This window comes from Arminella tubonensis, assembly GCF_003240585.1.
GTDB lineage: Bacteria > Pseudomonadota > Alphaproteobacteria > Rhizobiales > Rhizobiaceae > Rhizobium > Rhizobium tubonense.
On the sequence record NZ_PCDP01000083.1, the window covers coordinates 1 to 52,688 of the forward strand.

The following is a 52,688-nucleotide window of genomic DNA, read 5'->3' on the forward strand; positions in this document are numbered from 1 at the left end:
GATTACGAGGACATCGTCGCCCATTGCTGCGACGCATGGAATAAGCTGGTCGCTCAGCCGTGGAAGATCATGTCGATTGGAATGCGTGACTGGGCGCACCGGTTTTGATTAGCGCTCGTTGGTATTATACCTTCATCTTGCCGTGCCGCGCGGCATCCAGCCGGGTGGGTCGTCCATCTGCCATATCAGGTGCGGCTTCAGGATCAGAGGTCTGCGCGCCTTTTGCCAGGCGTCAAGGGCTGCTGCATCGTTGGTCGCGAGAAACTCATCCTTGAGCCCAAGAAGGTGATGGAGCAGCCCTCCGAGCCTGGTTCCGAATTTCCATTCAAAGTCATCGAGAGTCGGCTGATGAAACGCCAATTTCAGTCCCAAATCCGATGCCTCGACGAGATAGGTCCCAAGCAGCCGCTCGATGACGAAGGGGCGCATCTTCGCGTTGCTGTCCCTGCCATAGGACGCGCTGCCGCTGTAGGCCTGACCGGCGTCGGTTCCCTGACGGGCCTGATCCTCCAGGTCGCCCAGGATATGTTCGCAGAATTGAAAGTAGCCTGACCAGAATCGCTCGTTTCCACAGATGTAGTTGCAAAAAAAGAAGGCGGCGTTGCTCTGTGGGGCGGCGACCGGCACGCCGCGAGCCGCCAGATGTTGAAAGATTGTCTGCATTCCCGGGTGGCCACCCATCAGGGCCTGTTCCCAGACATTGCTGTAGATCGCGGCAAGGCCGATCATCGGATTGTACGCATAGCAATCGGCGCCGTCCGCCCGCGCACTGTCCGCCTCATGCAGAAGCGAGGAGAAGGTGGACGCGGCTTTCAGCTCAAATTTGCTGGAAACGAGACCCCAGAAGATGTCGATGTCAGGCACGGCCTGACGGTGATGGGCATGCAGGGCCCTGAACAGCTCGTACTCACGGGTCTCCGCCCCCGTATTGAAGGCAATGTTGAACGGCAGGGCCTGCTCGTGGAGCCCGTCTCGATCGCCTTCGGCGATATATGGCTGGTAGATGAAGACAGGGGCAGGTCCGCCGGCCTTCTTTCTTATAAAATCGGCGCTTGGGAACTGCGCCGCATTGTCGAAGATCTGAAAAGTTGTCAAGAATGCTCCCGTGAGGCGCTAAAAGCTCGGCCAATGCAGGAAATGTCGCTGTTCATGCTTGCCCGACACTTGCGGTTGTTGCCGGGTGACGAGCCGGGCGTAGCGGCGGCACAGGCGCGAGAACCTTCGCTATACGGTGTATTGGCGTTAATTTCAAAATACCAACGAGATTTATACACCGGTTTTATACAGCCCGTCATTCGACACCGTAACTATTCTTCCAAACAACGATGGAGGTATAGTATTTCCGTAGAGTTCAGTGATCCGTTTTATTAAGAGAAAACTTCCCAGACGCTCCTGACAAAACGAGATCGCACGTCGTTGCACGGGATCCGCCGCTTGAAACGGCTGATATCGTTTGGCGAACTCAAAGGAGGGCGCCACAAGGCGCACAAAAGTATCCAGCCACCAGTCCGTGGGATACGTGCCAAGTTCGATCCCTCCGGGAACGAAGTGGCTGGAATTGAAAAAATGCAAGGTTTCCTGTTGGGTTAAAATCCCCGCTTCGATCGAGCATGAAGTATATCTAAGAAAATCAATAATATTATGAACTCGTGCGTAGTGGTGCAATACACTTCCAAGATTTAGTGGATCAGGCAAAAGGAAATTCTCAGGATGAGATTCCGGCTTTTCTGGTGTCGTGTTCTCCATATATTGTGGAGTTACGACGTTCATTCCTGGGTAATCCGGGCTCGGCGTTCCAATTTGCGCTTTTGTTACAAATTTTCGGTATTGCCAGATAGTAATCTTGGGGCTCTTCGCCTGATCTTCCGAAACGACTTTTGCGATTACCAGCGTTCCCAGCGATCCTGACAATTTCGCGTGGAGCTCCTCGGGCTGATCAAAATAATCGTAGCCGGCAATCACGTCCATTCCTTTGGATTCCAGAGGAAGCTTAGAATTGAGCCATATGATTTTCGCGCCCGCAGGAACGGGATAGTTGGGCAAATCCTGATGGCAAACAATGAAAACGGTCATATTTTTTTTAAATCTCTCATGAATGGGATTTGTGCTGGCCGTCGATCACGCAGCGCCGTTTTTCTGCGAAGGTCATATTATTCTCAGCTCCGGGATGGCGACAACGAAGCGACCGCCCCAGTCGCGAATATCACCGTTGGCTTCAACGATCTCATCGGTGAGGTTCCAGGGGAGAATCACGACGTAGTCGGGCTTTGCGACACTCAGATGGGTCGGCGGATAGATGGGAAGGTGACTGCCAGGCGACAGAGTACCTTGCTTGAGATCGTTGCGATCAACGACAAAATCAATATCTGTCGGCCCGATACGGCAAACATTCAGGAACGTATTTCCCTTCGCCGCCGCACCGTAGGCTGCAATCGTCTTGCCCTCCGCCTTGGCCTTTCGCAGAAAATCCTTGAACGCTTCACACACTGCGCCGATCTTTGTTCCAAACCGTTCATAGGTCTCCATCTGGTTCAGACCGAAATCGCCTTCCTGTTGGCGAAGCAACTCCAGTCTTTTTGTCGCCGGTCGCGTGCAAGCGGCGGTTTGAGCAAAGACCCGCAGTGATCCGCCATGCGTGTGCAGCTCTTCGACATCGAAGATTTTCAGGCCGCACGCCTGGAATATGCGCTCCACCGACAGGAGTGAAAGATAGGAATAGTGTTCGTGATAGATCGTATCGAATTGAATTCCGTTCATAAGTTGCAAGAGATGAGGGAATTCAAAGGTTGCCACTCCGTCGTCTTTCAACAGCACGGCAAATCCGCTGACAAAATCGGCAATGTCGGGCACGTGCGCCAACACGTTGTTGGCAACGATCAAATCCGCTTGCATCCCGCGTTTCAAAAGCTCGGATGCGGTCTTCTTTCCGAAGAATGCAACGCAGGTCGGTACGCCTCGCCCTTCAGCAATCTTTGCAGCATTGGCCGCCGGCTCAACGCCGAGCGAAGGAATGTTCCTCGCAACGAAATATTGCAGGAGATAGCCATCGTTTGAGGCAATTTCGACGACCTGAGACGCCGCGCCGAGTTGGAACCGATCGACCATGGCGGTGGCGTAGCGGCGAGCGTGCTCAAGCCAACTGGTCGAAAAGGAGGAGAGATAGGCATATTCAGCGTTGAAGACATCGCCGGGGGAGACATTTTCAGTGGTCTGAACAAGGAGACATTCCGAGCAGACCATGACCTTAAGCGGAAATGACAGCTCCTGCGCAATTGCTTCCTGGGTTGGTTTGAGAAACGAGTTCGACCACGGCGTTGATCCAAGGTCGGCGACAACGGTTCGCAGGGGCGTTGAGCAAAATCGGCATTGATGGGACATGTCGGCTTAGAAACCTTTCGTGAATTCTTCGATCTGCAAAAGGGATAGGTCGCGCGCCGCGGCGCCTTTGCGCCAGCCGTCGTACCATTGCGCCGTCCACTCCATTGTCTGCAATTGGCTCAGTCGCGCGTGCCATCCCAAGGTCCGGGCCGCACGGTCAGGGTCAAGACCGAGCGTTTGCATTTCGCGCGGCTGATCGCATGACGAAACGTCACGCCAGGGCACGGTTAACCCCATGGCCATGTTGACTGCGGATGCGACCACACCGACGGGCATTTGCGGTTCGCTTAATGATGGGCCAAAGTTCAAACTGTCTTCGTCCACATGTCCAAGGAAGAGTGCTTCAGAAAACAGCAGATAACCGTTCAGGCAATCCAGCACATGCTGCCAGGGCCGGGTGGCGTAGGGATTGCGAATGTCGAGCGGCTTTCCCGCCATTGCGGCTCGAACGATGTCGGGTACAATCCGGTCCTGGGAAAAGTCTCCGCCGCCGAGTACATTGCCACCACGAGCCGTGGCGATCCGGGCAACACCCGCGCGAAAGAATGCATCCCGATAGGTCGAAACTACAAGTTCCGCTGCGGCTTTTGAGCCAGAATAGGGGTCATGCCCTCCGAGACGGTCCGTTTCGACAAAATGGCGGCCGGTTTCATCATTGCCATAAACCTTGTCAGTCGTGACAACCAACAGAGCCCTTAGCGCCTTTAGGCTACGCGCCGCTTCGAGGAGATTGACGGTCCCCATGACATTGACCTCGAATGTCTCTGTCGGTGCTGCGTAGCTTTTACGCACCAGAGGCTGTGCTGCCATGTGCAATATGATTTCTGGATCGCAATCTTCAAGCGCCGACCGCAGGGTCGCTTGATCGCGAATGTCGGCGATTGTTTCGGTCTCTAGGCCGCTCGCCGCGCCGACAAGGTCGTGCAGGGAGGGGGCAGCGTCCGGTCGCAATGCATAGCCGGTCACGCGCGCGCCCATCCGCGTCAGCCAAAGTCGCGCCCAGCTTCCTTTAAAGCCGGTATGCCCGGTCAGGAATACTCGCTTTCCTGTCCAAAAGCCCGGGTCTGGGAGGCGGCTCATGACCAGACCTTCCACGGGGCACGCCCTTGCTGCCAGAGTTCTTCAAGCTGGTTCTTGTCGCGCAGGGTATCCATGGGGCGCCAGAAGCCATCGTGCGGAAAAGCCATCAGTTGCTCGTCACGTACCAATTGCTCGAGAGGCGTTCCTTCGAAGGACGTGTGGTCGCCCTCGATCCGGTCAAGCACGGAACGGTTGAGCACAAAGAAACCACCGTTGATGCGGCCGTTGTCGCCGGCCGGCTTTTCGGTGAAGTTTTTTACCTGACCCCCTTCGGTTGCCAGCGCCCCGTAACGCCCCGGCGGGACCACGCTTGTGACCGTCGCCTCCCGACCGTGACTGTTGTGGAACTCAGTCAATGCGCGGATGTCTATATCCGCGACACCGTCGCCATAGGTAAGGCAAAAAGTCTCGCCGAGATAGTCCGATACCCGCTTCAGTCGTCCGCCTGTCAGCGAATCGATCCCGGTTTCGACGAGCGTAACGCGCCAGGGTTCAGCCTTGCTCGAATGATATGTCGACGCGCCTGTTGTCATGTCGAAGGTAACGTCGGACGAATGCAGAATGTAGTTCGAAAAATACTCTTTGATCATATAGCCCCGATAGCCAAGGCAGATGACGAAGTCCGAAAAGCCAAAGTGGCTGTAGATCTTCATAATGTGCCATAGAATGGGCTTGCCGCCTATTTCGATCATTGGTTTTGGACGAAGATGGCTCTCCTCAGAGATCCGCGTGCCATACCCACCTGCGAGGATAACGATTTTCATTTACAAGACCTTGTTGCCATCGGACCCACGTTCGGAATTCCACATCAGGAACGTCGTTTGAGGAAACCATCAGGTGCTACGGTGATCATCAATTTCTTTTCTATGGTCTTGTCGATTTCGAATTCCGGATGAGATTGAAGGTATTTTCGGACCGCAGTTTTCGGATTGTTCCCAAGCCCCCAAGGCCGTTCCGGGTTGGACACCGACGGTATGTCCTCAATAACCGTATCAAAAACGACGCAATAGCTGCCCTTTGTTACAATCTGCGCGTAGGCTTCCAGCTCCGCCAGTACATGATCATGGGTATGGTTGCTGTCGAGACAAACCAGGATACGCTCGAACGGCTTTGCGAAATCATGAACTTGCTGCACGATGGCCTGATCAATACTTGAGCCTTGAATCATCTCAATGTACGACGCCATCGGATGCGCCTCTATCGCGGCCCGATTATGCGCCCGGATATCGATATCCACGCCAAGCACTTTTCTCCGGGCCCGTGCCGGATCAAATGCCTTGCCAGCCGCAATCGCATCGGTCACGTCGAGTAGCGCGAGCATGGAGGCACTCAAGATCAGCGAGCCGCCATGGGCAATGCCCGTTTCGATGATCAAGTCGGGGCGCGTAGCCCAGACCAGTTCCTGCATGGCTACAATATCCTGCGGATATTGAATGATGGGGCGTCCCATCCAAGAATAGTTGTAGGAATACTTCGCCTCGACGGATTTCAGCAGGAAATCCATCGCGCTATCGGAAAGCTCCTTATTTATGGCATTCTCAGAGATCCGCGCGGCAACCTCTGCTTCGAATTCATTCATACTGCACCTCTATGCACCTATCGGCGTTGCAAGATATTTTCGTTGGAGTTCTACGGGTATGGACAGCGTCGTCTGACGGTTGTTCTTCGATGCTGCGCAGATTTCATCGCCGCGTTGACGTCATGTGATGACGCTGCGAACCACCTCGACGACCCGATCAATTTCATCGCAAGTCATGTCGTGATAACTTGGCAGGTTGATCGCCCTATCGGGTAATCCATACGCCACAATATTACTCGCTACGGACTCAAATGACGGTAGCGAACTTAGAGGCCAGAAAAATACTCTCGCATCGATATTTTCGGCGGCGAAGGCGGCTTGAAGCATGCTGCGCCTTACTCCCGATTCAGCTGCGAAGACGACTGTCGGCATCCAATACCCATTCACCGTCCCCGCTGGTTCAGGGTTCATCATGACTGCGCTCAAGCCGCTCAATTTTCTTTTGTAACGCTCAAAAATCTCTCGCTTTCGATTGACAAGTTCACCGACGCGCTCGATTTGAGCCAGCCCGATCGAGGCTTGAACATTGGACATCTTGTATTTAAAGCCAATGTCATCGGGCCAGAATTGCTTTTCTTGACCACGTACGCGCCCATGATTCGACAGGGTGAGCGTTCTTTCGTACAGGCTTTGGTCGTTTGTTACGAACATACCGCCTTCGCCGGTGGTAACGGTTTTGGTGCCATGAAATGAGAATGTGCCGAAAGCACCGATCGCCCCAGCCTTCCTCCCGTGCCATTCCGACCCCAGGGCCTCCGCCGCGTCCTCTACGATGGGGAGCTGATACTGGGCGCCCAGAGCTTGGAGAGCCGTCATGTCGCAAAGATTGCCGTAGAGGTGCACGGCGATAATTGCTTTGGTCCGGGGCGTGATCGCGGCCTCGACTTTCGCCGGATCGATACACCAACTATCGCTCAGAACATCCACGAAGACCGGCTTTGCGCCGAGATGAACAATGGGAGCGGCTGACGCGATCCAGTTTGTGTCAGCGAGAATTACCTCGTCGCCAGGCCCGATACCCAAAGCAGCTAGCCCCATATGCAACGCTCCGGTGCAACTCGACGTCGCAATTGCATACTCCACCCCGAGATGCGACGCGAAGGCGGCCTCGAACCGGTTCAGATAATCGTAGCAATTCTCGCCCCAACCGTTCGTCACCGCGTCGGTCGCATAGGCTATTTCGCGCTCGGTGATCGATGGTTTGGTGTAGAGGATGCGAGATGGAGTGCCCGATGCCGTGGTGTTGACGGTGTTGTCTACCGATTCTGCGACAGCAATTGTCTTTGAAAACTGCACTGTTATTTCGCCCTTGGCCTGCGCGTCCGATCGGAAAGCTGACGCGCGATTGCGGTGAATTACGAAGACATGTGGCCTTCGATACCGACTATGGCGGACGATCCTTGCGCGTAGCAGGTGCGCAACTGACCCGGTCGTTGAAAACACAAGTCGGCGAGATGCCTGTCGATCAGCCTTTCGTCGTCACTGTCGCCGGGAGCTCCCGCATATGCCGGCTTTGCCGGTCCCGGGCCGTACGGTACCACGATGCTAGCAACGATCAATCCAAGGATGCGTTCGACGGAAGCCCTTCTTTGTCAGCTCCATTTTCAGATAGCCTTCGATTTCGGTCGCGTTCGCGTCGTCCGCCTTAATGTATTCGATCAAGTTGTCGCGCTCGGTTCGGCGAAGTTGAAAATGCTCCGATACTTCAAAGCCCAGGCGCTTGTAGAGCCTTAAAGCTCGATCATTGGTCTCGAAGACATGGAGCTGGGTCCGATCAACCCCAAGCGCTTGGAAAGCCCAATGAATGAGTGCAACGCTGGCATAGAACATGATATTTTTGGACGTGGCATGTTGACGCCGCAGTACGTTGTCCACTTCGACTGTATCGGAGGAGATATTGGCCAGACCGAAATTTCCAATGGGCTCGCCCTCGATGTCAAGGATCACAAACAAGATCCTATCCTTTGCGGGCAATACGACGTTCTTGAGCCACTGTTTGGTGCGATCGGGTGTCGCTGTGAATTGCGTCAGGAAGAACCTCATGGACTGATTCCGCCATTCGGTCATGGCGGAAACGAGATCAGCGCGATCAACCAAACCTCGGTCGAGGCAACAAAGAGATCCGAGCGGCAGCCCGGTTTCATCCCGTATAGGCACCTGCAAACGCGTGCTCGTCTCGATATTTCCCTTGGCGGCGAGCAAGTCGATCATTTGCATATGGACAATGGTGCCTTCTGTGGAGATTCGGGGCAGTATCGACGCACGAATCTGTTTGGTTATCAACGTTCCTGAGCGAACGCCATGCCCACTGATTTAGCATAGGGCCATTCAAAACGGTATTGAGGAAACATGTCTCGCTTCAATCGCATTGCCACTCCCATCGAGGATCTGCTCCTTATCGAACGTCAACAGATCGGCGACGAGCGCGGTTTTTTTTCACGGCTTTTCTGTCGCGAGGAGTTGACGGATTTCGGCGCAACTGGAGCGATCGCGCAGATCAATCACACGATGACAAAGGCCGAAGGCACCGTCCGTGGGCTTCATTTTCAACGCCCGCCATTTGATGAAGCGAAATTCGTATCCTGCGTGGCCGGTGCCGTATTTGACATTGCGGTTGATATGCGGCCGAACTCACCGACCTACTTGCGGTGGCATGGCGAGGTTCTGAGTATGGAAAATGCACGCTCGATGATGATTCCCGGCGGGTTTGCGCATGGGTTTCAAACGCTGACGGATAATTGCGAACTGATCTATCTTCACGACAAACCGCATACTCCGATGGCCGAGGGAGGGCTCAACCCGCTAGATCCGCTGTTGGGGATCGTCTGGCCGCTTGCTGTCACACAGATGTCGTCACGAGATGCTGGATTTGCCTATCTCACCCATGATGGGTCATGACGGTCTCAATAGGATCAGTTCTTGCAAAGCGGATGCGGAGCCTTGGCTCGCTTCATCGAACAGTCTCGGCCGGCTGGTGAGTGGCTTGCCCTGTGGCGGTGACTGCAACTGTGTGCGACGGGCTGGCCTGGGGGCGGCTAAGCGACACATGCGGGTGCCGTATATTGGCGCCGCCCGTGAAGAATTCGTAATATGTTGAATGAGGGTTCTATCTTGATTTCTGAAGTCTTGCGTCTTGGAAGGTTCGGCGGTGAAGAGATGCGCAAATTGCGCTGATGGAGGACAGGTGCCCCCCTGTTTCGTGACAGGGTTTCCACGGCGTACTACTATGCGCTCGAAGGGCGGCTACACACCAAACAGAACGATCTTTTGCGAAGGCTCGACCAGATGGCTGATGCGACATCGAATCCATCGGCAATGGCAAGGTCCACAAGAATACGAATTCGGCGTCGAGGTCAACGTCGTGTACAACGGGGCGACAGAACGCCCTCCAGGCCACCGGGAGGCGGCAACGTTCCCCGGGGTTTTATCCGGTCTTGAGTTCGCTTCAGCGCTTTTCCTCGGATTGCCAACAATGCAGGGCATCTCAACTGCGATCGACTGCAGAGCTTCCCGCCGCCGAAATTCTCGTCGGTCCAGCGGGAAGTATCCGCAGTCAAGTGACATTATCTCGCGCTTTCCCGGATCTTGTAGGCGACTTCAGTCCGGTTGGTCGCGTTGAGCTTCTTCATGATGTTGCGGATGTGGACTTTGACTGTGCTTTCGCACAGGTCCATTTCATAGGCGATGATCTTGTTCGCCTTGCCGCGTCGCAGAGCCTCGGCCACAACCACCTCGCGGGGCGTAAAGAGACTATCGGTTGGATGTGTGCCATTGCTGACCGAGGCGATGACCTCCTTGGCGGCAAGGATGCTGCTTGCAGGCACGAAGACCCCGCCGGCACGTGCCAGAGCGATGGCTTCAGCCGCGACATTGATACGAACGCTGGTCGGGATGTAACCCTTGGCACCGCACTCCAGAGCCTTCAGGATCTGTGCCAGCTCGTCGCTTTCGGCGCCGACGATCAGCGGGACAGCCTTGAACCTTTCCGTCAGGCCCGAGATCCTCTCGCTGATTTCGGTGTCGGTGACTTTCTTGCCACCAATCATGAAGAGAATGGCGCCCGGCTCGTGCATCATCCGAAGCCTCTGCCATTCCTCGAAAGAACCCACCGTCACGATGGCCATCGATGAATCGTAGTCTGTCAGGCCTCGCGACAGGCACTCACGGTCCAGAGCCCGCGGATCGATCAGCAAGACATAGTCTGCCTCATCGTCGTCCGTGCTTTGGAGCCTCGATGCGGCAAGCGCTCGAATCGGCTCCTGTGCTCTCACAGAAATTAGGTGAGTGGCGGTTTCTGTTCCGAATTTTTCACTTGAAAGCGACTGTCTGTCCATTAGCCCTACTCCTACTGTTACGCTACTTGAGCGGCTTTGCTTGGGAACAAGTGAAAGTGCATTCGGACCTTACCTGCGAGACTTGGTTACGCGACCAGGCGAGTAACGGTTCTGCTTTTTTGCCAAGGTTAAAATTCACTTCGACTAGACCTGATTTAGAATATGTTCGCATTCCAAACGGGCGGCATTAACACAGGTTAATATACAATAAATAAATATCGTCAAATAACTGAAATATAGAGAGCTATATAAAATTCGGGTCATGTATTTCTTGTCGCTAAAATATAAATTGGGCAATAAACAATAAAATTGTATCGATAATACAGGCCTACAGTGACTGTGGCATGAAATAACTCGGATCAAAATCGACGATATTCATCAGCCTACGGCGATCGAAAAACTCAACGATCCCATTTCGAAACGAAAGCAGGCCATTGAGGCGCATGTCTTTCAGGACGCGATTGATGTGTACGGTGGAAAGGCCGACCGCATCCCCCATGTCGGACTGCGTCAAGGGGCATTCGAAGCCGTCGAAATCAGGTCGGGACTTCGGCGCTCCGACGCGGGTCGCCAGCTCCAGCAGAAGGTGCCCGGTGCGCTCCAACGCATCGCGGCGACCGATGTTGGCCAGCCGCTCGCCCATCCGGGCCTGACGCCTCATCATCTCTTTCAGGACTATGCCATAGAGCTTCGGTGAAGACTTGCCGACGTCGTTGAACGTGAAATCCGGCAGCTCATAGACGGTGACATCCGAAAGTGCCTGGACGGCCTCCTGCGCCAATTCCGTCGATGTCCGGAAAAGCATGTCGCCTCTTAAAGCGAAGTCGACAACAACACGTGTGCCGTTTGGCAGCATCTTACTGCAGACTGCCCAGCCGCCGACAAGAAAAAGCATGCGCGCTGTGTCGCTTTCTGCTTCAAAGATCGCATCCCCCGCAGAGTAGTGGCGATAAATGCCACCTGTCATCTCCGTTTTATAGTGCTTTTGCTCGATATGCGTCGGTCGTTTGTGCGCGGACAAAATCAAACTCACCATCCGTTCCCCCAATAGCAAGTGACCTAAGGAGAGGCCGCTCGTGTGTTGCCACAGCTATGTCACGTTACGTAGGGGAAGTGTATAACACGCAACTTTCGGCTTGGCTCTTAATCTATGTTGCGTATGTGGATAAACGTCAAAACTATTTTACAATTCTTTTGGCTAAGACGAGAAGTCTTAAACGCGAGATATGGTTATATCCATTTCCTCGATGACAATACGCCATGATTAACTACATCTGAGGATGTCGTAATACCTTTTCGGTATATTTTGGGACTTGTTGTGAAATTATTCCTAACAGTGCATTCAAGCGCCTGTCGCAAGTGAGAAAGGCCAGATTGTGCGAATTCTAGCACCGCGGCGTGACGTTGGGCGTCAATTCCCTCTCGTTCCGCGGCGTTCAGCTGTAGCCAGACGTTGCGAACGCAGGCATCCGTGCCGTTGACGAAATACTCTTCCCGCCCGACGGACTGGAAAAAGCCCTGCACCTTCTTGTCCCAACCAAGTCCAACATGCGGAATGGCGAGCGAATACGCCGCAATGCAGGCGTGAAGACGGTGGGCGAGGATGACGCTGGTCGAGGTCAGAATATCTATCAGTTCTTCCGGCGTGCGTGGGCGTTCTGCAAGCTCGACGCGTCCGGACGCCAGGTGTTTGGCCATGGCCGCGTCGTCGAGTATCTGGTTCGCGAATGCCTGGTCTTCCGCGGCGCCGTTGCAAAAGACACAAACGCGGTGTCCATCGGCTAGAAGCAGCTTGATAAGCTCGCGGTAGTCGTCGACGCTCCGGAACGGGATCGCGGAAACGGACTGGCTGGCATGACGTTCCAGTATGATCGGCTCGGTCACGCAAATTCCGGCAACACGCTTGAACTTCGGCTCGAAGAGATCCGCCTGCGGACCTGTCATGTGTCTGACAAGCAAGCCCGGATCCGGGAAGATTTCCGCCGCGGGACCGTCCGGGAAATGGTGCGACCAGTTATCGCTTGCAAAATTGTCGCGAACCGAGAGATGGACGATCTGGGTCTTGTGCAGGCGTTCGAACAGCGACTTTGCCCGGGGTGACCAGTGTCCGCTGACACCGACTGCGTAGATCGCCAAGGGACGTTTCGCCTGCCGGACGCAATCGAGCAATGTCCCAACCTTCAGCGGGAAATTGAGATCGTCGTCCTGGAAAAGGTTTCCGCCGCCGATGACCACGGCATCGGCCGCGGCGATCTTTTTCTCCCATTCCTGGCGCAGCTTGCGGAGCGATCGGCCGAGAACATATTCCACCGCCATCCGCCTTGCGAATGGCGGCAACCGGTGGAGAATTCTGATGGCAGGCTGCCGTCGGTTTCGGCTCGTGCCGAAGCCCTCCCTGCCGGCAAGATCGATCGTCTCAATCTGGACGTTGTCGACGCCGCCGTGACCGAGATATTTCTCGATGCACAGCGCAAGCAGTCCATCACCGAGATTTTCACTGTACTTCACATTGAAAACGAGAATTTTCACCGCCAGCCTCCCAGCATAGCAAGCTGTTGCGAATATCGCCGCCGCTCCGTCGAAACGGCTTCCGCTTGTACGGGCAAAGGCGACGTCAGGGCGGCGATCGTGCCGGCTAGAATGTAGAACATCAGCCCCAGATCATAGACGGTGCCCGATGTGAACGCCGTGGCCAACGCGGCCAGGAACCCGACTTTCGAAGCGCGTGCGACGGCCGATGCTTCGGTCGACACCCACAGTCTGGTTTTCGTGTTGGCCACGAGAGTGACAGCCACGAAGACCGCGAATATCAAGGCGCCCTCAACGCCGAGATTAGAAAGAAGAACCAACGCGAAACTCGATGCGCGGGCGCTGCCGAGACCCGCTCCGAGACCTGATGTATCGAGGAACGTTTGGTATGCCATCGCATTCCACATGAAGCGCTCGCGCCCGGAATCGCTGTCTGCCTTGGACAGAACCATCTCATCAAAGAATTCGGTGAGATTGGTAGCGATCTCGGGCATGAAGATCGGAATGAAGAGCACAATCATCGGGATCGCCACGATCAGCGCGACGATGAATACAGGCCGACCCCCTCCAGGCTCCTGACGCGATTTTGCCAGCGATCGGATGACGAGCAGAGGAAGAATGGCGGCCAGACCCAGCAGCGCCGTGGCAGAGGTAGAAAAGATCAGCGCCAGAAGTGAGAGACTTGCGACTATTCCGGTCAGGCGAGACCGAATGCGGTCCAGCCAAAGGCTTGCCGTGATCCCAAACAGGATCAGCGTAAAGTCGGCGAATGCAGACGCCTCCGGAAACGTCCCGGATATGCGTTTCAACCCGCCCTTTTCCGCATCCGTCAACAGGGCGTAGTTCGCGGTATGCAGGAAATCCAGAAGATATTCGGTGTGGGAAAAATATGTGATGATATCGAGCGCGGCGAATGTGAGATTGCTGATGCTGACGATCAAGATGGCGGAAATGAAGGCTTCCGGCGCAGCGGTTCGTCGCAAGAAAGCGAATGTGAACGCAAAGCAGACGAGACCGCCAATGGCATAGACCGTTTGCGTGATGTTGTTCGACGAAAAATGAAGAGGCTGAAGGAAGATCAGGCTGCGTGTGCCGATGGATCGCTCAACGATCATCGTCTGCGTCACGCCTTCAAAAAGGCGTGGAAAGAAGATTGCGCTCACGAGACCGAATATGGTGAGGACCAGCAGAACAAAGCCTGGGCGGGGAAAGGCGAGCCCAGCGAAAATCTGCTGCTCGCCAAAGGCAAGGAACACCCTTAAGGCAAAGAATAGCAAGAACAGGCTCGGCACCAGCACCGACGCGCCGCCGAGACCCGGCAGGTTGAACGCCGCCGCCGAACCGAACACGGTTGAAACGATTAGAATAGAAAACGCCCAGCCGACCGGCGCGGCCAAACTCGCCACCCCGACGATAACGGTGAGGAAACCCAGAAATTGGAAGTTCATGCGGAATTCCGCCCGGTTTTGACTGATTTCAGGCTAACACGCGCTGGTGGTGTTGTATTTACGCCTCCCTTTAAGCCCTTTGCGGTACCGCATGAGCCAAAATGGGTTCTTACCGTTAAGTCGACCAGCAGGTAGCGTCGCGCCATGATGAGCACGCTAACGAATGAATCCACCGACTTGTCCCTGTCTCGCCGTCGCCTGCTTGGCGCCGTTGTGGCGGCTGCATGTCTCATGCTGGCGCCAGCGACCTATGCCGACGGCTACGTTTCAGGCGATACGGGCGACAATCTCAATGTCGCCCAGATGAAGCTGACCTTTGAAGATCAGTTCAACGATATCGACGTTTCAGCATGGGGACCCAATACCCGCTGGATTGCCCACACGCCATGGTCGGGCGATTTCGGCGGCGCCCAGTTCACAGACCCCACCGACGGTTTCCCGTTTACTGTCAAGGACGGGATCCTGCGAATTGAAGCTTCGAAATCTGCAGATGGGAAATGGCGTTCGGGATTGCTCGCTTCGGTCGATCCGGCTGGCAACGGCTTCTCCCAGCAATATGGCTATTTCGAAATGCGGGCGAGCCTGCCATCCGGGCCTGGCCTGTGGCCGGCATTCTGGCTGATTGGCAAGGACCGCTCCAAGTCGACCGCTGAGATCGATGCGATGGAATATTACGGCGACAAGCCCAGCGGCTATTCGTCGACGGTCCACGTCTGGCACAAGGACGGCAAACACTATTCGGATTATTCCCGCGTCAACGTATTCGAAACCGCCGACCCGACCGAATATCACACATACGGCGTGAAGGTGGATTCCGACTATGTCAGGATGTATTTCGACGGAAAACTTGCCTGGAAGACCAAGACACAGCCGGAGTATCGGCAGCCCTTGTATATATTGCTGAATTTGGGCCTGGTGGACGGAGTGACCAAGATGGTCGCGCCTGATCCCTCGTTCATGTCGGTCGATTACGTTCGCGCTTACGGCTTGAATCCAGTGGAATAACGCCCTTCGCGTTCCCCGCCCGATACCCGATTTGCGCCGGTCGATCATCGTCACCGCGAAACAGCATTTTATGGGAAGGGCAAGGCATTTGCGGCGATCCACACCTCGGCATCTAATACTTTTGGACAGGGCCGGGGTGAAGGAAGGAGGATCGGAAGCGAAATGCCTACACCCCTTAACCCTTAAGACCTCCACCGATCCGCTGCGGTTATCACAATGATCAACTGGTGATTTTTCCACGGCATGGAATTCTGCATCCGGGAAAAGCGCACTGACGCACCTGTAGAAAGCGAACGTTGCGTGAGGAAACATTGATGACTGATCTCTATCCGAACACAGTGAACCGCCGGTCAGCGGTTATACAATTCGATCGAGACCGAAATCTCCAAGACATGGTTCGCCAGCAGGCGGAAACGGCTCCTGACGCGATCGCGATCGATTTCGATGGTCGGTTGATAACGTATGCCGAGCTTGATGGCCTCTCGGAAAAACTTGCTGTCCATCTCCAGACGCTTGGCGTTGTCAAAGGCAATACCGTTGCCTTGGTTTTACCGCGAGCGATCTCCACCGTCGTCTCGAAACTCGCGATCTTAAAAGCAGGGGCAGCCTATATCTCGCTCGATCCGGCCCTTCCACCAAGCCAGATCGAGCAGATCCTTCTGGAATGCAAGCCGGAGCTGATTTTTGCCGGTGCCACGCGCCAAAGGAAGCTATGGGCGCCTGACCTTGCCGCCGCGATCTTCGATCTCGATGAGATCCTCGATGCGCTGGTGTCAGCCCCGGCCGTTGAACGACTGGCGGTCGAGATCGGCGGCGCTGATACTGCATATGTCATGCCTACGATCGGTTTGACCGGCCAGGTCAAGGGCGTCCCGGTGATGCACCGTTCCATTTCACGCGTCGTGCTGGATCAGAACTACATCAAGTTCAACCAGGGCGACGTCGTCCTGCAAACCTCGGCAAGCTGGTTCGATGCCGAAGCACTCGAAATGTGGGGCGCACTGCTGACCGGCTGCGCACTGGTCGGAATGCCGGCCGGTGCATTTTCATTGAGCCGGTTGTGCGACCTCATCCGAAAAGCCGGTGTCACCACCATGTTTCTGACGACGGAGATTTTCAACCGGCTTGCCGACAAGAACACGAGCGACCTTCAATCGTTAAAGCATGTCGTCTTTGGCGGTGAGATCGGTTCGGCTGAACATGTCGGCCGCTTTCTGAAGGCCCATCCGGGATGCAAGATTACCAACGCCTATGGGCCGAACGAAGTCAACGCATTCGAGACGACGATCGCCGTTCCGGCCAAGCTTGACAATCCTCAGATGAAAGACGTCGCCCTTGGCCGTGCTGCGAGAGAGGTTAGCTCCTTGCGCCGAGATGCGGCCCGAATAGACGCCCGGACCGGGATTGAGGGGACGCGGGCCGAGCTTGACGCCATCGAAGCCGCCCTTCGCGGCGATCCGCGGCTGCGGGACGGCGTCGCCATGTGCCACGAGCAAGGGTCGAAGGCAAAGCGGATCGTTGCCTATCTGCGCCCGCACAGCACAGGTGCCGGCAAGGATCCCCACTTCGTCCGGCAGGTCATGGCAAACCTTCGTAGCACGCTTCCGGCCTACATGATCCCGGACTGCGCTGTTGTGCTCGACGACTTTCCAATGGACCAGGCGGGTAATATCGAGCGCGAGAAGCTCCCCGTCCCGGGGAATGCGGCAAAGGTGGATGACGTTTCATCAGCACCCGGCGACCAGACCGAAATTATCCTGACCGAGCTTTGGCAAGGCATACTCGGACGGTCGAACATCGGCCTCGACCGAAATTTCTTTGATCTTGGCGGCACGTCACTGCAATTGATACACGCCCACGCCCGGCTTGAAGCCAAGCTCGGCCGTGCGATCGACGTTGTCGCCCTCTTTACCTATTCGACCATTCGCGACTTGTCCCGCTTTCTTGACGGCAAGACGACCGGATCGACACGCTCGATGTCCGCCGCGCAGCGCGCGACCCTGCAGCGACAGACCAGATTTCAATTCCGTAGGAGTGCTCTATGAGCCACGGCGATGAACAAGACCAGGTGATCAGCGACGTCGGCACGGAGGGACTACAGGATGGCGGCATCGCCATCATCGGCATGTCCGGCCGTTTTCCCGGCGCGCCTTCAGTCGATGCACTTTGGAAGATGGTGTCCGAGGGCCGTGATGCCTTTGGGAAATTTGCCCCGGAAGAGATCGAGGATGCGTTCACCGATGCCGAGCGCGCCGACGAGGACTATGTCGCCGCGCGCCCACACGTCGATCATGCCGAGATGTTCGACGCCGAGTTCTTCGGGATGTTCCCGAAGGAAGCCGCCGTCACCGACCCGCAGCATCGCATATTCCTTGAAATATGCTGGGAAGCCCTGGAATCGGCGGGCTGCGACCCGTCATCCTACGCGGGGATGGTGGGCGTCTTTGCCGGCGCGTCGATGCCCACCTATCTGATCAACAACGTCCTTTCGGATCGCGCCAAAGCCGAGGAATTCACGTCCAACTACCAGGTCGGCACCTTCAATCAGCTCGTCGGATCGCTGAGCGATACTCTTGCAACGAAGGTCGCCTACAGGCTCAATCTGCGCGGGCCGGCCTTCACCATCCAGTCTGCCTGCTCGACCTCTCTCCTCGCCGTCGCTCAGGCCTGCCAGAACCTTCTGACCTATAGCTGCGATCTGGCCCTGGCTGGCGGCATCTCGGTCACTTTCCCACAGAAGCGGGGCTACATGTACCAGGAAGGGGGCATGGTTTCACCTGATGGTATTTGCCGGCCCTTCGATGAGAATGCCGCCGGAACGGTGTTCAGCAGCGGCGCCGGCGTCGTCTTGCTGAAAAGGGTCGAGGATGCCCTGCGCGACGAAGATCGGATCTACGCGGTTATCCGCGGATACGGCGTCAACAATGACGGCTCCAACAAGGTTGGATTTACGGCGCCGAGCGTTGAAGGTCAGGCCGATGCCATTGCCGCGGCGATGGCCAATGCCGGAATCGATCCCTCGACGATCGGTTACCTCGAATGCCACGGGACTGCGACACCGCTCGGAGACCCGATCGAATTCGGCGGGTTGAAAAGCGCGTTTGCCGATATTTCCGGCATGCGCCAGAATTGCGCCCTCGGTTCGCTCAAGGGCAATGTCGGGCACATGGACGCGGCAGCGGGTGTGAGCGGCCTGATCAAGACGGCACTGGCGCTGCAGCACGCAAAGATCCCGGCGATGGCAAATTATGCCAGCCCCAACTCCCGGATCGATCTGGAGAGCAGCCCGTTCTATATTCCAACCGAGATGGTCGACTGGCCGGCCTCCGGCACGCCGCGTCGCGCGGGTGTCAGCTCGTTCGGCGTCGGTGGGACCAATGTCCATGTTGTGCTTGAGGAACCGCCGGCGATAAAGCTGCAGCCCGAGGCCGAAAGCCATGGTCCGCACATTCTCGCGCTTTCGGCGCGCAACGACAATGCGCTGTCGGATATGCGCGTCAACCTCGCCGACCATCTGAGCGCCCGGCCGGCCACTTCGTTGCCGCAGCTTGCCCACACGCTCCAGACCGGACGCAAGCAGTTCAATCATCGCCTCGCTGTCTCGGCCTCGACTGTCGAAGAGGCAATTGAGCGTCTGCGCGCGGAACGCTTTCAGCCGATCGTCGCCGCCAACAATCCACCACCGATCGCATTCATGTTTCCGGGCCAAGGCGCTCAATATGTCGGAATGGGCGCCGCGCTTTACAGCAGCGAGCCGCAATTTGCGCAATGGATCGACCGCGGCGCGGAACTTGCCAAAATGCAACTCAACCTCGACCTTAGGGACTATATCTGCCATACCGGGACTGTGACCGCGACCATGGCGGAAGAGCAGCGAGAAACGCGGATAGCGCAGCCCTGCCTCTATCTGGTCGAATATGCGATGGCGCGCCTGTGGCTGAGCCGTGGCGTGAAGCCTTTCGCGATGATCGGGCACAGTGTCGGCGAATTCGCCGCCGCCACCATCGCCAATGTCATTTCCTTCGAGGATGCGCTTCGGCTCGTGGTCGCGCGCGGGCGGCTGATGCAGGGTCAGCCGCAAGGCGCGATGGTGTCGGTTCGTGCGGATGCGGACACGGTGTCCGGCTATCTCAGGGACGGGGTGGAGATCGCCGCGATCAACGCGCCGAAGCTCTGCGTCATTTCGGGGCCGTTCGCAGCCATCGATGTCATATGTGCGTCGCTGGCAAAGGCGGATATCGCCTTCAGCAAGCTGCACACATCACACGCCTTCCATTCGCCGATGATGGACAACGCCGCCGGAGCACTTCTCGATGAGGCGGCGCGCGTGACCTATGGGACGGCGACCATCCCCTATATCTCGGGTGTGACAGGGGATTGGCAGACGGGCGAACGTGGCGTGTCTCCCGACTATTGGGCCAGGCACTGCCGCGAGACGGTTCATTTTTCCGACGGCCTGCTTGCCCTTTGCCGTGATCGCAAGCCGGTACTGATGGAGATCGGGCCGGGTAGGGCGCTTTCCGTTTTTGCAGCACAGACCGTCAGCCGCGACGGGGTCGCCGCCATCATCCAGACGCTTCCGGAGCATGATCGCGCCAGTGCAGCCGCAGAAACACTTGCAGATGCTACGGCCAAGCTCTGGATGTCCGGCTGCGAGATCGAGTGGCCCGACCTTGGTCTTTCGAGCAAGGTTCCACTCTCCTTGCCGACCTATCCTTTCCAACGCAATCGCCATTGGATCGATGCCCCGCCGCCTGCGCGCCGGGCGCCGACCTCGCAGGCTTTGCCGGACCCGGTTTCGGTCGAGCAACCAATCGTCTCCCAGGTTCAACCAGTCGATGAGATCAAAGCCATGAACGTTGTAACCACCGTATCCGCAATGAACCGAATCCCCTCTCTCGAGGCCTCCCTTATGGCGCTCCTGAGCGAGATGTCCGGCGAAACGCTCGATACCAGCGAACGCTCGGCGACCTTTCTCGAGCTTGGGTTCGACTCTCTGTTCATCGGGCAATTCGCCCAACGGATAGAAAAGACCTACAAGGTCAAGCTGTCCTTCCGCGAACTGCTCAGCAACATCAGCAATGTTGCCGAACTGGCGCAGCATCTCGACCAGGAAATGCCGCCAGAGCCGATTGCGGCCGAAGCGGTCGCAACATCACAGCCGGTCGCGGCCCCGGTTCAGCCTGGCATACAGGTCACAACATTTGCGCCGCCGGCTCAGCCAATCGCCGCGCCGACGTTCGCGCCTGCCGGCGGAACCGGGTTTGAATCCGTCATGCAGTCCCAGCTGCAACTGGCCCAGTCCCTGTTTTCTCAGCAGTTGCAGATCCTGCAGTCGATGAAGGGCGGTGTTGCACAGGCGATGCCCGCCCTCGCGGCCCCAGTGATCACGGCGCCCGTTTCGGCGACGCCTGTGCAGCAACCTGCACCCGCAAGTGTGGTGTCGAGCGCAGCCACGGCGCAGCCTGCCGAAGCCGAAATCGGTACGGCGCGCATCAAGCTCTACCGCCCGGGTGCCAAGAGCCAGGCGGAAATCACGCCGGAAAAGCAGAAGTTCATCTCAGAGCTTGTCTCGGCCTATGAAACCAAGCATGCCAAATCGAAGTCGTTTGCCAACAAGTACCGGCCACAGCTTGCCGATCCGCGCACCGCAGCCGGTTTTCGTGCCGACTGGAAGGAGATGGTCTTCCCGATCGTCTCGGATCGGTCGAAGGGATCGCGGATTTGGGATGTCGACGGCAACGAGTTCATCGACCTGGTCAACGGCTTCGGCCAGACCGCCTTCGGCCATGCACCCGATTTCGTCATAGAGGCGATGCGCGTGCAGATGGAGGCCGGCTACGCGATCGGCCCGCAGAGCCCGCTTGCGGGCGAAGTGGCCGACATGATCTGCGAGATGACCGGTCATGAGCGCATGACGTTCTGCAATACCGGTTCTGAGGCGATGATGGCCGCGATGCGGGTTGCCCGCTCGGTCACCGGCCGCGACCGGGTCGTGATGTTCGCCAATGATTATCATGGCCAGTTCGACGAGGTCCTGGTGAAGGGACGCAACGGCTTCGAAAAGCCCGTCGCCCTGCCGATCGCCTCGGGAATTCCCGCAAGCTCCGTCGGCAATATGGTCGTGTTGCCCTATGGCGCGGCCGGGAGCCTCGAATGGATCCGCGCCAATGCAGACAGCATCGCTGCAGCCATCATCGAGCCGATCCAGAGCCGTCATCCTGAGCTGCAGCCGATCGAATTCGTTCGCGAATTGCGGGATATCGCCACCAAGGGCGATTTCGCGCTGGTCTTTGATGAGGTGGTCACCGGCTTCCGTGTCGATCCAGGCGGCGTCCAGGCTCTCTGGGGCATCCGTGGCGACCTGGCTGCCTATGGCAAGGTCGTCGGCGGCGGCATGCCGATCGGTGTTCTGGCGGGCGATGCCCGCTACATGGATGCACTTGATGGCGGCCGGTGGAACTACGGCGACGACAGTGTCCCGATGACCGCCCCGACCTTCTTTGCGGGCACCTTCGTGCGCCATCCGATCGTCCTGGCCGCTTGCCGGGCCATCCTCCACCACATCAAGGGCGAGGGCGCCGCTCTCTACGGTCGCGTCGCCGATCGCACGCAGGCGCTGGTCTCGCAGATCAATGCCGACCTTGCCGCGCGTGGGATCAGCAGCGTTCTTCATGGTTACAAGAGCTGGTTCTACGCGGATTTCAGCAGCGATCCGCTGGGCGCGCTGATGTATCCGATGCTTCGCCAGCGCGGCGTTCACGTCCAGGAACACTACCCCTGCTTCGTCACCACCTCGCATAGCGAAGCGGACTTCCAGGCGATCGCAGCCGCATTCAGGGATAGCGCCGCCGCTCTGCAGTCGGTCGGCATCCTTGCCACCGGCGACGCTCAGCCTCTGCGCATCGAGACACCACCGGTGCCGGTCGCGGCACGGCCGAGATCTGCCCCGTTGACGGAGGCGCAAACGGAGGTGTGGCTAGCCGCACAGGCCGGCGACGAGGCTTCCTGCGCGTTCAACGAGTCGTTTTCCTTGACGCTCGAGGGCGCGTTTGACGAAGCGGCTTTCCTGAAGGCGATAGACAGGGTCGTCGCCCGTCACGATGCTCTGCATATCCGCTTCGACAGAACGGGAAAGCAGTTCGAATTCCTGCCTGATTTCAAACTCGAGACGCCCATCATGGATCTGTCGGCGGAGAGCGACGGTGAAGCCCGGCTTCGCCAGCTTCTCGACGACGAAGCCCGTACGCCGTTCGATCTCGTCGACGGACCGCTGGTGCGTACCTCCATCGTGTGTCTGACGCCGGAAAAGCACGTGTTCGTCTTTACCGCCCATCACATCATCTGCGATGGCTGGTCGATCAATGTCTTCATCGAAGAGCTGGCGACCGCCTATTCAGCTATTCTCGCCGGTGAGACGCCGGCGTTCGAGACAGCACTTTCCTACGCAGCCTATTCGACGGACTTTGCGCCAAAAGCCGAGGCGTCGCCGAAGACGGAAGCCTTCTGGCTCGATTGCTTCAAGGACGTGCCGGAGCTGCCGGAGTTCCCGCTCGACCGCCCACGGCCCGAGCGGCGCAGCTTCGCCGGCGGAACACGCACCGGGTTTATCGATGCTGACGTTTACAAAGCGTTGAAGAAGGCCGGCGGCAAATCCGGGGCAACGCTGTTTTCCACCTTGCTGGCAACGCTGCAGGTGATGGCATCGAGGCTATCGGGCCAGCATGATCTCGTCGTCGCCGTACCGTCCGCCGGACAGACGCTCATTGGCGAGCAGATTCTGATGGGGCACTGCGTCAACCTCTTGCCTGTCCGCCAGGATCTGACGCCTGCCGATAGCTTCAGGAAGCATCTGAAGACGACCCAGCAGCACGTGCTGCAGGCGTTCGAACATCAGGACTACACCTACGGAACGCTCGTGCGCAAACTTGGCATCAAGCGCGACTCACGTCGCCTGCCGTTGACGGAGATCCAGTTCAACTTGGAACGCGTCGGCAGCGGCACCAGCTTCGGATCGCTGAAGACATCGGTCGAGCCGAACGCCAAGGCATTCGCGAATTTCGACATGTTCTTCAACATGATCGAAGGAGCCGACGGTATCCGTATCGACGTCGACTACAACGCCGACGTCTTCGATCCGAGCACGATCGACCGCTGGATCGGCCACTTCAAGACGCTTGCGGCCGCCGTCGCCGATGACATGGGACGGTCCATTCGCGAACTGCCTCTGCTCGACGAGAGCGAGAGGAACTGGCTCCTCAACGACCTCAACCAGACGGCGTCCGACTATGACCACCGCGAATTCGCCTTCTCGCTGTTTTCCCGCAAGGCAGCCGAACAGCCGGGCGCCATTGCCGCCGAATTTGCCGGCAATCGCCTGACCTACAGGGAGCTGGACGACAAATCCAACCAGCTGGCACTCTACATCCAGATGAAGATGCCGGAACCGGGTCAGCGGATAGGCCTGCTCGTTGATCGGTCGTTGGATATGCTGGTGTCGCTGCTGGCGATCATGAAAGCCGGCCACGCCTATGTGCCGATGGATCCAACGCATCCGGAATCCAGGCTGCGGCAAACATTCGATCTCGTCCGGATGGGCGGCATGATCTGCGATACCGAGGAAGCGTCGCGGCTTGCACCGGTCGGCCTGCCTGTCATCCGCATCGACCAGGATGCGAAGGCCATTGGCTCCATGACGAAGGCTCCGCTTAGAAGCCTGCCAACGGACACAAAGACGCCAGCCTACATCATCCTGACATCAGGTTCGACCGGCCTGCCGAAGGGTGTCGAGGTTCCGCATCAGGCGCTGACCAACTTCCTGGTCTCGATGGCGCGCGAGCCTGGGTTCACTGCTGAAGATACGATTGTCGCCGTGACGACCATCTCGTTCGATATCGCCGCGCTCGAAATGTACCTGCCGCTGATCACGGGAGGCAAGGTCGTCATCGCGACCAAGCTGCAGGTCCAGGACGGGTTTGCCCTGGTGAAGCTCATCGACGAGTGCGGTGCGACTGTCTTGCAGGCGACGCCGACGCTTTGGACAATGCTGGTCGAAGCCGGGCTGAGCGACAAGAGTAGCCTGAAGATGCTTTGCGGCGGCGAGCCCTTGCCGAAGGATCTGGCGAAGTCGCTCCTGAAGTTCGGCTCCGAGCTTTGGAACATGTATGGCCCGACCGAGACGACGATCTGGTCTTCGGTCGCAAAGATTTCCGACGCCGACGCCCCGATCACCATCGGTCAACCGATCGCCAACACGCAGCTCTACATTCTCGATGCTGACAGCAACATAGCTCCGATCGGCGTTACCGGTGAACTGCACATCGGTGGCGATGGTCTCGCCAATGGCTATTTCGACCGCCTGGACCTCACGGAAAAGTCATTCGTCCCGATCTCTTTCGGGACCGGCAAGCCCAAGCGGCTTTACAAGACCGGCGACGTCGGCAGGCGCCTCGCTGACGGGTCGCTGCAGCTGCTCGGCCGACGCGACCAGCAGATAAAGCTGCGCGGCTTCCGCATCGAACTCGGGGACATCGAGTCGGTCGTTTCAAAGGCTGCAGGCGTGCGCCAGTGCGCAGTTGTCGCCGCCGCCAACGAGAAAGGCGACAAGTCCCTTGTCTGTTATGTGGTGCCCGAGGTCGCCGGTTCGGAAATCTCGCCGACGGCGCTGGCAGCGCATGCCAAGGCCCATCTGCCCGGATATATGGTTCCGACTTTCTGGGTCTCTGAGGACGAATTGCCCCAGACGCAAAACGGCAAGCTGAACCGCAAGAACCTCGAGGATCGCGGTCTGCCTGCCCGCGAGACGAATGTCATAAAGCTTGCGCCGCGCAATGCGACTGAAGAGAAGCTGATGCTCATCTGGGGGGATGTCCTCAACCTGCAGGATATGGGCGTCGACGACAATCTCTACGCGCTGGGTGCGGACTCGCTGACGATCTTTCGTCTCGCTGCCCGCATGATAGACGCCGGGCTGCCGCTGGAAGCCAAACACCTTCTTCGTCATCCCTCGATTGCCGAATTGGCCCAATTTGTCGATCAACAGGCCGATGTGAAGGAAAGCACTGCCCAGTACAGCGTTCCGTCACTCAGGGACTTCCGCAACGGGGCGCGTCGCGGGGCGAGGGGAGCACTATGACAACCATCGAAACCAGCACCACACGGCAGGATGAAAATCTGGCCCTGGTCGGGGAGTTCCCCTGCACGCAGACGCAATTGCGCTGCTGGATCCTCGACCAGCTCAATCCCGGCAACCCGGCGCTCAACGTCGCCGTACGATGGGAAATACGCGGGACCTTCAAGGCTGCCAATATCGAGGCCGCCTTTCGCAAGGTCATCCAGCGGCATGAGGTTCTGAGGACCAGGCTCGTCGAGACAGACGGCAAACCTGTCCAACAGGTGGTCGAGCAGATCGATTTCAGGATGGCTGAGATTGATCTTAGAAACATGGCGCCCGAACAGCGTCAAAAGCGGATTCTGTCGATTGGCGAGGAAACGGCGCAGGCGCCGTTCAATCTCGGCAAGGCGGGGCTGTTTCGTGTCTCGCTGCTGATGGTCGAGAATGATTTCGGCGTGCTTCTGATCACCGCGCACCAGAGCTGCTTCGACGGATGGTCGATCCGGGTGCTCGGGCGAGAAGTCGGCGAGATCGCCGCGGCGATAGACGCCGGCCGGGCGCCGGTCCTGCCCGAGCTTCCCCTCCAATACGGCGACTATGCCCTTTGGCAGCAGGAATATCTGGAAAGCTACGGCTTCGAGATGGAAAAGACCTTCTGGCGCGAAAAGCTGGTCGGTGCGCCCTATTTCGAGGTGCCGCCGGACCATCCGCGCGCTTCGGTCAAGACCAACCACGGCGACATCGTCTCGGTCGCGCAGCCGATCGAGTTCAGCGAGCGAATGGATGCGGCCGCCCGTAAGCACCGTGTTTCTCAATATGCCTACGGTGCTGCGATCGCCAGCGTGGTGTTGCGCCGTTTCACGCAAGCCGACACTGTGCTGTTCGGCTCCCAGGTTGCCGGCCGCGAACATGCGGATCTGGAAAACCTGATTGGCGTCTTCATCAACAATCTGGTTTTGAGGTTCGATTTCAATGCCGACACCAGCCTGTCAGATCATTTCCAGTCGGTCCGTGAGACGGTCGAAGCGGTTCTGAACCATCAGAAGGTGCCGTTCAACAAGCTTGTCGAATTGATCAATCCGGTGCGCGATCCTTCCCGCAACCCGTTGATATCGGTCAACTTCAACCTACAGAAGGCGTTCTTGGAAGATCACCGGTACGGCGGTTTCGAACTTCTGAGCGCGCCGTCACAGTCGCCCGGCGTGGTCTACGACCTGAGCTTCATCATGGTCGGCCGCCCCTCCGGCTGGCGGATGTCGATCGAGTACAATTCCGATCTTTTCGACGTTGGCACCGTGCGGACGTTGTTGGCGCTTTGGCAGGAGACCTATGAGATCGCGCTCGCCAACCCTGACGTGTTGCTGTCGTCGCTCTCGACCCCGGCCCGCCATATTCCCTTGCCCGAGATCATCGACGAGAGCACGGCGCCGTTGGAGCGGATGCTGAAGAGCCACGCCTCACTCAGCGATGCCGCGGTCGTCGAGCGGGAGGGACGCATCCACGCCTTCGTCACGCCCAATGCGGATTTGAGCGAACCGCTGGACCGCCTGCCTGCAATTTTGATGCAATATCTGGCGCAACGGCTCCCGGCCGATGGACTGCCGGAAGGCGTAAGCATTCTTCTCGCCCTTCCCAAAACTGAAAGCGGTGCGATCAATCGCGACAGATTGCGCATCCCGGCGCCGATCGATGCAGGTCAGCCGGTCACTCGACCTGACACTTTGAAGGTTCAGGGACCCGACCAGCTGGGGGAAAAGATAACGGCGCTGGCTGCGATCTGGAGCGAACTTCTCAATGCTCCTTCGGTGACGCCGGGCGATGACTTCTTCGCCCTCGGCGGCCACTCCTTGCTGGCGCTTAGAATGCTATCGGCCGTGCATACCCGGTTTGGCGTCAAACCAACGCTTGAATCGCTTTTCAAGGAACCGACCTTAGGCGGCTTTGCCGCCAAGATCTTCGACCTGCCGAAACCGGTGGCCTCTATCCCGGTTTATACGCCGGCGGTCGAGGATCAGCCCAGTCCATGGGAACTGGTCACCTGCAAGACAGGGACCGGCGGGCTCACCGTGTACACGCTGAACCATCCTTTTTTGTTCTACCGCCTGGCAAACGAGTTGCCGGAGGCCGTTTCCGTCTACAACGTCAACATGTTCAACGCCAATTTGGATGCGGGTTTGCGTGACATGTCGTTCGGACAGATCGCCAGACATGCGATCGAAGCGATGAATATCGACAAGGATGCCGGTCCCGTCGCCGTCGTCGGGCTTTGCGTCAACGGCGTGCTTGCCATGGAGGTCACTCGGCAATTGCGTGAAGCGGGCAACGATGTGAGCTTTACAGCGCTTATCGATGCCTGGGCACCGGGCTTTGTCCGGTCGCAACCGAAAGTCCGTCAAAGGCTTTGGAAGATCGAAAGGCGAGCCAAGCGTCTGGTCTATTTCACGCAGAAGCTTCTGTCCGGGCGAATGAGCATCCTGACCTACCTGAAGGAATTCAACTTCACGCTTTGGGTGGTCCAGAAGTTCGGCGTGACCGGCAGCGAATATTCTCATGAGGAGGTCGCCAACGCGACGGTCACGGACCTGCTAGTGGCCGCTGCTCGAGGGTATCGTGCCGTCCAAACCAAGGACGAGCGCGTCATCCTGCTGCGCAGCGAGGCCCAACCTTCAAGCGCTCGCAAGCTGTTGTTCGGCTGGGGCGAAGCCGTTGCAACCACAACGCCGGTGCTCGATATCAATGGTTGGCACGAGGATTCGCTGACCAGCGACGGCATCAGGCAGCTTGCATCAATCGTCTCCGGAAAGCTCGAAAAGCCTAGACGGTGACTGGCATCGTTATTCGGTTCACCGAAACCGTAAAGGAACACAGTGCGATGGATATCGTCAGGCCTCCCATCAGGATTGCCATTCTCGCGGGTCGCAGAGATGGGTTCGAGAACTGGGAACTCATGGTTTTCGATCGAATACTGAGCGATCCCCGTTTCCTGCTCGTCACCATATTGGTGCACCCCGACCCTTTTGGCGACAGGCGGGCTTCTTCGCTGTTCGGTCTGCAATCGCGCATGGAGCGCAAAGCGCTTGCCCGCCAGGGCAAATACGCTCCCATTAGCTTTGACCCGGCGCAGCAGCGGTTTGACGATTTGAAGCCGATGGCCGCAGGGGCCAGGGGCAACACGCAGGCGCAGGCACTTGTTGGCAAAATCGGACTGGATATGGTGATCAGGCTGACGCCACAGGGCCTGCCAGGCGATGCCGTCGGCTCGCTTTCATACGGCGAATGGGCCTTCACCTTCTCCGATCAGAGATCCGAGCGGGCGGACTGGTATGGCTACAGTGACGTCATCGAAAAAAAGCCGGCGACAAAACTGACGCTCTATGCTCGCCAGGGCAATGATGCGAAGGCGGCACAGATTTCGTCGGCATCGTTCAACCTCAAGATCAGCGCGGCTCGCAATACGGCCTTCATCAAGGAGCGCGCGGTGACGCTGCTGATGCGGGAACTCGGCCGTCTGGCCGATACGCGCCAGCTCGTAACAGCTCCCCTGTCGGAACAGGTCGCTCGGCCGCCATCCTTGTTCGATCTTGCCCGATATGCCGGCGGTCTTTCCAATCATCTTGCTTCGCGTGTCGCCAAGGCTGCAAGGGCAAAGGCCCGTTCCGGATCGGCCGTGTGGACGCTCTATACCGGGCAGGGACGCATCGACGAATTCGACCCCACCCAATCCGTCGAGATACCGCCGATCGCCGGCGACATCAAAGCGGATCCCTTCCTGTTTCAGCACGAGGGCGAGTGCTATCTCTTCTATGAGGCCTATGCCGACGGTGATGCGAAGGCTCATATCTCAGTCGGGCGCTTCAACGGCGACAAGGTCGAGCCCCTGGGTGTCGCCCTCGATTGCGATCACCATCTGTCCTACCCCTTTATTTTCCGTGATGGCGAAGACATCTTCATGATGCCTGAAGCACATCAGTCGCGCCGCATCGAGATCTGGCGCTGCGTGGATTTTCCCTTGAAGTGGGAACTCTACTCTACGGGGCTCGAGGGGCTTTCGGCCGCCGACAGCATCCTCACGCAATATGCCGGCAAGTGGTGGCTCTTCACCAACGTGTCGGACTTCCATGCCTATGAAGACCATTGCAGTGAACTCTACGTCTTTGAGGTCGATGGCCCGAAACTTGATCATGTCACGCCCCATAAACGCAATCCAGTCGTCATGGGGAGCACCGTCGCGCGCAACGCCGGTCGCATTTTCGAGCGCAATGGGCGCCTCTTCCGTCCCTCGCAACGGAATGCACACGGTATCTACGGCTATGGACTGAACATCATGGAGATCGAGCAGCTTGACCTGGAGAACTACGAGGAAACCTGTATCCGCACGATCGCGCCTGATTTCAAGTCGGGGTTGCTCGGTTGCCATCATTTCGATGCGGCGGGGGGAAGATACGTGGTGGATGCGCGGCTGACGATCTAGCTTGCTCAGCCGACGGTGCAATATCGCAGACGGACCGCGTCGCCGAAGGTCTGGACGGCAACTGCTCCGGCGAAATTTGGCGGTGTCTGCATAGGGAGAAGACGCCAGATTGTCGAGGCTTCCGGCTCCCCCTCAAGACGCTCCAGCCGCGGTGGGTCTTCCTCTCCAAACGTTACGTCGAAAGCCTCAAGCGAAAGGGAGAGGCCTGCGCCATGCGCCTTTACGAAAGCCTCCTTTCGCGTCCAGCACCGATAGAAGTGCTCCAGGTAGTTTTCCGGGGCGACCAGTCGGAGCGAGGCGCGCTCCTTGGGAGAAAAGAAGTGGGCGGCGATGTCTTCCTGGAGCGCCTTCTTCTCCTCGATATCTATGCCGATCTCGTATCGAGGCGACACGGCAAGAACCGCCAGATCCGCGCTATGGCTCAGGTTGAAATGCAGCGCCAGATCATGCCGCCCGCCGATCCGGGGCTTGCCGTAGGCATTGTAGTCGAAGCAAAGGTCGCGCGGATCGAGCCCACTGTAGGTAGCAAGGATTTGCCGCAGCCTTCCGCGTGCCACGATGAAACGGCACCGGTCGTGCTCATGGACGAAGCGTGTCGCCCGCGCCACCTCGTCGTCGGAAAGCAGCTCCCTGTAGATGGCTACCTCCGACGCATCGGCGTCCAAGGCCCAGGTCCAGATGTCGATTGCCGCGATGTCGGCTGCGATATGATCAGGTTGCATAGGAAAGCGTGCGGGCCGGTGTCGGACGCTGGCGCGCCATGCGCCGTGCGAGATGGGCCATGAGCGCCAACGGATAGTTTTCGCCAAGGCTGACGCGGCAGGTGCGCTTCAGAATATCCAGTGACTGCGGGCACATATCGGGCGAATACTCAATCTTTCGCTCCGTCCACTTGTAAGGGTTCATATCCGGATGGGCCGTCCGCTGTTGAAGCACCGATTGCCAGTTCGTATAAACATGACGGCTTGAATCATAAAGCCGGTAGACACCCCGCTTGTTTTCTGCCGCAAAATCGCTTGCTTCATCGGCAGTTTCGAACATCACATGCAGTCCCGCTGCAGCGGCTACGTCGTTGTGCGGACCGACCCGCAAGCCTTCCCGTGTTGAAAGGATTTCCTTCATGACCTCGTAGCGCTTGCGCATCCGGGCGATCATCGGATCGAGCCGCTTCAGCTGCACATTCAGCATGGCGCCCTGAATCTGGCTCGCCTTGAGGTTTATGCCGATGATGGGAGCCTCGTTGGCATTGTCGAGATGTCCCCGGAAAATCGAACCGATATCGTGATACATCCGTGCCCTGGCAAACAGGTGCGGGTCGTCGGTCACCAGCGCCCCGCCTTCGCCGATATTCATATTCTTGAACTGGTTGAAGCTGTAGGCGCCGGCATCGCCGATCGTGCCGGTGCGTCTACCCTTGTAGGTGAGACCGACTGCCTGGCAGGCATCCTCGATGACCAGCAGATTATGATCCCGGGCAATGCGCATGATGCTATCCATGTCACAGACCATATTGGCCATGTGGACGGGTATGATGGCACGTGTGTTGGGCGTGATCTTGCGCACGATGTCGGCCGGATCCATCGTCAGCGTCTGGTCTATCTCGACGAGAACGGGAACCGCGCCTGCGGCAAGCGGCGCACCCGCCGTTGCGATCCAGGTGTAGGCGGGCACGAGAACCTCGTCCCCCGGACCGATACCGGCGGCGACGAGAGCCGCAACCAGGGCGCCGGTGCCACTGCTCATCGTCAGGGCGTGGTTGACACCGAACTTCTGACAGAAATCGGTTTCGAACCGCATCAATGGGCCGCCGCCGGCGTCGCCGTAACGTGCCAATTTCCCCGAGGCAAAGACAGGCGCCAATGCCAACCATTCTCGTAACCCAACATGCGCCACAGCGTGCCCCCCGGTGCCACACGGCGGACGGCCAGAGCTGGTGCTGGCCGCGCCTTACATAGAGATCCAATCCGTTTTCATCGGCGGATCGCAGCTTGAAGATTAGACTGGAACGAACACGTATTTCAGATGGCCTTTCAGCTAGCTTCGAGGGTGTTAAGCCGGTTTGCGCCTAGCCAAAATCGGTAGAGAATCTGAGCGGCTATTTACATTGGACGATTTTCACTCCGATCGCGATTTTGCTATTCAATTATTTGATCTTAAGGATTTATGTGAATGACGATCCGTGACCTCCGATCCGCTCCGCACAACACGATTTTGCGAGCCGACATCGTCATCGTCGGCGGCGGACCTGCAGGGTTGACCATCGCCCGCGAACTCGCGAATACCAAAATCAGAGTGCTCGTCGTCGACAGTGGCGGGCTCGAATATGACATCGAGACGCAAGCACTCAACGGCGTTGAGAATGTCGGCGAACCGGTGCAGCGCAGCGGTGCCGAGACAATCGGCCGTGGATATGCCAACGAATTGTCGTGGCTGAACGACATCCCGGCATTCGAGCTGCGAAATCGCCTGCTTGGCGGCAGCAGCCATACGTGGCTCGGCAAATGTGCAGCATTTGACGATATGGATTTCGCGTCGCGCCCCTGGTTGCGCCATTCAGGCTGGCCGTTCAAACGCCGAGATATTCAGTCGGCGCTCGATCGAGCATCCGAGTTATTGAACTTGGGTCCGAATGTTTACGACGAGGGCCTCAACCGGCTATTACGCGCGCCCCCCGCCGAACTTGGGATCAGCCGCGACCTCCTTCGCCCGTTTTTCTGGCAGTTCAGCAAGGAGCGCGGCGGGGATCGGCAGCCGATGCGGTTTATCAATCTTGCCCGCGACTGCGATGCCGCAAACGTCGATTTTCTGACGCATGCCACGGTCACCGAGATCAATCTTGATCGTTACGGTCGTCGCATCAGTTCGCTCGACGTCAGCAGCCTTGACGGCAAGAGCGCGACGATCCGTGCCGATACCGTCGTTCTGTGCGGAGGTGGCATTGAGAATGCCCGCTTGCTGCTCGCATCGAATTCGGTGGCTGCGGCGGGAATCGGAAACGGCAGGGGCGTCGTCGGACGTTATCTGGTCGACCACCCGAGAGCGACACTGATCCGTTTCACCGGCCCCGGAATAAAGGCTGCCGCATCTCAGTTCAATTTCTTCGGACTGACGGATCGGCGCAAGACGCATTTCTACCTTCGAGGCCTCTCACTAAGCCCGGAAGTGCAGGCGAGGGAGGGCCTCACGAACTGCGCTGCCTACCCGGCTCAGGTTCATGCGAAAAACAATCCATGGGCCGCCCTGAGGCGGCTTTCCCGCGGAACCAGGCGCACGGCGCTCGCCGACCTTTCCACCGTCGTCGCATCATCTGGCATGATCGCATCCGGACTTTATGGCCGGCTGGTGCACAAGCGTGGGCTGCCGCACAAGTCCGTTGAGCTGCGTTTCGATGTCATGGCTGAACAGCAGCTCGATCCCGAGAGTCGCATTACCCTGTCCGATAGCCGCGACGCGTTCGGTATCCCGCGTGCGCGCGTCGACTGGAAAATAGGCACGGTCGAGATCGAGAGCATGAAGCGCTTTGGCCGTCTGCTCTGCGAGGAGTTCAATCGCGTCGGACTGCCTGGATCTCAGCCGGCCGAGTGGATTGCGCAGGACGACCCCGGCAAGGCGTCCTTCATAGACATGGCTCACCCGTCCTGCACGACCCGCATGGGCAACGATCCTTCAAACAGTGTCGTCGACGCAGATGCCATGGTCCACGGCATCGATGGTCTGTTCATTGCCGGCAGTTCGGTGTTTCCGACCGGGGGGCACGCCAATCCGACGTTGATGATACTCGCCCTTGCCATCCGGCTTTCGGATCATCTGAAGTCGAGGCACAGGACCGGCATCACCATGCCGCAACCTTTTGTTGACGCGGAAGCGTCTGAAAACGACCTCAGTGGAGTTTAGCTTTTGATGGAACCCTCTTTGTCGGACCGGACGGCCAGAGCGAGTATCTGGACGGTTGGCAGCAAGCTTGTTTCGAAGGCGATAGATCTTGTAACGCTCCTCTGTCTGGCGCGGATGCTCGGTCCGTCGGATTTCGGGCTGGTTGCCATGGCCATGACGTCGGTCTTCATCACCGAGGCGATCTTCGAACTGCCGGTGGGCGCAGCGCTGATCAGGGTCCCCGAGCTCACCAAGGACATGTTTGACACCGCGCTAACGCTCGGCATCCTCAGAGGTGTTTCGATTGCCGGACTTCTATGCTTGCTTGCCTATCCGCTGGCGCTTTTTTATCAGGAGCCAAAGCTCACGGCTTTGATATGCGTCCTGTCGCTGGCGCCTGTCATGCGTGGGCTGAGAAGCCCACGGATGATCCTTTACACGCGCCGGCTCGATTTTCGTCCGGATTTCGTCATGGACCTGTCAGCCAAGCTCACCTCTCTGATCGTTGCGGCGGGTGCTGCCTGGCTTACCGGGAGCTACTGGGCAATCGCCGCCGGCACAGTTGCGGGGCCAGCGCTCACCGTGAGCATGTCCTATGTCTATTCGCCGCAATGGCCGCATCTGACGCTGAAGGAGTTGCATCGTTTTGCCCAAATGATCGGGTGGAACATGGTCTCGCAAGTCCTGCAAGCCTTGAACTGGCAGCTTGAGAAGATTCTGCTTCCCCGTTTCGTCGACCTTGCATCGTTCGGTCACTATTCGGTGTCGAACGACATCACCGGGGTGCCGTTTCAGGCCATCGTGCAACCGCTCTTTCGCCCGTTCCTCGTTGCTTTTTCGCATATGAACACCACGGAGAAACTGGGCGACGCTTACCTTAAGGCGTCGTCGGCCATCGTTGTCCTCGTGGCGCCCGTATTGTTGCTGATATCGATCCTGTCCGATGTGGTCGTCGATGTTCTGCTCGGACCATCGTGGCACAACTCCGCATATCTTCTGCGATATTTGCCGCTAATTGCCATCCTCTCGCTTCCGACGATCCCGATCCCATCCATGGCCATGGTGGTCAACAGAATGCATTTCGTCACGATCAAGAATATGTCGGATCTCGCCAGCAAGGCGGCTCTGGTGATCGTGCTCGGCTATGCCGCCGGGATGCAGGGAATAATTGTCGCCCAGGCCATAGCCGCGACGATCAGCTTGATCGTATCCATGTTCATCATGCGGTCGATGATAGACCTAACGCTTCTGCGTCAATGCAAGGAACTGGCAAGGCACCTCCTGCCTCTTGCTCTGATGAGCCTTTTCATTATTCCGGCGATTTACGTCCGGAAGTACGACCTTGGTTTCGTGCGTTTCACGTCGCTGTCCTGCGTAATGGGCGCACTGTCGATCATCGCCTACCTCGCCGGCATCTTCCTCACGTTCAAGATGTCCAATGCGACGCGTTCCGTCGAATACGATCTCATCGTCAGATTATTCAAGCACAAATTCAGACCCGCTGTGTAACGGCCAGGGAGGATCGATGAGCACTGTCCACATGACACCCAATTCCCAGACAATCTCAGCCAAGGTCATCAGTCTCAGCGGCAGCTTGAAGAGGCGGGACGCTGTTTCTTCGAATTTAGCGACTGCTAAATCGTTAAACTGGGAGTTTTTCGACGCGGCGACTTCGGACAGGCCGGTGGAGTTGATCGTCGACACCAAGAGGCAACTCGCCAAATGTGGCCGCGTATTGAGCAATGGCGAGATTGGCTGTTTTAAAAGCCACTTCGAGGTGTTGAAACAGTTCGTCGAAGGCGACGGGCGCGAGTGGCTGCTGGTCCTTGAGGACGACGTCTGGGTCGACCCCGAGTTCGATTTCCATTTGCTGACGAAAGAACTGGAAAAATTGCAGATCGATTGCCTGCGGCTTTTCGCACGCAGGATAAAAAGGGTCGACGTCGTCGGCTATTTTGGAGAGCAACAGGTGGTTCGCTTCAGAAGCGACCCCTACGGGACGCAGGCCTATGTCATCAGCAGGGCAGGGGCTGCCCGGTTCCTTTCGACGATCAAGGCCATCGATATGCCGATCGACGTGGAGTTGGGGCGTTTTTGGAATCACGGACTGGCAATCTACGCGATCTTTCCTTTCCCCTGCGTCGAAAGAGCCTTCGTATCGACGCTCCTCCAGGAGCGGGAGCACAGCAAGGGTGCGGTCCAAAATCGCTCGCTGCGGCACTACATCTTTCGAATCGAGAACAAGTTTCACAAGGAAATGGCAAATCTACATTTTCGCTGGTCGCGGTTTTGGAAGCGTGGGGAATGTTGATCCGGCCTTCTTTCGCCGGCTGCAAGGCCATCTCGTAGGGGCCGGAGCCGTCAAAATGGTTCGCACCTGAACAATCTGGAATTCCATTCAATACGGACTTGCATCGAGAAGGAAATCATTTATATGACGTCCTCGTCAGCGAAACGAGTTCGCATGCTGCATGCGGACCTCTGTTGGGGAATAGTTCAACGGTAGAACGACGGACTCTGACTCCGTTAATCTTGGTTCGAATCCAGGTTCCCCAGCCAATTCTCGCTAAAACGCCGTAATTCCTTGATTTTCCAGTCGTGCCGGATATCGTTTTGGCATCATTGGCGACCTGATGCCCAGAGCTGTAGCCCACAGGTGATGCCCACGCGAAAATTCCGTGGCGGCGTTGCAGGTGGCAGGCAAGGGCAACTACTCCATGGCAGTCCGCCACGACGTCGAGAACCTTACCCAAGCGGGACATGAAGCGGATGGGGCTAGGTTATCAATTATCGATGGGAAGGCGAACGCTACAGGCTCGACGCGAACACCTCGACCCAAAAAGTCGAATAAATCAATTCGATATGGTTTTTGGCAAGGTCGATATGGGTCGGAAAGACAGGTATCTGGAAGAGGACTGCATGTGGTTCGACGTCATGCCTAAAGTTTCTGACGGTGGCCGAACCCAGTGTGTGACCACTGATGACATTCCGCTGAAGGACGTTCAGACTTCGCGAGGATCAGGCGAGGGATTTGAGATCGTGAGCCTCAAGCGTCGCCCTGTCGAAATGCGAGAACTTATGCCACCCAAAGAGTATCTCGATCCGGCAAAATGGGGATTTCCTATCAGCGAGAAATGACTTCATGAACCGGAGGTCAGTGACCGGAAATAAGTTCTTATCATTTATCGCGGCTGAGTGAATTGGCCGCCTCGGGCCATGACGCGCCCAGGCGTGGGTCGCAGTTGCGCCACAAGCGGCCGCTGATTTAATTCCGCATCGAACTTCGCCTTCGTGGGGAATTACCACCACATTGGCGCACGGTGGCAGGTCGACTATCCTCAGATCCGCTCGTAGGTTGCCGTATGTTACAGTAACGTACTTCATTGGCGGCTAGTAATCTGAGACACTCCAGACACTTCTGTGGCCGTTTGATTAAATTGACGCATATGTCTACCGCATTGCTACCGAGGCTCACCACGAGAGACAATTAAAGACTGAAAAGTATCGGCCGCTTATCCGTTTTTGGTTACAGCCAATAGGAGCATCGAACGATGAAAACGCGCGCCTACCTCGCAGTACTCGCCGCCAGTTGTTTTTCAGTCTTTCCCGCCGCCGCCCAACAGCAGGTGACCGGAACGCCCGGAGCACCGAGTGCCACGACCACGATCGACGGCCAGTCACTGCCGGCAGCGCCGCCGCCGTTCGGCGGGGTCATTAACCTCGACGCGCAGCACTCGACGCCCTGGTGGCCGCCGACCGTGGTCCCGCCGAAGGGCGCTCCGAACGTGCTGCTGATTATTACCGACGACGCAGGCTACGGCGTTTCGGGGACCTTCGGCGGTCTCATCCCGACCCCGACGCTCGACCAGATCGCGGCCAACGGCCTGCGTTATACCCAGTTCCATTCCACGGCGCTCTGCTCGCCGACCCGCGCGGCACTGATCACTGGGCGCAACCACCATTCGTCGGGCTTTGGGGTGATTGCCGAGCAAGCCACTGGGTTTCCGGGATACGATTCGATTATCGGTCCGGACAACGCCACGATCGGCAATATCCTGAAGGATCACGGCTATGCCACGTCATGGTTCGGCAAGAACCACAACACCCCCACTTACGCCTATTCGACCTCGGGTCCGTTCGATCAGTGGCCCTCGGGCATGGGATTCGACTATTTCTACGGCTTCATGGGTGGCGAAACCAACCAGTGGACGCCGTGGCTGTTCCGCGACCACACGCAGATCTTTCCGTGGAGGGACCAGCCCGGCTACAACCTGGTCACCGGCATGGCCGACGACGCCATCACCTACCTGCGCCAAATCGATGCCGTGACACCGGAGAAACCATTCCTCCTCTACTATGCGCCAGGTGCCACGCATGCCCCGCACCATCCGACCCAGGAATGGATCGACAAGTTCAAGGGCAAGTTCGACATGGGCTGGAACGCCATGCGCGACGAGATCTTCGCCAACCAGAAACGGCTCGGCGTGATCCCGGAGAAGGCCCAACTGACCCCCTGGCCCGATGACCTGCCGAAGTGGGACACACTCGATGCCGACAGCAAGAAGATGTTCGCGCGTCAGGCCGAGGTCTTCGCCGCCTACGTCGCCTATGCCGACCACGAGATCGGCCGGGTGGTCGACGAGGTGCGCCGCCAAGGCAAGCTCGACAACACGCTGATCATCTACATCGAGGGCGACAACGGCACCAGCGCCGAGGGGTCAACCATCGGCACCGCCTTCGACTTGGCGGCGATCCAGGGCATCAACATGCCCGTCGCCGACCAGCTAAAGTACTACGATGCCTGGGGCTCGGACGTCACCACTCCGCACATGTCGGTCGCCTGGTCCTGGGCCTTCGACACGCCGTTCAAGTGGACCAAGCAGATCGCCTCGCACTTTGGCGGCACTCGCCAGGGCATGGCGATGTCCTGGCCTGGCCACATCACCGACAAGGGCGGCATCCGCAGCCAGTTCCACCACGTGATCGACATCGTGCCGACGATTCTGGAAGCCGCCGGCATCGAGGCACCGCAAACGGTGAACGGAATCCCGCAGAAGCCGATCGAAGGCACCAGCATGGCCTATACCTGGGCCAAGGGCAGCGCCAACGTCCCGTCCACGCGCACAACCCAGTACTTCGAGATGTTCGGCGATCGCGCGATCTATCATGACGGCTGGATCGCCTCCACCACGCCGCCGGCCGGGCCGTGGCTGCTCGGGCTCGGCAAGCTGCCCGATGTGCTCGATGGCTACAATTGGGAACTCTACGACCTGACCAAGGATTTCACGCAGTTCGACGATCTCGCCGCCAAGGAACCGGCGAAGCTCAAGGAGCTGCAGGATCTTTTCCTGGTGGAGGCCGCGAAGTACCACGTGTTCCCGCTGGACAACAGGGTTGCCACGCGCTTCGGCCAACAGCCGAGCGCCACCGCGGGCCGGGACACGTTCACCTATACCGGCCAGCTGTCGGGTCTGCCGCCATCGGCTGCGCCCAGCCCGCTGAACCGATCCTACACGATCACTGCCGACATCGAGGTCCCGGAGGGCGGCGGCGAAGGCGTGATCAACACGCTCGGCGGCCGATTCGGCGGCTACGGCCTGTATCTGCTAAAGGGAAAACCGGTCTTCACCTACAATCTTCTGGGACTGGAGCGATTCCGCTGGGAAGGTACGGACGGGCTGACGCCGGGCAAGCATAGCATCGTCTTCGATTTCGCTTATGACGGGCCCGGCTTTGGCAAGGGCGGCACCGGCGTCCTGAGCGTCGATGGCACCGAGGCAGCCAAGCAGACGATCCCACACACCATCCCTTTCGTGGCGACAATCGATGAATCCTTCGACGTGGGCATTGATACCCGCAGCCCGGTCGACGACAACGACTACCAAGTCCCGTTCCGTTTCACCGGCACGCTCGACAAGCTGACGGTCAAGGTCGGGCCGCCGCAGATCTAGGCCGCTTCCGCATTGGTGTCGGGGATATCGTGACCCCGACACCAAGCCGCGTTTCCGCTATCGGCGGGGTCTACCAAATATCACTACAACCACGGCGAAGTGTCGCAAGCGCGGGTGCAACATCGCCTTCGCTTTTCGCATGGCCGGGATGGCCCAATGTTGCCACTAGCCAGCTTCCGCTTCGGGCCATGACGCGACCGAGGCGTAGGTCGCAATTGCGCGCCCTTATCAGTCGTAGTGGCAGAGCTTACCATTGCCCGAGAGCGGACTTCCGTTCGTTTAGACAATACTGCCTCCGGACACGATTTGCGGTCATCCAATCGACACGCCAAGGCCGCCTCTTTCCCTGGTAGTGACTCCAATCTCTGCAGGCCATGACTATCGGTCGATGGACACCTCAGAGCGTGTCGACCAGTCCTCCGGACAACCGCATGCCCTCTCGCTCCATCCTCGCGCAAGCTATCTGGGTGACTTTGGGTGATCACCCAACATGCCGTTAACTTCTTGTTAACTGTTCTTTCGCTACAGCCGTGAAACGCAAAATTAACAAAGTTGAATGATGTGTTAACCCAACCCCGCCCAATCCGTCTTAAGGGACGATCTTTCCTCGCGCTCGCCTTGAGCCCCGAGATGCCGGTCGATGATTGGCTGGTCCGGTTGGATAATCTCGCGGCCCGATCCGCTGGTTTCTTCCTTCGGAAACCAATCGTACTCGACATGACTAACCTCGACATCGGACAAGACGAGCTTCGAGATCTCGTGGCCAAGCTCGCGACGAGAAAAGTCCGCATCATGGGCATCGAGGGCGCGAAGGCTTCTTTGCTCGCTCCTGATCTGCCGCCCGCGTTGACCGACGGGAAAGGTACTTCCGACCTGGAAATACCCGCGGTCGAAGAGTCCTCTGCCCCGGCGGTGGCGGCAAATCTTGCACCGACGGTCTCGGCACCCTCGCGCTCTAATCCATCAGTGGTCGTAAGCCAGCCCGTTCGCTCGGGCCAGTCGCTTTACCATGCGGAAGGGGATGTAACTATCGTTGGTTCGGTGGCGTCTGGCTCCGAGGTGGTCGCGGGCGGCTCTATCCACATCTATGGGGCCTTAAGGGGCCGCGCCATGGCGGGGACCATGGGCCACTCCACGGCACGAATCTTTTGCAGGAAGTTGGAGGCGGAGCTGATCGCGATTGATGGCTTCTATCTGACGGCCGAGGATTTTGAACCAAGTTTGCGCGGGAAAGCAGTTCAGATCTGGCTTGAGGACGAAACCATAAAAGTGGCCGCGGTGATTTAAATCGATGAGTTTGGAAAAAAATGGAGATGATATGGGCAAGGTCATAGTCGTTACGTCTGGCAAAGGCGGCGTCGGAAAAACGACGTCCACGGCCGCGTTGGGTGCAGCACTCGCGCAGAATGGCGCGAAGGTCGTGGTTGTAGATTTCGATGTCGGCCTACGCAATCTCGATCTCGTCATGGGCGCGGAACGACGCGTCGTCTACGATCTCGTGAATGTCATCCAGGGTGAAGCGAAGCTCACGCAGGCCTTGATCCGTGACAAGCGCGTAGAGACACTGTTCCTGCTTCCGGCGTCACAAACCCGCGATAAGGACAACTTGACGCCTGAGGGCGTGGAAAAGGTCATCACTGCCCTTAAGAACGCGTTCGACTGGGTCATCTGCGACAGTCCGGCGGGCATCGAACGCGGAGCGACGTTGGCAATGCGCCACGCGGATGTGGCCATCGTCGTCACCAATCCGGAAGTTTCCTCGGTTCGCGACTCGGATCGCATCATCGGCTTGTTGGACTCCAAGACGCTGAAGGCGGAGAATGGCGAGACGATGGAGAAGCACCTTCTTTTGACCCGTTACGATTCCGCGCGTGCTGAACGAGGCGACATGCTGAAGGTCGATGATGTGCTGGAAATCCTCTCAATCCCCCTTCTTGGTATCATTCCGGAGAGCATGGACGTACTGCGGGCCTCGAACATTGGTTCTCCCGTCACCTTGGCTGACGTCCGCAGTGCCCCGGCAATCGCGTACTTCGAGGCTGCCCGGCGGCTTAACGGCGAGGCGTTGCCGGTCGTTATCCCCGGAGACAAGCGAGGCTTGTTTGGGAAAATTTTCGGTAGGAGAGCCGCATGAATCTCCTCCGAATGTTTTCCCGGCAGCAATCCGGAGCGGCCGCGCGCGAGCGACTTCAAATCCTGTTGGCGCATGATCGGGCCTCCACGGGCGATTCCGAACTTGTAACAAAGTTACGCGACGAAATACTCCGCGCGATTTCCAAGCATATGGAAGTCGACGCCGATAAGGTCAGCGTTAAATTAGAACGGGGTATCCCGGTGTCCACACTCTACGTCGACGTCGGAATCCCCCATGATGCGGAAAGGAAGGCGGCTTAAGCCGCCTTCACAACGACAAATCCTCTATGGGCGTCGCGCCAGCGTTTTATATGATTTTGTCAGGACCTGGGGACACGCCCTCATCTCGGACATAAAGTCCCACCAGGCGATCACTCGAAAACGGACGATGCAGTAGACTGGCGAGGCGGCATGTTTGCGCCCAGAAGCGGTCATGACGTATTGCCGCTGTTTGATGGGTGGTGGTAAACGACGGAATAAAGGAATTACCCACTGCGCCGAGAAATCATGAGTTTTTGAATGATGAAGCCGCTAGTCGGAAGGACGATAGAAGAATTTCGCAGATGCGTGTTCTACATGGATGGAAAGCTTCTGGACGAGCATGTCCTGCTGTTCTTCAAAATCGAAGACTCTTGGTACTCCATCTCATTTTCCGATGGCCAGATGGCCTTTCGCCGGCAACAGGAAGAACCGCAACTGAGCGAGCCTGATGACTTTGACAAGGATTTTGCTTACCCGGTTTTCACCGTCGATTTGCTCAGCAAATATGCAGGCAGAGAAATACGCTCCACCTCTTTCTATGTGGCTAAAATCCCCACCAGAGATCTTTTTGGAATTTATGTATCCTACGGCGACAGCGGGTTCTGCTTTCTCGATGAGGCGAATGGCGATTATTGCTATCTTCAGGATGGTCCTCCCGACACCACCGATGATAGCTTTGAGCTTGTGAACCGGGATCTTTGCCTGGAGATCTGACACGTGGCTCGTTGAGATTTTCCCGAAGATCTGAGGCGATTGACAATGTCCATTTACGGCCGATTAACCTCAAACACTCCCCAATCACAATTGCGTCCTCAGCGAGAAGTTCAAAGCCATTGCAGGACTCCCAGGGCTTCTGCTGACGCTTACCCTTCTTATAGGGAAATCAGCTAAGCCTTCCTGCAGCGCAACAGGGAGGAATCCGCATGGCGTACTTTGGTTCGTTCGTTCTCACGGCCGGGATCCCCTTTGTCCTCGGTTTCGCAGCGACGGGCTTCTGGAGGCGATGGGGAACGCTACTTCCCATCGGGACGGTCGTCGTGATCGTCGGCGCGGTCCAATACAGCGGGGCGCTCTCGGGCGACGGCCCCGGTCTGCCAGTCGGCATCCTGCTCGCCTGGTTCTTCGTTCTCGGTGCCGTATGCGGATCAATCGCGAGCGGAACGGTACTGATCGGTCGCGGAACCGAATGGAAGGTTCTCAGTCCCGCCTTGATCATCCCCGCCATTCTCGTCGTCGGATTCGGTAGCCCCATGGCCTTCTATTTCGCGGAAGCCATGATGCGGGACGCGAAAATGGCTCCACCTCCCCAGCGCTGTTTCAAACGGCTCTATCCGGCGCGGATCGCGGGCGTGGACCTGTCACTCCCGGCCGCGCCTGGCATCTCGTTTTTCCAGACCGGGTCGAACCGTCTTTTCGGCATGTGGCACAATCCGGACCTCCGCACCCTCTGCTCGCAGAGCGCCGACCAGACGACTGAAATGCGCGCCATGACCTTCATGCTTCACGAATCCTTCTGGTCCACACAGGATGCGAGGGAGCTGTTCTGCTCCCGTCAGCATCCCGAATATCCGTGGGCTGCGATGGTTTGCGATCCAAAGGCGGGAAGCAAGCTCGTTCTGGACAAGCCCGGCTTCGTCAGGGTGGAGGTCATCGACCCCGCAAGTCTCAATAAGGGTAAGGCTGCCGCGCCGCCCGATTTTCCGATGACTGCTTCGCCCGACGGCTCGAAAATCTACCGTGATGGTGACGACATCGCCGTCCTCACGCCTGGCGGTGACCGCGCCGACTGCGGCCGCATCGGAAGAGACAAGTACCTGCAATGCGATGCAAGCGGGAAGCTTTCCGACGAACTGGCGATCTCTTACGAATTTTGGGCGGACGGAGACGCAATCGAACAGGAGATGCCAAGGGTGGCAGCCGCGGCGCGAGATTATTTCCGCTCTTTAGTGCGTTAATCCGGTGCACGTGCCATGGGTCTCTCAATTCTGATCACTGCGAAACCGCCCGTTGGTTATAGAATGAGACGGCTGCTTTGCGCCCCCATGTCACCCGTAGACATGAACTTTGTCGCTGCCCGGAAGCAGACATCGCCGGCGACGGCACCAGAGGTCGCGGTTGCGCCTCGTGCTGACGTTTGCGCCGGACGCAGCCAATGTCACGAGTCGACTCCGAAGCGGTCTATAGATCGGGACGCAGGGGAACGGCAACATGGAAGCCAATTTGGTTATTGTTGCGTCTCAGGCCCACAAAGCATCAGGAGATGAAAGCGCGCGGGGCCTGCAACTTTCTGATACCTGGCGAACAAAGTTCCGTTCCATCCTTCGACCTCGACCGGCGATCGGCAAGAAGGTTCCGATCCGGTCTAGCAGGTGTCCTCTTTCGCTAGTCTGCTCCGTCCTTTCTCGCCCGCTCGATGAATTTCCCTGCGACTGCTTTGCCGAGGGCGACACCTGCACGGTTGTCCATTTCGTAGTGGATGCCAGCCCAGATGCGGGAATCTCCGGCCTCTTTGCCGACCGCGCGGATGAACTCCGCATGGCTGGGGAACAGGTACGCAAGGATCTCGCAACGCGCCGTCGAGAGAGTGGAGTGATTTGACGGATAACTCGGAAAGGGCGGCACCGCGAACAGGGGAGTGATGCTCGGGTCAAGCTGGTTGGGCCGGAGGTACCAATACGCGAACTTCCCGTCGTTGCTTGCAATGAACGCGTCGTAATGGACCGTTGCGAGCATCGCGTAAGCCCGTGCAGCCCGCGGGGGGTTCGAATCCGTGTTGTCCTCGAACATCCACTTGCTGGCATAGTCATACCAGCTCGTAAACAGGCCGGATGGACTCTGCCAGTAGAAGGCTTTGTAGTTGTTTGGAAATTTTCGCTCAAACTGCCGAACTGCATCCGCCTCGGCCTTTACGGTCGCCGACTGACAGTCGGGCGGAGCCGGCGGCCTGAATTCATCGGCTGATGCCAGCACGATCGGTTTCCAGTTGGGCATGGTTACATTGCCGGGTTTGTCTCCGACCCACATGCACGGCCCGGTCGGGACCGTGCCGGTCCACACTGCGTCAGAGCCATCGGCTTTTGCTCGCGCAATCACCTGCTCTGCTACTCGTCGCCCCAACTCGAGGCCGGCGGAAGAGTCGCTCGGGAACTGGACACCGGCAAGGACACGCGACTGAGCCGCTTCCTCGGCCATTGCCTGGAACGAAGACGCCTCGTCCGGAAAGAAATAGGAAAGAACCGTCGCGGCGGCTCCGGCGGCTGCCGCGTGTTCAGACGGATAGGAAGGACTCCGAGGTGTAGGCAGCGCAGTCGGGAGTGTCGCATCCGCCTCGCTCGGGCGCGGGCGATTGTAGAAGTACTTCGACTCCCAGGCCGCGATGGTGGCGTCGTACATCGCCATCGTCAAATAAGTGTAGATGCGGTGCGCATTGGGGATCGGCTGGCCTGTGAGAACACGATTGTTGACCAGGTCGATCCATCGATAGCCGGGCGAGCCGGCGTCCCAGAACGTGATCTTGGCGGCGACCTGCGCGTCGTTCTTTGCGACAAGATCGTGGAGCTGCTCCAGCTCGGTTGCAGAAGTATCCGGTGGGGGCGGGACTCGGAAGTCCTTGCCCGACGTGATCACCCACGTCTTCCACGTTCCAGCATTTGGCTCTATCAGGACCGATTGGGCGAAAGCGCAGTTCCCTGACAAAAGGATCACTGCGCAGGCCTTGCATAAGGCGCTGAGCATGTTGGGCCTCCCATGGTTGGTCCCCCGGCCCAAAGGCGGAGGCCTTTCTGCTTTACGGCTGCTCCGTCATAATTTTAGCAATCGCTAATTGTAGCACCGAACACCGCCGGGCAAAAGGATCAAATGTGAGAATAGGCAGCTTGCTAGTGTCACATCGGAAGACCGCTGTCTTCCTGACTTGTGGCCCGATTGCCGCTGTGACAGCGGCATGAAATTCCTCTCGCAAAGTCGATGTTTGACAACCGGCTTCTGCGGCAGGGCAACGTCAGCTTCCCAGCCCTTCGAGACGTTCCGGTTCGATTGCGGGACTGCCCACGTTGGGCCAGATCGCGACAATGGTTGTGCGGAAATGAATGTCTGCTCTGCCACATCGGGAAATCAGAACCGGTCGGACCGCTTCCGGCCCCCTTGAACCTGGAATTTGCACGTTCTTCCAACGGCCAATGGTGGCCGAAGGAGAACTCAAATGGGTATCGCACAGTATGATCCTGCTGCACTGGGTCGCCCGGTATGGAACGCCGGCCGGACGGTCGGCGTAAAGAAGCCTCTGAAGCAGCGGCAGATTTGGGCAATTCGTTTCTTCCTCGATAGAGAGGGGCGCATGCGAGACCGGGCGTTGTTCGATCTCGCGCTCGACAGCAAGCTACGAGGCTGCGATCTCGTTAAGATCAGGATCGGAACCCTCGTCACAGGTCAAGAAATTCGAACCCGTGCCATGGTCGTCCAGCAAAAAACCGGACGTCCCGTACAGTTCGAGATCACGGCTGACGTAAGGGCAAGTTTGCTTGCGTGGCTCGAACGGAGAGGCGGCACCATCGATGATTTCGCCTTTCCCAGTAGGGTTGATCATTCCGATCATCTCAGCACTCGCCAATATGCCAGATTGGTCGATGAGTGGGTCACTGCGATTGGGCTTCGCCGTGAAGACTACGGCACGCACTCGCTCCGACGCACAAAGGCAGCGATGATTTACAAAGCCACTGGGAATCTTCGTGCGATCCAAATCCTGCTCGGACATTCCAAGATCGAGAACACGGTGAGGTATCTAGGCGTGGACATCGAGGATGCGCTGGAACTGGCAGAGCATACTGAGATTTGAAAATGTGTGGCCCCGCGCGGAGCGGGGCCGTGCGTTTCTGCGCGTAGGGCCTCGTCTGAAAAATCGATTGAGCGGCTATGCGCCCGCTTATTGGTCATACAGTGCGTCGTCGCGCCTGCCTGAAAGCGGACATCGTCTGGGCACGATCTCGTCCACTGTGCGCCAACTCCCGAAGCTGGTTAGCTTCCGGATCGCGCCAATAGGAGACATCCTTGGAGACCTCCTTCCCTGCTTCCCTGCCGCCCTCCCGAATCTGATTTACAGCCCCTTGGAAATCCGTTCGATTCAAGACAAAATCGTCCCGCTCTAGTTTGGGGGGATTTTGATGGAAAGCCACGAGCCGTTTTTACGCGAGGCGATTGCACTCTCGAAATCCTCGATGGAGCACGGCGACGAACCGTTTGGCTCGGTGCTGGTGAAGGACGGCAAGGTAATCCTGCGCGCCGAAAACAGCGTCTTCACCGGCCACGATATGACGAACCACGCGGAGATGAACCTGGTTAAGCTGGCAGCGCAGCACTACGACACCGCCTTTCTTGCTGACTGCACGCTTTATACCAGCACGGAACCGTGCGCGATGTGCTCCGGCGCGATTTACTGGTCGGGCATCGGACGAATGGTTTTTGCGTGCTCAGAAACGCGGCTTGGCGAGATCGCCGGAATCGGGTTGAACGTGCCGAGCCGAGCGGTGTTGCAAACCGGCGCGCGCACCGTCACGGTGGTTGGCCCGACGAACCTGGAGGACGAAGCGGCCAAAGTACATCAGGAATTCTGGCCGAAGCATCTGGGCAAGGCATAGCCCCTTTCGTCTGGAATGCCGCTGACAGGTGTACCGAGGCAGTATGCCGCCTCGTTTCTGGCGGGACTCTTGTCCTGCGATGAGCCAACTCTAAAGCTCTTGACCACAACGCGCCAAAAACAGTCTTGCTCCTGGCTCCTTTGATTAATTTCGCTTACTCGAATCCCGCTCTTTGTAGAAGTTCGGTGAAAATCTGCCTCTGCGGAGCGATCGTGACACCGGCATACAACAGGAAATGATCCTTGTTTTGGTATCCCATGGCGACAGCTTGCACGTGCCAATCGCGCAAATCTTCGGGCCTAGAGAGTGCAGCAGAGCAGCACGCCGCGTAGATTACATCATCGAGTGACCGACTCTTGAGAGGCTTGCGCGTCACGCAGCTCAGGGCGTCTTCGTAGCGGCCGCCAAAAAAGAATACTCTTCTAAAATAGTTGTTGTACCACACCGGCCAGCGGGGATTGAGCCGTCTTGCTTTGTCGGCAGCCATTTCCGCCTGCTTCTGACGGCCAACCCTTGCAGCCCATCCAGCGAACATTGCGAGCACGTCTGCGTTTCCGGGACCAAGCGACATTGCCCGATCAAACGCTTCCTCTTCGGCCTCCGGGTCTCCGACATGCCCGAGCGCCTCGCCGAGTGCCAGATGCGCCTCCGCATCCATCGGGTCCAACTCCACCGCCTTTCGAGCCGACTGCACAAAGAGCATCTCATATTCGCTGGAGCCGCCGCTGAATATATTAAGCTGGTCATAGGACCACGCGGTCCCCAACCAAGCGCGAGCAAAATTTCGATCCAGCTCCAACGCGGCGCTGAAGAAGCCCAAGGCCATTCTTGCATCTTCCAAGTTGAAACGATTGTTGTGCGACAGCCCGAGAAGGTAAAACTCGTAGGCAGAAAGGTTGGCGGATGGTGTTCGAGACGCTCGCTCGGCGGCCGTATGCAGGATCACACTATATCCAGCCAGGCAATTGACAATTCCGTCGGCAATTTCGCTTTGAATTAAAAAAACATCTTCGAGTTTGCGATCCCATCGTTCAGACCAGATGGCACGGCGCGTGTCGTTTTCAACCAGCTTAGCTGTGACCCGAACGGAGTCATCCGAAAACTGGATCGTGCCACTTAAAGAGTAGCCGGATTGACTTGAGGCTTGCGGGCTTTGATCCGAAGTCAACTGGATGACTTCAAGATCGCGGTATCTGGTCAGGTGCGCTGCAACTTCCTCAAACAACCCGGCGTCCAATGGTAGTCCCCTCTCATTCGCCCCGATTGTTTTGAACGGCGTAAGCGAAATGGAAAGTCTAGAGCCTCTCGATTTTATGGGCATTGGATTCGAGCCAGGCATGGCAGCAACGTGTTGAAGGGGATCAATGGCATATACCCGCACGGGGCGAGCTATGTTCTTCAGGATGACTTCGCCCATATCGCGGACGTCCACAAAAACCTTTCCAATTGAATCTTCAAAAACTCGCGCCGAAATGCATATACCGCCGACGGGAGCGAGCGCTTCAAGGCGGGCGGCAACATTGACGCCATCACCTAGAAGATCGCCTTCCTCAACGACGACATCGCCTTGGTGAACGCCGACGCGCATCGTCATGCGGCGGTCCAGGCCACATTGATCGTTGCGTTCCTTGAGGAGATGCTGGATGTCGATTGCGGCTTGAAGCGCCCGAACCGCACTTGGAAATTCCGCAAGTATTCCGTCACCCATCAGCTTAAACACACGACCGCCTTGCTTTGCGATAGTGGCGTCGACAATTGTTGAGCGTATCTCTCGAAAGCACTCAAGGGCGAGCCCTTCGTCTTCGCCAATCATGTGGCTGTACCCGACGACGTCAGCCGCGAGTATCGCTGCGAGCTTACGATTGTCCATTGGTACCCATGTCCAAAAACCCACGGTGGTGGCGACCACTGCTGCTTCCGTCAAGATTTGAACAGTATGAGACGTTCGAGACGATTTGTCTGCAGTCGACCTGTTAGCTGGCGCTTTCAGACGCGAACATCTCGCACCAACAAGCGCTGGCCACGGCCGAGCGCGGATTGGCCAAGGCTACACGGCATCGCCGCGATCACCTTGCCTTTCCCATTCGTCGGGGTGATCCTCAGGTCAGATTTAGAAAGCAAACTTGCTGCAACGTGAATCTATCTCCCATTATATCAATCGGCGTCCGCTCTGGCGGGATGCGGTCACTGGACTGTCGACCCGCTTGGGGCCGATGGTCGCGTATGGATGGTGTAGAAATCCAAGCGCACAAACATTGCGCCGACCACCGAGCGGAAATTCGGGCTAGCTCAAATCGAGCTTCTGCTACTCCGGCAAGACCTCCGCCATCACGTCCGGTCGGCGACTATGGACTCTTCTGAGCCAAAGGCGCATTTTCGAAGATGCGAGCCGCCAAGCTCGAAACCATCCGGCGCTGCAGTTTGATATCCGTAGCTGACACTAGGCCTCGCTCCGAGAAATTTCCGGTGGGGTAGACATTCTGCGCATATCCGCGTTCAGGCCGCGGCCGACGGCGCGTTGCAGCCCTTTCCGGATACATCTGGGAGGATGAAAATATGCTTGATCTCCAACGCAGAGAATTCATCGTTAAGGGAAGTGTTGCCCTCGCGGGCATCGCCGGTCTCCACGCGTCGCTAGCCTACGCATTCCCCACCAGTTCGGGTGAGGAAGTCATTCCATGGCTTGATCAGCCGACCGAAAATCCCGATCCGGCAGGGATCCAGTCCCAGCTTGTCTGGGAGGATTTGGATACCTGGATAACTCCAAACGACAAGTTCTTCAGCATCTCACATTTCAATCGACCAACGATCGACGAGACGACATGGTCCATGGAGATCGGAGGCCTGGTCAGGAAGCCCTTGAAGTTAACACTCGCTGACATCCGGGCGCGACCACGACAGGAGGTCGTTTTCACAGTGGAATGCTCGGGCAACCACGGCTTTCCCTTTTTCACCGGCGGCATCGGCAATGCTCGCTGGGCAGGGACGCCGCTCGCCCCGATCCTTGAGGAAGCCGGTGTTCACGAGAAGGGCATTGAGGTCGTCTTTTTTGGGACTGACACAGGCGAGGTCCCGATACGCGACGTCAAGATGAAGCAGAACTTCGCCCGTAGCATGTCGCTCGCTGACGCGATGAACCCAGACAATCTCCTCTGCTATGAAATGAACGGAGCCGCCTTGCCGGCATCCAACGGCTTCCCGGTACGCCTCATTGCTCCAGGCTGGTACGGGATCGCCAACGTCAAATGGCTGAAGCGCATCGAGGTTCGCGACACCCGCTTCATGAGCCTTCTGATGGCCCGTGACTATGTCACGATCCGGGAGGAAGACCACAACGGCGAGACCGTATGGGCCGAGACTTCCGTCGGGCGAGCGCTGCTGAAGTCCGCGCCCGCAAAAGTCACCCGCAAAGGGTCGGATTACCGCATCATTGGAGCAGCCTGGGGCGCGCCGATCGATCGGATCGAAGTGCAAATCGATCAGGGGCCCTGGGCATCCACGACCATTGACCACAGTGAGGAGGCCGAACACGCTTGGAAAATTTGGTCCCTGACTTGGGCAAACCCCTCGGCAGGAGAACACACGGTGACCTCGCGCGCGGTCAGCACCGCGGGACAGATTCAACCCGCAATGAACGACCCCTTGATCGCCAAAAAGCACACATACTGGGAGAGCAATGGCCAGGTCACGCGTCGCGTCCGCATTTGAGAAGGTCTGCTGCCATGTCGATCGACTGCTTGGGAAAACGACCCTTCGATAGAGCAGCCATCGCTGGGAATTGCGGCACCAAGCGGCTATTCCAAAAGCACTGCGCCGACGGCGCGGCACGCAGAATTTGATCCTGGGAGCGTTGTTGGCAATTCGTCACTTCGGACGAATAAGATTACTCGCGGTCACGAATGAAGAGCGGCATCGATACCCGCTGCCGACCTATAAAAATGCATCTGACGCAATTGATGACGAAGGCAAAGAGTTATTGCTTTGGCACTGATGGCTCCGGACGCCATGGCCGGGAGTCTCGGGCTTCCGTGTTCGTCGCTGGGGAGGATTGCCGCCGTTCAATTGGCACGACGCATATCCATGGGTGCGTCGCGCTTCTTTTTCCAACTGCTAGATCGAAAGGAAGTCGGATGGTGCGATCTGAAGGGCGGCGGCAATACGTCGGAGTTTGGAAGGATCAGTATCCGCCCCGATCTCGACATCCGAGATCTCACGATTTGTAAGGCCGCAGGTGATCGCTAGGTCGTCGACACTGTAACCGTACGACTCCGGAACGGCGCGAACGGTGTTTCCGACGTCGATTTCCGATACTGGAGATACGCTGGACGCATCTACATTCTGGATTGATATGGACATGAAAATCTCCTTCCAAAGTCCGGCGACGAGACAACTCGTCGGGTGAAGATGGCTATGAAAGCCCGGCATACGTCGGCTCAAAATACAACAGCCGACGCAGCGCCAATATAAGGGTATCGATCGCGTTCAAGCATTTAGGCTGAGCACCTCCGTCGACCAATCGCCCGCTCGCGACCTGAAGGTCACCCAGGTCAAATACGGACTGATAAGGGATGCAGCCCAAATCGAGGTTACGCGAAACTTCGACGATTGGTCGTGAAATTGGCTGCGACGATAGCCTTAAGGCTCTCCGATTCGGTGCTCCTTGATTTGGTCTTTGTCGAAGCTCGTAATTCCAATTAGCAGCGCCCAGGTGCAGCGCTTCCGTCTTGCTAGTGTGGGGATATAATCGTGCCGGCGTGGGTCCGCTTTGGGCCGATTTCGTTGAAAAACTCGATGGATTTGCCGATCATCCGCCCGTTTGGGTCTTTTGGGCGAAGTAGGTATCGCTTTCTGCCCCGCGCCTCAGCGCAGGGTATCGATCTATGCCGCTCTCATGCAGCA

At 57.7% G+C, this 52,688-nt stretch carries 36 protein-coding genes and 1 tRNA gene; 20 read left to right on the plus strand and 17 right to left on the minus strand.

Annotation, left to right across the window (positions count from 1 at the left end):
* Positions 1–132 precede the first annotated feature (132 nt).
* From CPY51_RS31690 to CPY51_RS31725, 8 genes are all read right to left on the minus strand, one after another.
* Positions 133–1,095 carry a hypothetical protein gene (locus CPY51_RS31690; RefSeq protein WP_111164334.1) on the minus strand — a complete coding sequence of 321 codons (963 nt, stop codon included), beginning with the start codon at positions 1,093–1,095 and terminating at the stop codon, positions 133–135.
* Between the two features lie 171 nt (positions 1,096–1,266).
* Positions 1,267–2,073 carry a hypothetical protein gene (locus CPY51_RS31695; RefSeq protein WP_111164335.1) on the minus strand — a complete coding sequence of 269 codons (807 nt, stop codon included), beginning with the start codon at positions 2,071–2,073 and terminating at the stop codon, positions 1,267–1,269.
* Between the two features lie 72 nt (positions 2,074–2,145).
* The gene (locus tag CPY51_RS31700; RefSeq protein WP_111164336.1) at positions 2,146–3,378 is read right to left on the minus strand and encodes a class I SAM-dependent methyltransferase; all 1,233 of its coding nucleotides are present in this window, start codon (positions 3,376–3,378) and stop codon (positions 2,146–2,148) included.
* A gap of 6 nt (positions 3,379–3,384) precedes the next feature.
* Positions 3,385–4,458, minus strand: coding sequence for a CDP-glucose 4,6-dehydratase (gene rfbG / locus CPY51_RS31705; RefSeq protein WP_111164337.1), 1,074 nt, complete (start codon positions 4,456–4,458; stop codon positions 3,385–3,387).
* Positions 4,455–5,222 carry a glucose-1-phosphate cytidylyltransferase gene (rfbF, locus tag CPY51_RS31710; RefSeq protein ID WP_111164338.1) on the minus strand — a complete coding sequence of 256 codons (768 nt, stop codon included), beginning with the start codon at positions 5,220–5,222 and terminating at the stop codon, positions 4,455–4,457. The genes rfbG and rfbF overlap by 4 nt, the downstream gene beginning before the upstream one ends.
* A 44-nt stretch (positions 5,223–5,266) precedes the next feature.
* Positions 5,267–6,037: a cephalosporin hydroxylase family protein gene (locus tag CPY51_RS31715; RefSeq protein WP_111164339.1), complete on the minus strand. Its 771-nt coding sequence runs from the start codon at positions 6,035–6,037 to the stop codon at positions 5,267–5,269.
* Between the two features lie 120 nt (positions 6,038–6,157).
* Positions 6,158–7,315, minus strand: coding sequence for a DegT/DnrJ/EryC1/StrS family aminotransferase (locus CPY51_RS31720; protein ID WP_111164366.1), 1,158 nt, complete (start codon positions 7,313–7,315; stop codon positions 6,158–6,160).
* A gap of 267 nt (positions 7,316–7,582) precedes the next feature.
* Complete coding sequence (locus CPY51_RS31725) at positions 7,583–8,254, minus strand: GNAT family N-acetyltransferase (RefSeq protein WP_111164340.1); 672 nt, start codon at positions 8,252–8,254, stop codon at positions 7,583–7,585.
* A gap of 132 nt (positions 8,255–8,386) precedes the next feature.
* Here CPY51_RS31725 and CPY51_RS31730 point away from each other — a divergent pair, with 132 nt between their 5' ends.
* Entirely contained in the window at positions 8,387–8,935 is a 549-nt protein-coding gene (locus tag CPY51_RS31730; protein WP_111164341.1) for a dTDP-4-dehydrorhamnose 3,5-epimerase family protein, read from the plus strand.
* Positions 8,936–9,600: 665 nt separating this feature from the next.
* On the opposite strand, the gene CPY51_RS31735 is transcribed toward CPY51_RS31730, so the two are convergent.
* The 4 genes from CPY51_RS31735 to CPY51_RS31750 form a co-directional block, all read right to left on the minus strand.
* On the minus strand, positions 9,601–10,371 hold the full coding sequence (locus CPY51_RS31735) for a response regulator transcription factor (protein WP_111164342.1): 771 nt from the start codon (positions 10,369–10,371) through the stop codon (positions 9,601–9,603).
* Positions 10,372–10,699: 328 nt separating this feature from the next.
* A complete protein-coding gene (locus tag CPY51_RS31740) occupies positions 10,700–11,338 on the minus strand; it encodes a Crp/Fnr family transcriptional regulator (protein WP_244598852.1) in 639 nt (212 codons plus the stop codon).
* 263 nt (positions 11,339–11,601) lie between these two features.
* The gene (locus tag CPY51_RS31745) at positions 11,602–12,900 is read right to left on the minus strand and encodes a polysaccharide pyruvyl transferase family protein (protein ID WP_195909673.1); all 1,299 of its coding nucleotides are present in this window, start codon (positions 12,898–12,900) and stop codon (positions 11,602–11,604) included.
* Positions 12,897–14,348, minus strand: coding sequence for an O-antigen ligase family protein (locus tag CPY51_RS31750; RefSeq protein WP_111164345.1), 1,452 nt, complete (start codon positions 14,346–14,348; stop codon positions 12,897–12,899). The genes CPY51_RS31745 and CPY51_RS31750 overlap by 4 nt, the downstream gene beginning before the upstream one ends.
* 147 nt (positions 14,349–14,495) lie before the next feature.
* Between CPY51_RS31750 and CPY51_RS31755 the strand changes: the two genes are divergently transcribed.
* The 5 genes from CPY51_RS31755 to CPY51_RS31775 all read left to right on the plus strand — a co-directional run bounded on the left by CPY51_RS31755 (position 14,496) and on the right by CPY51_RS31775 (position 29,938).
* Positions 14,496–15,353 (plus strand): glycoside hydrolase family 16 protein, encoded by an 858-nt coding sequence (locus CPY51_RS31755; protein WP_111164367.1) that lies wholly within the window; start codon positions 14,496–14,498, stop codon positions 15,351–15,353.
* Positions 15,354–15,667: 314 nt separating this feature from the next.
* Positions 15,668–17,398, plus strand: coding sequence for a non-ribosomal peptide synthetase (locus CPY51_RS31760; protein ID WP_111164346.1), 1,731 nt, complete (start codon positions 15,668–15,670; stop codon positions 17,396–17,398).
* Positions 17,395–25,488 (plus strand): non-ribosomal peptide synthetase/type I polyketide synthase, encoded by an 8,094-nt coding sequence (locus CPY51_RS31765; RefSeq protein ID WP_111164347.1) that lies wholly within the window; start codon positions 17,395–17,397, stop codon positions 25,486–25,488. The genes CPY51_RS31760 and CPY51_RS31765 overlap by 4 nt, the downstream gene beginning before the upstream one ends.
* Positions 25,485–28,292, plus strand: a complete 2,808-nt coding sequence (locus CPY51_RS31770; RefSeq protein WP_111164348.1) for a condensation domain-containing protein — start codon at positions 25,485–25,487, stop codon at positions 28,290–28,292. The genes CPY51_RS31765 and CPY51_RS31770 overlap by 4 nt, the downstream gene beginning before the upstream one ends.
* 47 nt (positions 28,293–28,339) lie before the next feature.
* Positions 28,340–29,938 (plus strand): glucosamine inositolphosphorylceramide transferase family protein, encoded by a 1,599-nt coding sequence (locus CPY51_RS31775; RefSeq protein ID WP_111164368.1) that lies wholly within the window; start codon positions 28,340–28,342, stop codon positions 29,936–29,938.
* Positions 29,939–29,943: 5 nt separating this feature from the next.
* Here CPY51_RS31775 and CPY51_RS31780 read toward each other — a convergent pair whose 3' ends face one another.
* Positions 29,944–30,660 (minus strand): 4'-phosphopantetheinyl transferase family protein, encoded by a 717-nt coding sequence (locus CPY51_RS31780; RefSeq protein WP_111164349.1) that lies wholly within the window; start codon positions 30,658–30,660, stop codon positions 29,944–29,946.
* Positions 30,650–31,831 (minus strand): DegT/DnrJ/EryC1/StrS family aminotransferase, encoded by a 1,182-nt coding sequence (locus tag CPY51_RS31785; RefSeq protein WP_111164350.1) that lies wholly within the window; start codon positions 31,829–31,831, stop codon positions 30,650–30,652. The genes CPY51_RS31780 and CPY51_RS31785 overlap by 11 nt, the downstream gene beginning before the upstream one ends.
* A 276-nt stretch (positions 31,832–32,107) precedes the next feature.
* On the opposite strand from CPY51_RS31785, the gene CPY51_RS31790 reads away from it, so the two are divergent.
* The 11 genes from CPY51_RS31790 to CPY51_RS31840 all read left to right on the plus strand — a co-directional run bounded on the left by CPY51_RS31790 (position 32,108) and on the right by CPY51_RS31840 (position 44,111).
* Positions 32,108–33,832, plus strand: a complete 1,725-nt coding sequence (locus CPY51_RS31790) for a GMC oxidoreductase (RefSeq protein ID WP_111164351.1) — start codon at positions 32,108–32,110, stop codon at positions 33,830–33,832.
* Between the two features lie 6 nt (positions 33,833–33,838).
* Positions 33,839–35,320 (plus strand): oligosaccharide flippase family protein, encoded by a 1,482-nt coding sequence (locus CPY51_RS31795; protein WP_111164352.1) that lies wholly within the window; start codon positions 33,839–33,841, stop codon positions 35,318–35,320.
* A gap of 16 nt (positions 35,321–35,336) precedes the next feature.
* Complete coding sequence (locus tag CPY51_RS31800; RefSeq protein WP_195909674.1) at positions 35,337–36,122, plus strand: glycosyltransferase family 25 protein; 786 nt, start codon at positions 35,337–35,339, stop codon at positions 36,120–36,122.
* A gap of 174 nt (positions 36,123–36,296) precedes the next feature.
* Positions 36,297–36,370: transfer RNA gene (locus tag CPY51_RS31805), tRNA-Gln, on the plus strand.
* 360 nt (positions 36,371–36,730) lie between these two features.
* Positions 36,731–36,949 carry a hypothetical protein gene (locus CPY51_RS32425; RefSeq protein WP_146260220.1) on the plus strand — a complete coding sequence of 73 codons (219 nt, stop codon included), beginning with the start codon at positions 36,731–36,733 and terminating at the stop codon, positions 36,947–36,949.
* A 413-nt stretch (positions 36,950–37,362) separates the two neighbouring features.
* The gene (locus CPY51_RS31815) at positions 37,363–39,762 is read left to right on the plus strand and encodes an arylsulfatase (protein WP_111164355.1); all 2,400 of its coding nucleotides are present in this window, start codon (positions 37,363–37,365) and stop codon (positions 39,760–39,762) included.
* A gap of 552 nt (positions 39,763–40,314) precedes the next feature.
* Complete coding sequence (minC, locus tag CPY51_RS31820; protein WP_111164356.1) at positions 40,315–41,049, plus strand: septum site-determining protein MinC; 735 nt, start codon at positions 40,315–40,317, stop codon at positions 41,047–41,049.
* Between the two features lie 31 nt (positions 41,050–41,080).
* Positions 41,081–41,896, plus strand: coding sequence for a septum site-determining protein MinD (gene minD / locus CPY51_RS31825; RefSeq protein ID WP_111164357.1), 816 nt, complete (start codon positions 41,081–41,083; stop codon positions 41,894–41,896).
* Positions 41,893–42,156: a cell division topological specificity factor MinE gene (gene minE, locus CPY51_RS31830; protein ID WP_111164358.1), complete on the plus strand. Its 264-nt coding sequence runs from the start codon at positions 41,893–41,895 to the stop codon at positions 42,154–42,156. The genes minD and minE overlap by 4 nt, the downstream gene beginning before the upstream one ends.
* Positions 42,157–42,414: 258 nt before the next feature.
* Positions 42,415–42,870: a hypothetical protein gene (locus CPY51_RS31835; RefSeq protein ID WP_111164359.1), complete on the plus strand. Its 456-nt coding sequence runs from the start codon at positions 42,415–42,417 to the stop codon at positions 42,868–42,870.
* 209 nt (positions 42,871–43,079) lie between these two features.
* Entirely contained in the window at positions 43,080–44,111 is a 1,032-nt protein-coding gene (locus CPY51_RS31840) for a hypothetical protein (protein WP_111164360.1), read from the plus strand.
* A gap of 427 nt (positions 44,112–44,538) precedes the next feature.
* On the opposite strand, the gene CPY51_RS31845 is transcribed toward CPY51_RS31840, so the two are convergent.
* Entirely contained in the window at positions 44,539–45,891 is a 1,353-nt protein-coding gene (locus tag CPY51_RS31845) for a phosphatase PAP2 family protein (RefSeq protein ID WP_244598853.1), read from the minus strand.
* 466 nt (positions 45,892–46,357) lie between these two features.
* On the opposite strand from CPY51_RS31845, the gene CPY51_RS31850 reads away from it, so the two are divergent.
* On the plus strand, positions 46,358–46,990 hold the full coding sequence (locus CPY51_RS31850; protein WP_111164361.1) for a tyrosine-type recombinase/integrase: 633 nt from the start codon (positions 46,358–46,360) through the stop codon (positions 46,988–46,990).
* A gap of 325 nt (positions 46,991–47,315) precedes the next feature.
* On the plus strand, positions 47,316–47,789 hold the full coding sequence (locus CPY51_RS31855) for a nucleoside deaminase (RefSeq protein WP_111164362.1): 474 nt from the start codon (positions 47,316–47,318) through the stop codon (positions 47,787–47,789).
* Positions 47,790–47,943: 154 nt separating this feature from the next.
* On the opposite strand, the gene CPY51_RS31860 is transcribed toward CPY51_RS31855, so the two are convergent.
* Positions 47,944–49,698 (minus strand): adenylate/guanylate cyclase domain-containing protein, encoded by a 1,755-nt coding sequence (locus CPY51_RS31860; protein WP_111164363.1) that lies wholly within the window; start codon positions 49,696–49,698, stop codon positions 47,944–47,946.
* A gap of 647 nt (positions 49,699–50,345) precedes the next feature.
* On the opposite strand from CPY51_RS31860, the gene CPY51_RS31865 reads away from it, so the two are divergent.
* Positions 50,346–51,497 (plus strand): sulfite oxidase, encoded by a 1,152-nt coding sequence (locus CPY51_RS31865; protein ID WP_111164364.1) that lies wholly within the window; start codon positions 50,346–50,348, stop codon positions 51,495–51,497.
* Between the two features lie 402 nt (positions 51,498–51,899).
* Here CPY51_RS31865 and CPY51_RS31870 read toward each other — a convergent pair whose 3' ends face one another.
* Positions 51,900–52,145 carry a helix-turn-helix domain-containing protein gene (locus tag CPY51_RS31870; protein ID WP_111164365.1) on the minus strand — a complete coding sequence of 82 codons (246 nt, stop codon included), beginning with the start codon at positions 52,143–52,145 and terminating at the stop codon, positions 51,900–51,902.
* Between the last annotated feature and the right edge of the window lie 543 nt (positions 52,146–52,688).

Bases quoted from the DNA above. Each gene is read 5' to 3' on its own strand.
- CPY51_RS31770 (WP_111164348.1), top strand. From the start codon at position 25,485: ATGACAACCATCGAAACCAGCACCACACGGCAGGATGAAAATCTGGCC.
- CPY51_RS31795 (WP_111164352.1), top strand. From the start codon at position 33,839: ATGGAACCCTCTTTGTCGGACCGGACGGCCAGAGCGAGTATCTGGACG.
- minD (WP_111164357.1), top strand. From the start codon at position 41,081: ATGGGCAAGGTCATAGTCGTTACGTCTGGCAAAGGCGGCGTCGGAAAA.
- CPY51_RS31780 (WP_111164349.1), bottom strand. From the start codon at position 30,660: ATGCAACCTGATCATATCGCAGCCGACATCGCGGCAATCGACATCTGG.
- CPY51_RS31750 (WP_111164345.1), bottom strand. From the start codon at position 14,348: ATGAACTTCCAATTTCTGGGTTTCCTCACCGTTATCGTCGGGGTGGCG.
- CPY51_RS31755 (WP_111164367.1), top strand. From the start codon at position 14,496: ATGAGCACGCTAACGAATGAATCCACCGACTTGTCCCTGTCTCGCCGT.
- CPY51_RS31740 (WP_244598852.1), bottom strand. From the start codon at position 11,338: ATGACAGGTGGCATTTATCGCCACTACTCTGCGGGGGATGCGATCTTT.
- CPY51_RS31775 (WP_111164368.1), top strand. From the start codon at position 28,340: ATGGATATCGTCAGGCCTCCCATCAGGATTGCCATTCTCGCGGGTCGC.
- CPY51_RS32425 (WP_146260220.1), top strand. From the start codon at position 36,731: ATGTGGTTCGACGTCATGCCTAAAGTTTCTGACGGTGGCCGAACCCAG.
- CPY51_RS31715 (WP_111164339.1), bottom strand. From the start codon at position 6,037: ATGAATGAATTCGAAGCAGAGGTTGCCGCGCGGATCTCTGAGAATGCC.
- CPY51_RS31835 (WP_111164359.1), top strand. From the start codon at position 42,415: ATGATGAAGCCGCTAGTCGGAAGGACGATAGAAGAATTTCGCAGATGC.
- CPY51_RS31700 (WP_111164336.1), bottom strand. From the start codon at position 3,378: ATGTCCCATCAATGCCGATTTTGCTCAACGCCCCTGCGAACCGTTGTC.
- CPY51_RS31695 (WP_111164335.1), bottom strand. From the start codon at position 2,073: ATGACCGTTTTCATTGTTTGCCATCAGGATTTGCCCAACTATCCCGTT.
- rfbG (WP_111164337.1), bottom strand. From the start codon at position 4,458: ATGAGCCGCCTCCCAGACCCGGGCTTTTGGACAGGAAAGCGAGTATTC.
- CPY51_RS31870 (WP_111164365.1), bottom strand. From the start codon at position 52,145: ATGTCCATATCAATCCAGAATGTAGATGCGTCCAGCGTATCTCCAGTA.
- CPY51_RS31845 (WP_244598853.1), bottom strand. From the start codon at position 45,891: ATGCTCAGCGCCTTATGCAAGGCCTGCGCAGTGATCCTTTTGTCAGGG.
- minE (WP_111164358.1), top strand. From the start codon at position 41,893: ATGAATCTCCTCCGAATGTTTTCCCGGCAGCAATCCGGAGCGGCCGCG.
- CPY51_RS31865 (WP_111164364.1), top strand. From the start codon at position 50,346: ATGCTTGATCTCCAACGCAGAGAATTCATCGTTAAGGGAAGTGTTGCC.
- CPY51_RS31725 (WP_111164340.1), bottom strand. From the start codon at position 8,254: ATGCAAATGATCGACTTGCTCGCCGCCAAGGGAAATATCGAGACGAGC.
- CPY51_RS31840 (WP_111164360.1), top strand. From the start codon at position 43,080: ATGGCGTACTTTGGTTCGTTCGTTCTCACGGCCGGGATCCCCTTTGTC.
- CPY51_RS31790 (WP_111164351.1), top strand. From the start codon at position 32,108: ATGACGATCCGTGACCTCCGATCCGCTCCGCACAACACGATTTTGCGA.
- CPY51_RS31730 (WP_111164341.1), top strand. From the start codon at position 8,387: ATGTCTCGCTTCAATCGCATTGCCACTCCCATCGAGGATCTGCTCCTT.
- CPY51_RS31815 (WP_111164355.1), top strand. From the start codon at position 37,363: ATGAAAACGCGCGCCTACCTCGCAGTACTCGCCGCCAGTTGTTTTTCA.
- CPY51_RS31735 (WP_111164342.1), bottom strand. From the start codon at position 10,371: ATGGACAGACAGTCGCTTTCAAGTGAAAAATTCGGAACAGAAACCGCC.
- CPY51_RS31800 (WP_195909674.1), top strand. From the start codon at position 35,337: ATGAGCACTGTCCACATGACACCCAATTCCCAGACAATCTCAGCCAAG.
- CPY51_RS31855 (WP_111164362.1), top strand. From the start codon at position 47,316: ATGGAAAGCCACGAGCCGTTTTTACGCGAGGCGATTGCACTCTCGAAA.
- CPY51_RS31850 (WP_111164361.1), top strand. From the start codon at position 46,358: ATGGGTATCGCACAGTATGATCCTGCTGCACTGGGTCGCCCGGTATGG.
- CPY51_RS31765 (WP_111164347.1), top strand. From the start codon at position 17,395: ATGAGCCACGGCGATGAACAAGACCAGGTGATCAGCGACGTCGGCACG.
- rfbF (WP_111164338.1), bottom strand. From the start codon at position 5,222: ATGAAAATCGTTATCCTCGCAGGTGGGTATGGCACGCGGATCTCTGAG.
- CPY51_RS31760 (WP_111164346.1), top strand. From the start codon at position 15,668: ATGACTGATCTCTATCCGAACACAGTGAACCGCCGGTCAGCGGTTATA.